Annotated in this window: 40 protein-coding genes, 1 tRNA gene and 4 pseudogenes (1 of these 45 only partly in view); 19 read left to right on the forward strand and 26 right to left on the reverse strand. The window is 36.0% G+C overall.

The genetic code is table 11. The features are described from left to right. The first annotated feature begins 305 nt into the window (after nucleotides 1-305). From ACFILT_RS01655 to ACFILT_RS01665, 3 genes are all read left to right on the forward strand, one after another. Nucleotides 306-380 (forward strand) — tRNA-Glu (locus tag ACFILT_RS01655). Nucleotides 381-1,170: 790 nt separating this feature from the next. Then, on the forward strand, nucleotides 1,171-2,385 hold the full coding sequence (locus ACFILT_RS01660) for an NADP-dependent isocitrate dehydrogenase (protein WP_375679219.1): 1,215 nt from the start codon (nucleotides 1,171-1,173) through the stop codon (nucleotides 2,383-2,385). A gap of 118 nt (nucleotides 2,386-2,503) precedes the next feature. Further along, nucleotides 2,504-3,931 (forward strand): MFS transporter, encoded by a 1,428-nt coding sequence (locus tag ACFILT_RS01665; protein ID WP_375629058.1) that lies wholly within the window; start codon nucleotides 2,504-2,506, stop codon nucleotides 3,929-3,931. A 44-nt stretch (nucleotides 3,932-3,975) separates the two neighbouring features. On the opposite strand, the gene ACFILT_RS01670 is transcribed toward ACFILT_RS01665, so the two are convergent. The 7 genes from ACFILT_RS01670 to ssb all read right to left on the reverse strand — a co-directional run bounded on the left by ACFILT_RS01670 (nucleotide 3,976) and on the right by ssb (nucleotide 14,209). Next, nucleotides 3,976-5,175, reverse strand: a complete 1,200-nt coding sequence (locus ACFILT_RS01670) for an MFS transporter (protein WP_375679218.1) — start codon at nucleotides 5,173-5,175, stop codon at nucleotides 3,976-3,978. 1,284 nt (nucleotides 5,176-6,459) lie between these two features. Continuing rightward, the gene (tgt, locus tag ACFILT_RS01675) at nucleotides 6,460-7,578 is read right to left on the reverse strand and encodes a tRNA guanosine(34) transglycosylase Tgt (protein ID WP_375679217.1); all 1,119 of its coding nucleotides are present in this window, start codon (nucleotides 7,576-7,578) and stop codon (nucleotides 6,460-6,462) included. A 1,453-nt stretch (nucleotides 7,579-9,031) separates the two neighbouring features. Further along, nucleotides 9,032-9,544, reverse strand: coding sequence for a peptidylprolyl isomerase (locus ACFILT_RS01680; RefSeq protein WP_375679216.1), 513 nt, complete (start codon nucleotides 9,542-9,544; stop codon nucleotides 9,032-9,034). A gap of 18 nt (nucleotides 9,545-9,562) precedes the next feature. Beyond that, nucleotides 9,563-10,156 carry a peptidylprolyl isomerase gene (locus tag ACFILT_RS01685; protein ID WP_375679473.1) on the reverse strand — a complete coding sequence of 198 codons (594 nt, stop codon included), beginning with the start codon at nucleotides 10,154-10,156 and terminating at the stop codon, nucleotides 9,563-9,565. Beyond that, a complete protein-coding gene (gene coaD / locus ACFILT_RS01690) occupies nucleotides 10,146-10,664 on the reverse strand; it encodes a pantetheine-phosphate adenylyltransferase (protein WP_375679214.1) in 519 nt (172 codons plus the stop codon). The genes ACFILT_RS01685 and coaD overlap by 11 nt, the downstream gene beginning before the upstream one ends. A gap of 24 nt (nucleotides 10,665-10,688) precedes the next feature. Beyond that, a complete protein-coding gene (gene gyrA, locus ACFILT_RS01695; RefSeq protein ID WP_375645835.1) occupies nucleotides 10,689-13,472 on the reverse strand; it encodes a DNA gyrase subunit A in 2,784 nt (927 codons plus the stop codon). A 230-nt stretch (nucleotides 13,473-13,702) separates the two neighbouring features. Continuing rightward, a complete protein-coding gene (ssb, locus tag ACFILT_RS01700; protein WP_375611516.1) occupies nucleotides 13,703-14,209 on the reverse strand; it encodes a single-stranded DNA-binding protein in 507 nt (168 codons plus the stop codon). 330 nt (nucleotides 14,210-14,539) lie between these two features. Here ssb and uvrA point away from each other — a divergent pair, with 330 nt between their 5' ends. From uvrA to ACFILT_RS01720, 4 genes are all read left to right on the forward strand, one after another. Continuing rightward, nucleotides 14,540-17,455: an excinuclease ABC subunit UvrA gene (gene uvrA, locus ACFILT_RS01705; protein WP_375679212.1), complete on the forward strand. Its 2,916-nt coding sequence runs from the start codon at nucleotides 14,540-14,542 to the stop codon at nucleotides 17,453-17,455. A 1,063-nt stretch (nucleotides 17,456-18,518) separates the two neighbouring features. Further along, the gene (locus ACFILT_RS01710; protein ID WP_015856528.1) at nucleotides 18,519-18,857 is read left to right on the forward strand and encodes a P-II family nitrogen regulator; all 339 of its coding nucleotides are present in this window, start codon (nucleotides 18,519-18,521) and stop codon (nucleotides 18,855-18,857) included. Between the two features lie 59 nt (nucleotides 18,858-18,916). Further along, nucleotides 18,917-20,326 carry a type I glutamate--ammonia ligase gene (gene glnA, locus ACFILT_RS01715; protein WP_375679211.1) on the forward strand — a complete coding sequence of 470 codons (1,410 nt, stop codon included), beginning with the start codon at nucleotides 18,917-18,919 and terminating at the stop codon, nucleotides 20,324-20,326. Between the two features lie 156 nt (nucleotides 20,327-20,482). Further along, nucleotides 20,483-21,028, forward strand: a complete 546-nt coding sequence (locus tag ACFILT_RS01720; protein ID WP_375679210.1) for a hypothetical protein — start codon at nucleotides 20,483-20,485, stop codon at nucleotides 21,026-21,028. A 34-nt stretch (nucleotides 21,029-21,062) separates the two neighbouring features. Here ACFILT_RS01720 and ACFILT_RS01725 read toward each other — a convergent pair whose 3' ends face one another. Continuing rightward, the gene (locus ACFILT_RS01725; protein WP_375679474.1) at nucleotides 21,063-21,845 is read right to left on the reverse strand and encodes an ATP12 family chaperone protein; all 783 of its coding nucleotides are present in this window, start codon (nucleotides 21,843-21,845) and stop codon (nucleotides 21,063-21,065) included. A gap of 749 nt (nucleotides 21,846-22,594) precedes the next feature. On the opposite strand from ACFILT_RS01725, the gene ACFILT_RS01730 reads away from it, so the two are divergent. The 5 genes from ACFILT_RS01730 to ACFILT_RS01750 all read left to right on the forward strand — a co-directional run bounded on the left by ACFILT_RS01730 (nucleotide 22,595) and on the right by ACFILT_RS01750 (nucleotide 26,365). Beyond that, the gene (locus ACFILT_RS01730; RefSeq protein ID WP_375679475.1) at nucleotides 22,595-22,969 is read left to right on the forward strand and encodes a hypothetical protein; all 375 of its coding nucleotides are present in this window, start codon (nucleotides 22,595-22,597) and stop codon (nucleotides 22,967-22,969) included. A gap of 175 nt (nucleotides 22,970-23,144) precedes the next feature. Beyond that, nucleotides 23,145-23,594, forward strand: coding sequence for a hypothetical protein (locus ACFILT_RS01735; RefSeq protein ID WP_375679476.1), 450 nt, complete (start codon nucleotides 23,145-23,147; stop codon nucleotides 23,592-23,594). A gap of 178 nt (nucleotides 23,595-23,772) precedes the next feature. Beyond that, nucleotides 23,773-24,162: a hypothetical protein gene (locus ACFILT_RS01740; protein WP_375679477.1), complete on the forward strand. Its 390-nt coding sequence runs from the start codon at nucleotides 23,773-23,775 to the stop codon at nucleotides 24,160-24,162. Nucleotides 24,163-24,242: 80 nt separating this feature from the next. Next, nucleotides 24,243-25,106: a DMT family transporter gene (locus tag ACFILT_RS01745; RefSeq protein ID WP_375679491.1), complete on the forward strand. Its 864-nt coding sequence runs from the start codon at nucleotides 24,243-24,245 to the stop codon at nucleotides 25,104-25,106. Beyond that, nucleotides 25,103-26,365 carry an acetyl-CoA carboxylase biotin carboxylase subunit family protein gene (locus ACFILT_RS01750; protein ID WP_375679478.1) on the forward strand — a complete coding sequence of 421 codons (1,263 nt, stop codon included), beginning with the start codon at nucleotides 25,103-25,105 and terminating at the stop codon, nucleotides 26,363-26,365. Before ACFILT_RS01745 ends, ACFILT_RS01750 begins: the two co-directional genes overlap by 4 nt. A gap of 259 nt (nucleotides 26,366-26,624) precedes the next feature. Here the strand turns inward: ACFILT_RS01750 and ACFILT_RS01755 are convergent, their stop codons facing one another. The 11 genes and pseudogenes from ACFILT_RS01755 to ACFILT_RS01805 form a co-directional block, all read right to left on the reverse strand. Next, nucleotides 26,625-29,378: an autotransporter outer membrane beta-barrel domain-containing protein gene (locus tag ACFILT_RS01755; protein WP_375679479.1), complete on the reverse strand. Its 2,754-nt coding sequence runs from the start codon at nucleotides 29,376-29,378 to the stop codon at nucleotides 26,625-26,627. 939 nt (nucleotides 29,379-30,317) lie between these two features. After that, on the reverse strand, nucleotides 30,318-30,767 hold the full coding sequence (locus ACFILT_RS01760) for a hypothetical protein (RefSeq protein WP_375679203.1): 450 nt from the start codon (nucleotides 30,765-30,767) through the stop codon (nucleotides 30,318-30,320). Between the two features lie 160 nt (nucleotides 30,768-30,927). After that, on the reverse strand, nucleotides 30,928-31,329 hold the full coding sequence (locus tag ACFILT_RS01765) for a hypothetical protein (RefSeq protein ID WP_375679202.1): 402 nt from the start codon (nucleotides 31,327-31,329) through the stop codon (nucleotides 30,928-30,930). Between the two features lie 363 nt (nucleotides 31,330-31,692). Then, complete coding sequence (locus ACFILT_RS01770; protein WP_375679201.1) at nucleotides 31,693-32,097, reverse strand: hypothetical protein; 405 nt, start codon at nucleotides 32,095-32,097, stop codon at nucleotides 31,693-31,695. Continuing rightward, nucleotides 32,094-32,822: a filamentous hemagglutinin gene (locus ACFILT_RS01775; protein WP_375679493.1), complete on the reverse strand. Its 729-nt coding sequence runs from the start codon at nucleotides 32,820-32,822 to the stop codon at nucleotides 32,094-32,096. The genes ACFILT_RS01770 and ACFILT_RS01775 overlap by 4 nt, the downstream gene beginning before the upstream one ends. Before the next feature lie 51 nt (nucleotides 32,823-32,873). Then, nucleotides 32,874-33,276 (reverse strand): annotated as a pseudogene (locus tag ACFILT_RS01780) (hypothetical protein). Between the two features lie 185 nt (nucleotides 33,277-33,461). After that, nucleotides 33,462-33,776: pseudogene (locus ACFILT_RS10035) on the reverse strand (hypothetical protein); the annotation flags it as partial. A gap of 731 nt (nucleotides 33,777-34,507) precedes the next feature. Further along, complete coding sequence (locus tag ACFILT_RS01790) at nucleotides 34,508-35,884, reverse strand: amino acid permease (protein WP_375679480.1); 1,377 nt, start codon at nucleotides 35,882-35,884, stop codon at nucleotides 34,508-34,510. A 448-nt stretch (nucleotides 35,885-36,332) separates the two neighbouring features. After that, on the reverse strand, nucleotides 36,333-36,581 hold the full coding sequence (locus ACFILT_RS01795; protein ID WP_375629033.1) for a hypothetical protein: 249 nt from the start codon (nucleotides 36,579-36,581) through the stop codon (nucleotides 36,333-36,335). 510 nt (nucleotides 36,582-37,091) lie between these two features. After that, a complete protein-coding gene (hutH, locus tag ACFILT_RS01800; RefSeq protein ID WP_375679199.1) occupies nucleotides 37,092-38,630 on the reverse strand; it encodes a histidine ammonia-lyase in 1,539 nt (512 codons plus the stop codon). A gap of 1,334 nt (nucleotides 38,631-39,964) precedes the next feature. After that, nucleotides 39,965-40,742 (reverse strand): annotated as a pseudogene (locus ACFILT_RS01805) (class I SAM-dependent methyltransferase). Nucleotides 40,743-41,164: 422 nt separating this feature from the next. On the opposite strand from ACFILT_RS01805, the gene ACFILT_RS01810 reads away from it, so the two are divergent. The 4 genes from ACFILT_RS01810 to parE all read left to right on the forward strand — a co-directional run bounded on the left by ACFILT_RS01810 (nucleotide 41,165) and on the right by parE (nucleotide 45,674). Beyond that, on the forward strand, nucleotides 41,165-41,791 hold the full coding sequence (locus tag ACFILT_RS01810) for a LemA family protein (protein ID WP_375617744.1): 627 nt from the start codon (nucleotides 41,165-41,167) through the stop codon (nucleotides 41,789-41,791). Further along, on the forward strand, nucleotides 41,791-42,642 hold the full coding sequence (locus ACFILT_RS01815) for a TPM domain-containing protein (RefSeq protein WP_375621421.1): 852 nt from the start codon (nucleotides 41,791-41,793) through the stop codon (nucleotides 42,640-42,642). The genes ACFILT_RS01810 and ACFILT_RS01815 overlap by 1 nt, the downstream gene beginning before the upstream one ends. 146 nt (nucleotides 42,643-42,788) lie before the next feature. Next, nucleotides 42,789-43,526: a lipoyl(octanoyl) transferase LipB gene (gene lipB / locus ACFILT_RS01820; protein ID WP_375679481.1), complete on the forward strand. Its 738-nt coding sequence runs from the start codon at nucleotides 42,789-42,791 to the stop codon at nucleotides 43,524-43,526. Between the two features lie 81 nt (nucleotides 43,527-43,607). Next, nucleotides 43,608-45,674, forward strand: a complete 2,067-nt coding sequence (gene parE / locus ACFILT_RS01825; protein ID WP_375621422.1) for a DNA topoisomerase IV subunit B — start codon at nucleotides 43,608-43,610, stop codon at nucleotides 45,672-45,674. A 17-nt stretch (nucleotides 45,675-45,691) separates the two neighbouring features. On the opposite strand, the gene recJ is transcribed toward parE, so the two are convergent. Further along, nucleotides 45,692-47,476, reverse strand: coding sequence for a single-stranded-DNA-specific exonuclease RecJ (gene recJ / locus ACFILT_RS01830; RefSeq protein WP_375679196.1), 1,785 nt, complete (start codon nucleotides 47,474-47,476; stop codon nucleotides 45,692-45,694). 296 nt (nucleotides 47,477-47,772) lie between these two features. Here recJ and rplM point away from each other — a divergent pair, with 296 nt between their 5' ends. After that, nucleotides 47,773-48,237 carry a 50S ribosomal protein L13 gene (gene rplM, locus ACFILT_RS01835; protein WP_015856544.1) on the forward strand — a complete coding sequence of 155 codons (465 nt, stop codon included), beginning with the start codon at nucleotides 47,773-47,775 and terminating at the stop codon, nucleotides 48,235-48,237. A 2-nt stretch (nucleotides 48,238-48,239) separates the two neighbouring features. After that, entirely contained in the window at nucleotides 48,240-48,725 is a 486-nt protein-coding gene (rpsI, locus tag ACFILT_RS01840) for a 30S ribosomal protein S9 (protein ID WP_015856545.1), read from the forward strand. A 311-nt stretch (nucleotides 48,726-49,036) separates the two neighbouring features. Here rpsI and ACFILT_RS01845 read toward each other — a convergent pair whose 3' ends face one another. From ACFILT_RS01845 to ACFILT_RS01870, 6 genes and pseudogenes are all read right to left on the reverse strand, one after another. Then, nucleotides 49,037-49,402: a response regulator gene (locus tag ACFILT_RS01845; RefSeq protein WP_375679482.1), complete on the reverse strand. Its 366-nt coding sequence runs from the start codon at nucleotides 49,400-49,402 to the stop codon at nucleotides 49,037-49,039. A 545-nt stretch (nucleotides 49,403-49,947) separates the two neighbouring features. Continuing rightward, nucleotides 49,948-50,307, reverse strand: coding sequence for a hypothetical protein (locus ACFILT_RS01850; protein WP_375613153.1), 360 nt, complete (start codon nucleotides 50,305-50,307; stop codon nucleotides 49,948-49,950). A gap of 2,408 nt (nucleotides 50,308-52,715) precedes the next feature. Continuing rightward, nucleotides 52,716-53,494, reverse strand: a pseudogene (locus ACFILT_RS01855) (ABC-2 family transporter protein). Further along, nucleotides 53,478-54,302 (reverse strand): ABC-2 family transporter protein, encoded by an 825-nt coding sequence (locus tag ACFILT_RS01860; protein WP_375679483.1) that lies wholly within the window; start codon nucleotides 54,300-54,302, stop codon nucleotides 53,478-53,480. The pseudogene ACFILT_RS01855 and the gene ACFILT_RS01860 overlap by 17 nt, the downstream one beginning before the upstream one ends. Beyond that, complete coding sequence (locus ACFILT_RS01865) at nucleotides 54,277-55,296, reverse strand: ATP-binding cassette domain-containing protein (RefSeq protein ID WP_375679484.1); 1,020 nt, start codon at nucleotides 55,294-55,296, stop codon at nucleotides 54,277-54,279. Before ACFILT_RS01865 ends, ACFILT_RS01860 begins: the two co-directional genes overlap by 26 nt. A 795-nt stretch (nucleotides 55,297-56,091) precedes the next feature. Continuing rightward, nucleotides 56,092-57,075: an RluA family pseudouridine synthase gene (locus tag ACFILT_RS01870; protein WP_375679485.1), complete on the reverse strand. Its 984-nt coding sequence runs from the start codon at nucleotides 57,073-57,075 to the stop codon at nucleotides 56,092-56,094. 196 nt (nucleotides 57,076-57,271) lie between these two features. On the opposite strand from ACFILT_RS01870, the gene ACFILT_RS01875 reads away from it, so the two are divergent. Next, nucleotides 57,272-57,671: the start of a glucan ABC transporter ATP-binding protein/ permease gene (locus tag ACFILT_RS01875; RefSeq protein ID WP_375679486.1), read on the forward strand. The gene runs 1,388 nt beyond the window's last position; 400 of the gene's 1,788 nt are visible here — the first part of the coding sequence; it begins with the start codon at nucleotides 57,272-57,274; the stop codon falls past the right edge of the window.

Here is a 57,671-nt window from a genome sequence, read left to right on the forward strand (position 1 = left end):
TCATGTGGTGAGCAAAGATAACAAGCGATAAAATATGCAAAAAATAAATACATAAAAATGCTGTTTTTGATCATTTTTGCCTACTCCTCAAACTGAAAATATCATTCCCTGAGATGATACCCACATCAAAATTTTCTATCAATCATGATAACTTTATATTTTTTCTACAAAAAATCTTAGAAAATAAAATGATCTAAACAGGAATCGCTCAAAAATTATTCAATAAAACACACTTTTTTCAAAAAAAATGACACAGAGGGCTTGCGAAGTAAAAAGATCCTCTCTATAAGCCTCATCATTGGTTTGCGCCCATCGTCTAGCGGTTAGGACATCGCCCTTTCACGGCGGAAACAGGGGTTCGATTCCCCTTGGGCGTACCATGTTTCTTTTTTCTATGTGTAATATATTCATTTTATTTGTGTTTTTAAAAATGAGGGATGCATAAATAAAAATGAGGGAATAAGATTTTAAAAGGAATCTCTTCGTAAAAAGGATACAAGAATCATTAGGTGATTAATTTCTTTGTTGCATTTCGAGGATAGTGCTTTACTGCGCATAGTTAATAACAATAAGAATCGATAAAACATAAGAATTAGAAGATTCTAGCTCGCGATACGGTAATTTATAAGTCATATTTTCGCGTCTGCTGTTAATTTTTAAATTAAAACCAGCCGCATCATTTATACGTTTTTTCCAACCTTCAAAATTGAAGTTTATCCCAAACGCATTTCATATGAATCATTTCTAATTACAGTGCCTTTGTTATCACATTAAACTTTTTATAAACAAACAGACCATAAGCTTAGAATTGAAATAGCAATATAAAAATAGTTTCTTATTCACCTAACACAACAAATCAAGAAACTATAATTCAGAATACGATCAACTTATTAAATGGAATCTCTGATAATAAAAATGCATAATCCCCGTCCCCCGGTGATCTAACTACCTTATCTATTAAACAGATTCTTCATCAATCATAGAATAATTATAGATTTGCAAACACATCACTTCTTTTCAAAAATTAAACCCTCCAACAAAATTTTACACTCTATTGATAATATATTCTAAAAGCTCATATTTGAATGCTTTTTTCCCTTGTTTTTACTTTTCATTATAAACTTGAAAGTGTTATACAAGTAGTATCGCTTAAAAGAAAAAGGATTTCTAATGGTAAAGATCAAAGTAGAAAACCCCGTTGTTGAACTTGATGGGGATGAGATGACCCGCATCATCTGGAAATATATCAAAGATAAATTAATCCATCCCTACCTCGACGTTGATCTAAAATATTATGATCTTTCCGTCGTAAATCGTGATGCAACCAATGATCAGGTAACTATCGATTCTGCCAATGCTATCAAAAAATATGGGGTTGGTATAAAATGCGCAACCATTACACCTGATGAGGCACGCGTTAAAGAATTTAACCTAAAAAAAATGTGGAAATCACCTAATGGCACAATCCGCAATATTTTAGGAGGAGTCATTTTTCGCGAACCCATTATCTGTAAAAATGTCCCTCGCCTTGTTCCTAACTGGACAAAGCCAATTATTATCGGACGTCACGCTTTTGGTGATCAATACAAGGCAACAGATTTTAAATTTCCAGGAAAAGGGAAATTAAGTATTAAATTTGTCGGTGATGATAATCAAGTTATTGAACATGATGTTTTTGATGCTCCAAGCGCAGGGGTTGCCATGGCTATGTATAACCTTGATGAGTCAATTCGTGATTTTGCCCGCGCATCCTTTAATTATGGACTACAACGGAATGTTCCAGTTTATCTTTCAACAAAAAATACCATTCTAAAAACTTACGATGGTCGTTTTAAAGATATCTTTCAAGAAATATTTGATACGGAATTTAAAACTGAATTTGAAAACCGTAAATTATATTACGAACACCGTCTTATTGATGATATGGTTGCTTCTGCATTAAAGTGGTCAGGTGGATACGTATGGGCATGTAAAAACTATGATGGTGATGTCCAATCTGATATTGTTGCCCAAGGCTTTGGTTCTCTGGGTCTCATGACTTCTGTTCTCATGACACCTGACGGCAAAATTGTTGAAGCAGAGGCAGCACACGGCACCGTAACACGCCATTATCGTCAGCATCAAAAGAATGAAGAAACATCAACGAACTCTATTGCATCTATTTTTGCATGGACGCGTGGACTAGCGCACCGTGCTAAACTAGATAACAATGAGAAGTTAAAAAACTTTTCCACGACATTGGAAGAAGTTTGTATTAAAACCGTCGAAGAAGGTTTTATGACCAAAGATCTCGCACTTTTGATTGGGCCTAAACAAAAGTGGCTTTCTACAACAGATTTCCTCGATAAAATTGATGAGAATCTCAAAAAAGCAATGGGCAATTAAATTATTACTTAAATTAAAATTCAAAGCTCTAAACAGAGCTTTGAATTTCTCTTGGCAAATTCAAAGAAGTACCTTATAAGTAAAAAGAGGATAGATTTTTATTAAATAGCAAACAACAGTGAAAAAACAGGGCTGGTCTGCGCTTTTATTGGGTAAAAATGGTCTTTGCTTTTTAACGTTTACAGGTGGAGTTGTGTTACACGCCACCAACGTTTATATTGTTATTACTATTTTACCCTCTCTTATGAATCATATTGGCAGTGAAATATATTATTCTTGGGTGGCTACTGTCTTTATTACAGCTTCACTCGTGGGTACTTCACTTGCAACAAAAATATTAGGGAAATTAGGTCCTCGCAATGCGTATGTTATTTCTGGACTTATCTTCACCCTAGGCACTTTTATGTGCAGCATTTCTTCATCTATGCCATTGTTTTTAATAGGACGCTTTATTCAAGGATTTGGAAGTGGTTCTTTGTTATCCCTATCCTATTCCATGGTACGGATTGTTTTCAGCCCATCTTTATGGTCACATGCATTAAGTATTATCTCTGGAATGTGGGGAATATCAACCTTGTTAGGACCAGCAATCGGGGGGCTTTCTGTATATTATGGCCTATGGCGAGCATCCTTTTTGATCATTGGCGTATTAGCTATATTTTTCTCACTCATCGCCTTTAAATTTTTACCAAAAAAGAATGAAAACGATGTTCCAACACCCCCTCTTCCTCTTCTCCAGCTTTTCACACTCACCTTATTGATTTTTATTATTTCTGTTGGAGGGGCTATGGAGTCTACAATAGCAAAAATTTGCGGATTAGTTATCGGACTTAGTCTTCTCTTTGTTCTAGCAAAAATCGAATCATCTACCCCTCATCCTATGTTGCCCCGCAAATCCTTTTCTTTCTCTTCTGAAATCTTTTCTGTTTACGCATTGATACTCGTTATGACAACAGTCGTATACAGTATAGAACTTTATTTTCCACTTTTTCTTCAAGAGCTTCATGGGCAAGCTCCACTTATTGCTGGTTATATAGCAGCACTTATGAGCCTAGGGTGGACATGTGGAGCCATCTCAAGTGCTGGTCTCTCCACAAAAAAAATTCGCAACATCATTGTATACTCGCCCCTATTAAAACTGTTAGGCATAATGATTCTTTTATGGCTCATCCCAACAGAAGTTTCCGCGCTTGAATATATTTTTATTATTTGCTTAGCACTGTTTTCTATTGGAATCAGTGCGGGCATAGCATGGCCACATTTGCTCACAAGGATCTTACAATGTGCAAATGATGAAGATGCTCTCCGTGCCAGTGAATCCCTTACCTCTGTACAACTATTTTCAGCGGCCTTAAGTGCAACTCTAGCAGGAGTCATCACCAATCTTGCAGGCCTCTTTAATCCTGGAGGAACAATAGGAATGATCTTAGCAGCAAAAACTCTTCTTATAGTGCTCATGGGTCTTTTATTTTGTCTTGCTATTCCATTAGCACTGCGCATTTCTTACTTCATATTGAAAAACCCAACAGGACATTCCAACAACTAAAAATAAATATAAAAATTCCTTCTTCATTTAAAAAATGAAAAACATTAAGCATGCTTCTCCATATACCATGAGATGCAAAAAACCATTAATCCACACAAAGTTAGAACACTTCCTAAAACAGCTGTATATTCATAACTATAGCCCAATTTTAAAACTAATGCTCCAGATTCAGCACCAAGAGCGTTGGCAATATTAAAAGCAGACTGCATTAATGCTCCTGCCAAAATCTGTCCCTGTAGTGCAACATCCATAATTTTTGTTTGTATAGAAGGCATAGCAGCAAAAGAAGTTCCAACAAAAAAGCATCCTATTGCCGCTGTTAACGGAGCATAGGATAAAAAGAAAAAAAGAAAAAAAACAAATACGCTCCAAAGCATAGAGAAAAATATCATCGGTGAAATGCCAATTTTAACAGCTAATTTAGGCCCCAAGAGATTTCCTATCACCATTCCCAATCCAACTAACGGCATAATAAATGGTACCCACTCAAGTGAAACACCAGAAATATGCATTAATGTTGGCTTGATATAAGTGAAAACAGAAAATAATCCTGACGCTCCCACCGACACCATCAACAAAAGAAGCCACACCTGCTTTTGCTTTAATACACCCATTTCTTGCAAAGGATTCGTTTTTGGAAAACTTGAATCACAAGGAAAAAAATTCCAAATAAGCAAACAACATAATAAAGCGATCATCCCCACAAGGACAAAAGCAATCTGCCAACCAATAAGTTGACCAATCCAAGTAGCACTGGGTGCTCCCAAAACGGTTGCAATTGTTAAGCCAAGCATAACATATCCAACAGCTTTAGAACGTTCTTTCATTTCTACCATTGAAGAAGCAACCATAGCCGCAAGTCCAAAATAGATTCCATGGGGAAGTCCACTGAGAAAGCGTAATACTACTAATATGCTAAAATAAGAAAAAAAGGCACTAGCAATATTTGCTAAAGCATAAAAAAGCATCAATCCTATCAAAACAGTTTTGCGTGATACCTGAGCTGTTGCCACAGCTAAAAGAGGTGCTCCAATCACAACTCCTAATGCATAAGCAGAAATATATTGACCAGCGGTAGGAATATCAACATAGGAACTTCGTGCCATCTCTGGTAATAGCCCCATTGCGACAAACTCTGCAGTACCAATAGCAAAACTCCCCACAGCAAGAGCAAAAATTATTAAACGCCGTATTCTCGAATCAATTCCCAATGCAAGAACCTTTTGTTGATAAGAATCCCTCATATCATCACTTCTGGATAGGAGTTTTAACCGTAGATATCTGTAATACACACAAACAAAAATTCAAAACATTGTTATACGTATGCCCAATAGTCCCCAATAAAGTTTTAGAAATATTTTGATATATAAAGCATTTTATGGAGTTTTAAGTAAGATTCTTTAATGAAAAACCTTTGAAAACCTCAAGGTCACAGACGTATTCACCTATTTTTATCAGATCTGCCAGATAATAAACTTTGTCTCCTCTTTTCAGCCATTGTAATTTTACAGTGAAAACTTTATTTTGCAACGATATACTATATCCTATAAATAATTCTAAAATTTGCCGAAGAATGCATTTCAAACAAGTGAATAATATCTCATCATTATCTTGATACAAAGATAAAACTTCTCCCCCAAAATTATTGTTGCTTTATTTTGCTACCTGAATACAGATCCCCCAAATCGATAAGCTATAATTTCAACTTTAGGCCATTCTTATAAATGATTATAGCGTCTTTTAAAAATTCTCATGATAATAGTGCTTGGTTTCTAGATTTATTAAATACCCTCTTTTAGACATCTTTACCCCTCCCTCATCTAACAGAGGAATCGCATCAAATATCTAACTCACTATCTGTAAATTAAAATATTCACGTAAATATATTATGATTATTTTCAGATAAATTCTATAAACAAAGCAAAAAACAAATATAATAAATTTTGTATAAGTATGTTTATTGCTATTTTATAAATATGACAATTACCGTGATTAATATTTAATTTATTATGACATAATATCTATAGTTTTATTATATAAATAATATTACATAAATCTATTTTAAAGAATATTTATATATAAAAACTTAAAAAATAAAATTACAACATTTTAAATGTTGTAATTTTATTTTAGTTTTATTTTAATTTTCTAAAAATTTATCTGTTCGATTGTATATAATCCATTCTTTACCTTTAGTAATAAAAAACACAAAGTAGCTCATAAAAATACAATTTTCATACTTCTTTAAGAGTTCGCTAACGCCTCATTAACATTGTTGCTGTAAACAGTCACCAGAAACAGAAAAACTGTTTTTCTCCGGATCAGGTAGCGCGTACCGGAGTAACAGTTTCTGTTTTTATATAGTACTTAGAAAAGAATATGTACCCTATAAAACCGCACTGTTATATTTTAAGATAGTGAAATTTTATAATTTTGGAAGATGTTTCTAATTTCATATTTTTAACTAAATTTGTAAGTGCGAGAATAAATTCAATAAAAAAATGAGGTGCTATATTACGATTAATATTTTAGCGTCCTTGTGCCCATAGAGCACGCGTTTCAGCGCAAAAATCGGCATAACAGCCTTCCTCAATGGCATCACGAATTCCCTGCATAAGTTGTTGATAATAAAAAAGATTATTCCAAGTCAACAACATCCCCCCAAGAGATTCACCAGATTTAATCAAATGATGCAAATAAGCACAACTATAATCATGTGCTGCTGGACAAAGTGACTGTGGATCAAGAGGAAGTGGATCTTCTGCATAACGCGCATTACGCAAATTAATTCTACCAAAGCGGGTAAAAGCTAAACCATGACGTCCTGCACGCGTCGGCATAACACAATCAAACATATCAACACCACGAGCAACACTTTGTAAAATATCATCAGGTGTCCCTACTCCCATAAGATAGCGTGGTTTATCCTCTGGTAAAATCGGACAAGTAGTATCCAATACTGCTGTCATAACACTCTGCGGCTCACCAACAGCAAGCCCTCCAATAGCGTAACCTTTTAAATCGATTTCTTTTAATGCTTGAGCAGAACGTTCACGCAGTTTCATATTATCACCACCCTGAACAATCCCAAACAATGCTTTATCTGGCTGATCTCCAAAAGCTGTTTTACAACGCAGCGCCCACCGCAATGAAAGTTCCATAGCTTCTTCCATTTCTTTTTCAGTTGCGGGTAATGCAATACATTGATCCAACTGCATCTGGATATCTGCACCAAGAAGTCCTTGAATTTCGATAGAACGCTCTGGACTCATTTCATAGTAGGCTCCATTAATGTAAGAGCGAAAAATCACACCTTGTTCAGTAATTTTACGGATTCCCGCCAATGACATAACCTGAAAGCCACCAGAATCGGTTAAAATAGGTCCGCTCCAGCGTGAAAATTCATGTAATCCTCCTAAACGCGCAACACGTTCAGCTCCTGGACGTAACATTAAATGATAAGTATTCCCCAAAATGATATCTGCACCAAGATCACGAATTTGATCCATATACATAGCCTTAACGGTTCCTGCCGTCCCAACAGGCATAAATGCGGGTGTACGAACACACCCTCGCCCCGTTATAATTTCGCCTCGACGTGCATACCCATCTTGAGCAATTTTTCTATAATGAAATGTCTTTATCATAACTCTCGTCTTTTTGATTCCATCAATGCATATCTCTATAGAAAGAAAAAAGATATCCCCTTACGAGCATTGTCAAAAGCTTTATGAATTAATTTTTGATTCGCTCAATATTGTAACCAGCATCAAAAATTAAACGAGATAAAAGAACATTTCTTGTTAAGAAATCACCATAATAAAAGTGATAATCTAACTCTAGAAAAATAGTAAAATCCTTATAATATCATACCTCAAAATACCTACGCTTATCCTTAACAGAACTGCAACATTATTATCACAATAATTTCATCTTCACATACTTCCATAAGCAGTAACTTTGTACCCATAGAAGAAAATTTTGAACGCATTGTACAGCTTACAATATTCTTTAACTTTTACAGATAAAAATTTTTCATCTACTGGGCACAGCGATCCTCACGCTTAATAAAAGCGCAAATGAGCATAATCATTTATCCACTCACAATATTGAGATAGCTCTTGGCATTAGAGATAATTCACAAAAGAAATTAACGTGTAAATAAAAATACTTTAAAAAACTAAAAATGCTTTTTGTAAAGATTCTCAAATACCAAAAGCTCTATCGTAACATTAGAGGCTGAAAAAGCGTATGATGGTACCCGCTTGCTCCTTCATAAGCTTTAAAGAAGGTGGTGCATAATAGATTTTATACTATTTATAGCTTTAAAACTATACACGCCATGAATGTCATCGTGGAAGTGAATGTTGATATGTACTAAGAAATGCTTCTTAAAAAAACACGTAAATACGCAACACAAGTGTATTCCGTTTGGAGCATTCCTCTATTAAAAAACGAGAAAAATAAAAGCGTAAGTCCCTGCATAATCTTCATTATTTAAAAGATATTGCATTAGATACTTTTAAAAAAGTAAAGTTGAATTAAAAAGGAGATGGCAAAACTAGCCATTTGTTTCACTTCTGCGCCTTTATTATATTCTTCTAAGATTAAACTGTCTTCTTATTTTAAAGATTACGCCAATATATATAAATGCTGGTTTTCCACCTTGCTAGGAAAACTGGATGAGCTAGTAAAGCTCTTATCCATCTTAATATGTGTTTCAAACATGCTTCTGCATTAGGATTGGATGTTGATTTACGAGCAGAAACAAAAGCACACGCTCTCTTAAGAAAGTAACATCATAAAACCATTAAGACCGACAATGGATTGAAGAGAAATGCCGAATTTTTTATAAAACACTTTGCCAAACAACAACCATAATACAACAGACTTTGCGTTTTCTTATTCTGACAGGTGTTTGTACAAATCCGTTGCGTTATATTCTTCAGGAAGATCCGATTGAAGAAAATATATGGACAATGCTTAGCTCAAAATTATAAAAGGTAAGCGTGATACTACAAAAGAGTTTCGTGTGCCTTTATTGATCAGAAAAGTGTACTTTTTCTTAGAAACTTACAATTGAAATCAGTATAGTTTATACTATTCTACATCCGCAGCAATAATGGCTTTGGTAATTGAATCTGGATCTGCAACAGGTTCACCACGTTTAATTTTATCAACATTTTCCATACCTTCAACAACCTGCCCCCATATAGAATATTGACGATCAAGCCACGGAGCATCTGCAAAACAAATAAAAAATTGAGAGTTAGCAGAATTTGGATTCTGACTACGCGCCATAGAAACTGTACCACGCTTATGAGAAAGATTTGAAAACTCTGCTGTTAAATTTGGTTTTTCTGCCCCCCCCATACCAGCACGTGATAAATTGAATTTTTCACTATCCTTCTTTCCAAATTGCACATCTCCAGTCTGCGCCATAAAGCCATCAATAACGCGATGAAAAATAACATTATCATAAGCACCTTCACGGACAAGTTCTTTAATACGTGCAACATGACAAGGTGCTAAATCAGCAAAAAGATCAATAACAACTCTGCCCTTTGTTGTTTCAAGAATTAAAGTATTCTCTGGATTTTTATTCTCAGCCATATGGAAAGCTCCCTTGATTCATTTCTCAACTTGTAAAGTAGCAGCATTAATAACATCAGGATTTTCTACAGATCCATTATTACTTGTGGTACCTTTTTTAATTTTATCAACAACATCCATCCCCTTTATTACTTCCCCAATAACCGTATACTGACCGTTTAAAAAAGCAGCATCATCAAAACAAATGAAGAACTGAGAATTCGCAGAATCTGGATCTTGTGAACGTGCCATCCCAACAGTACCACGCTTAAATGGCTGCTTTGAAAACTCAGCCGGTATATTGGGATAATTTGATCCCCCCATACCAACGCGTTTTAGATCAAAATCTCTACTGCCTTTTTTTCCAAATTCTACATCACCAGTTTGCGCCATAAAGCCAGGAATTACACGATGAAAAACAACATTATTATAGGCCCCTTCCTCTGTTAGTTTTTTGATTTGCGCAACATGTTTTGGTGCCAAATCAGGACGCAGGCGAATAATGACATCACCATCTTTGAGAGATAAAACAAGAAGACTTGCATCATTTGCAGGGCTAGAATTACCAGCGACAGCGGACAATGAAAAAAAACAAAACACACATATCAAAACAGCAAAAATTCTACGAGACACACTTATTCTCCTTTAAAGACTGGAATTTCGAGCGCAAAGCTTGTGCAACATTGGGCGGCACAAATGGTGTCACATCACCTCCCATAGAGGCAATTTGACGTACCAATGTAGACGTTATCGCACGCCCAGAAACACTTGCGGGCAAAAAAACAGTTTGCAATTCAGGAGCCAGAATGCCATTCATCCCTGCCATTTGCATTTCATAATCAAGATCAGTACCATCACGCAATCCGCGAACGAGAAATGAAGCACCAACTTCACGTGCCTTGTCAATGAGAAGGTTATTAAATGAAAGAACCTGCAACCGATTAGAATCTGCACCGAAAAAGTCTTTCCCTACTTGGGTAATAAAACCAACACGCTCTTCAAAGCTAAAGAGTGCTTTTTTGTCACCCTGTATACCTATAGCGACGACCACCTTATTAGCTAACACAAAACACCCTTTTAAAACATCAAGATGACCATTTGTAAGAGGATCAAAAGAACCCGCGTAAAAAGCAATTTTCATGACTTTACTCCTTCCTCTTAAAAATTATTTTTCTTCGCTCATATCAACTGTATCAGAATGCTTCTCACCTTCATCATCTAATGAACTCGTATCATCTTCAGGTTCAGAAATACGTTCAACCGATACGACTCTTTCACCTTTGGCTGTATTAAAAATTGTGACTCCCTTAGTTGAGCGCCCAGCAGTACGAATTCCCTCAACAGGGACACGAATAAGCTGCCCCCCATCTGATACCAACATAATTTGATCTTGCGCCTTCACCGGAAAAGCCGCTACTAATTTACCAATTTCAGCTGTTTTAGATGGATCTGTTGCGCGAATCCCCTTTCCGCCACGTCCCGAAATCCGGAACTCATAGGAAGAAGAACGTTTACCATAACCAAACTCACTCACTGTCAAAAGCATTTGTTCACGTGCATGAAGTTCTGCATAACGTTCATCTGTTAACTCTGTTTCAGCACCCCCATCTTCTTCATCAAAAGTTATAACATCTTCAACATCAGCATCTGCACCAGAAGCACGCCGTTCATTCATTACACGTTTAATATAAGCAGAACGCTCAATGGACGTCGCCTCGACATGCTCTAAAATTGTCATCGAAATGACTTTATCGCCTTTAGCTAAATTGATACCACGAACTCCCACAGAATTACGCCCAGCAAAGACCCGAACATCAACAACTGGAAAACGGATACATTGTCCATTGGCTGTTGTTAGAACAACATCATCATGTTCTGTACAGGTTTCAACAGAAAGAATTTCATCTTCTTCATCAAGTTTCATCGCAATTTTACCATTACGATTAACCTGAACGAAATCTGATAATTTATTACGACGCACAGTTCCACGTGTTGTCGCAAACATAATATCTAATGCACTCCAGCTCGCTTCATCTTCAGGCAAAGGCATAATCGTTGTAATACGCTCACCTTGTTGTAAAGGAAGCATATTGATCAAAGCCCGCCCACGCGATTGGGGTGTCCCCAGCGGCAGCCGCCAAACTTTTTCCTTATAAACAATCCCACGTGATGAAAAGAAAAGAACCGGAGTATGCGTATTGGCAACAAACAACCGCGTTACAAAATCCTCATCCTTCGTGGACATACCAGAACGCCCCTTACCACCACGTCGCTGTGCACGATAGGTATTAAGAGGCACACGCTTAATATAGCCACTATGGCTTACCGTTACCACCATATCCTCTGGTGCGATCAGATCTTCACTCTCCATCTCAGCGCTACCAAAACCAAATACGGTACGTCGCGGCGTTGCAAATTCCTCACGAAGAGCACTCAACTCATCCTTAACAATAGACATAATGCGTACGCGTGATGCCAAGATCTCAAGATAGTCAGCGATATCCACGCCAATTTTATTCAATTCATCAGCGATTTCATCACGCCCAAGGGCTGTCAATCGTTGCAAACGCAATTCTAAAATAGCACGCGCCTGTTCTTCAGAGAGGTTATAAGTACCATCCTCATGAATAATATGACGAGGATCATCAATAAGTTTAATCAAAGGCGCGACATCCATCGCTGGCCAGCGTCGCTCCATTAACTGTGCACGTGCTGTCTGCGGATCAGGAGCTTTGCGAATAAGCGCTATAATTTCATCAATATTGGCAACAGCAAGGGCAAGGCCAACCAAAACATGTGCTCGCTCACGCGCTTTACGCAAAAGATATTTTGTTCGCCGACTGACAACTTCTTCCCGAAAAGAAACAAATGCACGAAGCATATCAAGCAACGTCATCTGTTCGGGTTTTCCTCCATTCAAAGCAACCATATTACAACCAAAGGAAGTTTGTAGCGGCGTATACCGATATAATTGGTTTAAAACAACTTCCGCAACAACATCTTTCTTCAGCTCAATAACAACCCGATATCCATCACGATCAGATTCGTCACGCAAATCAGAGATTCCCTCAATGCGTTTATCGCGCACCAATTCAGCCATTTTCTCAATCATTGTTGCCTTATTAACTTGATAAGGGATCTCACTCACAATAATTGCTTGTCGACCACTGCGAATTTCTTCGATCTCAACTTTAGCACGCATAATGATTGAGCCACGCCCTGTTTCATAAGCTGCACGAACACCAGAGTGGCCAAGGATAATACCCCCTGTAGGAAAATCCGGACCAGGAATAATTTCAATTATTTTATCGAGTGTGATATCGGGATTATCAATCAAAGCGATACAACCATCAACGACTTCACCAAGATTATGGGGAGGAATATTGGTTGCCATTCCCACAGCAATTCCCCCTGACCCATTAACCAAAAGATTGGGAAAACGCGCTGGTAAGACAACCGGTTCACGCTCACGCCCATCGTAATTATCCTGAAAATCAACAGTATCTTTATCAATATCAGCTAAAAGTTCTTCTGAAACTTTTTCTAAACGACACTCAGTATAGCGCATAGCCGCGGGTGGATCACCATCAACGGAACCAAAATTTCCCTGACCATCAATTAATGGATTTCTTAAAGAAAAGTCCTGCGCCATACGCACTAATGCATCGTAAATTGAAGCATCACCATGGGGATGAAATTTCCCCATAACCTCACCAACAACACCAGCAGATTTACGATACGACTTATTGAAAGAAAGCCCCATCTCATTCATAGCATGAAGGATACGTCGATGAACAGGCTTAAGACCATCACGGACATCAGGGAGTGCACGTGAAACAATCACGCTCATCGCATAATCGAGATAGGAGCGTTGCATTTCATCAATAATACTGATTGGTTCAATACCGGTTAGCACATCACGTTCTGGGTGTGGAGTAAGATCGGTCACAATTTCAAAACTTTCAAAAAAGAATCATTTCACTTTATTTATAGCGAAAAATACACAAAAATGCTAATTTCTCTCCCATGACAAAAAAGAAATTTAACAATATTTTTCAAGATGTTATTAATTTATATTTTAAATTACCAATAATAATTAACAATTTTCACTTCGCTAAACTTCAAAAATCTGAAACAAGCAAACCATAAAATGATCATAATACTGCAATTTAAAGACTCTTAAAAAGGGACGTCATCATCTAATTTGTGTGAAAAACTTTCTCCCAATTGATTATTATTTTGACCAAAAGCATTTCTCTGATTTGAGTGACTATCGGCAAAGCCACCACTATAACTCCCCCCTTGACTTGCTCCTTGCTCCCCGCTCGCAGCTCCCCGCCCATCAAGCATTTGTAATTCGCCACGGTACTTTTGCAAAACAATCTCTGTTGTATAACGGTCATTTCCATTTTGATCTTGCCATTTTCGTGTCTGTAACTGCCCCTCAATATAAATTTTGCTGCCTTTTTTTAAATATTGCTCTGCAACTTTGACAAGGTTTTCATTAAAAATAACAATACTATGCCACTCAGTGCGTTCTTTTCGCTCATTTGTATTCCGATCGCGCCAACTTTCTGAAGTAGCAATACGCAGATTTGCCACTTGATCACCAGAATTCAAACGGCGGATTTCAGGATCCGCACCAAGATTACCAATCAAAATAACTTTATTAAGGCTACCAGCCATCGCATAAACTCCAAAATTTTAATTTGTAAAATACTCTGTTCTATAACAGTTATAACCCTCTTGACCTTCAATTTACATGTCGCAATTGACCATCAATATGGGTATTGCTATCCTTTACCAATATTGTATTCAGTGTAATTATAACAAAAGATGATAAAAACGCATAGTTTATTCCACCACGAGAGAATAAAAAGCTGCTCATTTGTATTTTTTTCACAAAACTTATACCTTCCTTTTGCATTAAAGCAGTTAAACACATTATAATTCTAAAAAAACAGTTTTATTCCATTTTAGGTGCTCAATTTTTGCCACATATGCCAAGGATAAAGTATGACTCATCAAAAATATATCTCCATTCGCGGTGCTCGTGAGCATAACCTTAAAAATATTGATCTCGATCTGCCTCGTGATAAACTCATTGTTATAACAGGACTTTCTGGATCAGGGAAATCATCCTTAGCGTTTGATACAATTTACGCTGAAGGACAACGCCGTTATGTCGAAAGCCTTTCAGCCTATGCACGCCAATTTTTGGAAGTCATGCAAAAACCCGATGTCGACCGCATAGACGGTCTCTCTCCAGCTATCTCCATTGAACAAAAAACCACCAGTCGCAATCCTCGTTCAACAGTAGGTACCGTTACTGAAATCCACGATTACATGCGTCTTCTCTTTGCACGTATTGGTATTCCTCATTCTCCTGTGACAGGACTTCCTATTGAAAGCCAGACAGTAAGCCAAATGGTGGATCAAATTATGGCCTTATCAGAAGGAACGCGAATTTTTATTATGGCCCCTTTGGTGCGAGGACGAAAGGGAGAATATAAAAAAGAGTTAACAGAACTTTTAAAAAGAGGATTTCAACGCGCTAAAGTTGATGGAAAATTCTATGAAATCGCCGATATTCCACCTCTGGATAAAAAATATAAACACGACATCGATGTCGTGGTAGACCGCATTGTTGTACAGAAGGATATCACCTCTCGCTTGGCTGATAGTATAGAAACCTGTTTACAGCTAGCAAATGGGCTTGCCATTGCTGAAATGGCAGACCAACCCTTAGCACAAAAAGAAACGACAAAGGAATCTGCTCATAAATCAAAAAATGATACACACAAACGACTCATTTTTTCAGAAAAGTTTTCCTGCCCTGTATCGGGTTTTTCTATTCCTGAAATTGAACCACGCCTTTTTTCGTTCAATAATCCTTTTGGCGCCTGTCCTCTCTGCGATGGACTGGGCATAAAAAAAGCAATGGATCCACTGAAAATTGTGCCCAATAAAAATCTTACCCTCAAGAATGGCGCCATTGCCCCTTGGGCTAAATCAGATTCACTTTACTATAAACAAACCTTAGAAGCATTAGGAAAAGCTTACGGTTTCAAACTCACAGATCAATGGTGTGAACTCTCTAATGAAGCACAACAGGCTATTCTCTACGGTACAAAAAGAGATGAAATTTCTTTTATCTATAAAAATAATTCTGGTTCGCATAAAATGACCCAACCTTTTGAAGGAATCATCCCTAATATGGAGAGACGCTGGAAAGAAACCGATTCTGCTTGGTCTCGAGAAGAAATCGAACGTTATATGTCTTCTTCGCCCTGCCCAGCTTGTCACGGTTATCGTTTAAAACCAGAGGCACTTGCTGTAAAAATCAACGGAATGCATATTGGGCAAATATCAGATCTTTCTATTCTAAAAGCAGATGATTGGTTTGCCAATGTTCATCAACATCTCACAGAAAAACAACGTAATATCGCCGTACGTATTTTAAAAGAAATTCGTGAACGTTTGGCTTTTTTAAATCATGTAGGATTGGAATATCTTACCTTGTCTCGAAATTCAGGAACGCTTTCAGGGGGAGAAAGCCAACGCATTCGGTTGGCATCTCAAATTGGTTCTGGTCTTACAGGCGTTCTTTATATTTTAGATGAACCATCTATCGGTTTACACCAACGCGATAACGAACGCCTGTTGGAAATGCTGCGCCATTTGCGCAATCTTGGCAATACAGTTATTGTTGTTGAACATGATGAAGATGCTATTCTCACAGCAGACTATGTTGTCGATATGGGGCCTGCCGCGGGCGTTCATGGTGGAGAAATCATAGCGCAAGGAACACCGCAGGAAATTATAGAAAATTCAGCCTCTCTCACAGGCCAATACCTTTCAGGAAAAATGGCTGTTAAAATGCCTACAGAGCGACGCAAAATATCAAAAACGAAAACACTTAAAGTCATCGGCGCCAAAGGCAATAACCTAAAAAATATCAATGCGAATATTCCTCTTGGAACCTTCACATGCATAACTGGTGTTTCTGGAGGAGGAAAATCAACATTTCTTATTGAAACGCTTTTCAAAGCAGCATCACATCATATCATGGGCTCTCATCACAGCCCTGCCAGCTATGACAAAATTGAAGGATTAGAATTTCTTGATAAAGTCATCGATATCAACCAGTCTCCTATTGGACGCACCCCACGCTCTAATCCCGCAACCTATACAGGTGCTTTTACACCGATTCGTGAGTGGTTTGCTGATCTTCCAGAATCAAAAGCCCGCGGTTACAAAGCTGGGCGTTTTTCATTTAATGTTAAAGGAGGACGGTGCGAAGCGTGTCAAGGTGATGGAGTCATCAAAATTGAAATGCACTTTTTACCTGATGTCTATGTTACTTGCGATGTCTGTAAAGGAAAACGCTATAACCGAGAAACACTAGAAATAAAATTCAAAGGACAGTCTATAGCCGATATTCTGGATATGACAATTGAAAAGGCAGAGGAATTTTTCCAAGCTATTCCCGCTATTCATAATAAAATGGAAACTCTCATTAAAGTAGGATTGGGTTACATAAAAGTAGGACAGCAAGCAACCACACTTTCTGGTGGGGAAGCACAACGTGTAAAACTTGCGAAAGAACTTTCTCGTAAAACAACGGGACGTACACTCTATATTTTGGATGAACCGACAACAGGTTTACATTTTCATGACATTTCCAAACTTCTTGAAGTGCTTCACGAACTAGTCGAGCAAGGCAACACAGTTATAGTCATTGAACATAACCTTGATGTTATAAAGACAGCCGACTGGATTATTGATTTAGGACCAGAAGGTGGAGATCGCGGTGGTGAAATTGTTGCAATTGGACGCCCTGAAGACATCATTAAGGTTCCGGCTTCCTATACGGGAAAATTTCTAAAACATGTTTTACTGCGCCCATCTCTCTATAATTCCAATTCTTAGAAACGCTTTCTATTGTAAAATACAGCATACTAACAAAGCCTGTACTTTTATTATTACCTGTAAACCAACACCTAATTCCAGTGGTGCAACACGTTTGAAGCAAAGACTAAAAACAATTTAGCGCTTTATAAGCTGTTTCAGTTGTCGTATTGCCAAATAGGAACGCGCACATAATTGCGTATTTATTCTCTGTTTTGTTTATACCTGAAACGACCAGACAACCTAAACTGGGAAGTATATGAAGTTTTAAGGGTATAAATAAATTTCTATATTTCCATTTCCTTTTAATTTATCTTTATGATTTTCCAAGGCATCCACAGCAATATCTTATAATGAAGATTGCCATTGCTTCACACTTTTATTTATCGCGTTCCTTAATGAAGATCACATTCCTCACGAAGGAACAAAACGCCCCAAACGGAATATATTTGCGTTGCCAATTCCCACATCTGTTTTAAAGAAACATTTCTCAATGCTCTCAAGCCCATTTCACAACGGCTCCTATGAATGCTATAATGATAAACTCATTATTGTACACCACCATCTTTACATTTATGAATCGGCATCATCACACTCTTTTCCAATATTTGTCTTCCCTACTCCCTAATATTGTAAAGCCTTTAATTATCGAAAGCTTTCATAAAAAGCATTTTATTTCTTTTTTCAAATGTTGTTATCCACACACTCATAACTATTTATGATATATAAAAGTATCGTTTTGATTGATTGACGATAAAAAGATCTAAAATGAGAAAATCTTACGCTATTAGAGTTTCTCATTCAATGTGGAGAGCGTCTAATTATCCTTATAAGTCAAGATATTATCTAATAAAAAAGAAACAAAACTCTTTTATTATATTATTTGAATTCTGTATAAGAATTGTAAGTTTTTTTCCCAAAAAACAGTATTTGGCTGTATTCTACAAAAAAACTCTCCTAACAGAGCATAGAGTGTCATTATTTTCGACTTTTTGTGCACAAAGTATCTGTTGGACATCTTACAGTTGTCAATATAATGTGATGCAGTCTAAAAAGACAAAATAACGTTGGAGATAATTTCAGCATGAAAAAAATTGAAGCCATTATAAAACCTTTCAAACTTGATGAAGTGAAAGAAGCGCTTCAAAAAATTGGGTTACATGGTATTACAGTAACAGAAGCGAAAGGTTTTGGTCGTCAAAGGGAACATACAGAACTTTATCGTGGTACGAAATATGTTGTTGACTTTCTACCTAAAGTAAAGATTGAAATTGTTGTGTCCGATGAAAAACTGGAACAAACTGTTGATGCAATACGTAAAGCAGCTCAAACCAAACATATAGGGGATGGAAAGATATTTGTCTTTTCCATTGATGATGCAATTCGTATAGGCACGGACGAAACCGGTATCGATGCCCTTTAATAAATAACGAGAAAATTCACTTTTTTATCCACCTCAACGCCATATTAAGGAAATTGAATATGACAACCGCATCAGATATTATCAAACAGATTACAGACAACGAAATCCGTTTTGTTGATTTACGTTTTACTGATCCACGAGGAAAATTGCATCACATTACAATGGATATCGCAGAGATCAGCGAGGATACTTTTAGTGATGGTGTCATGTTTGATGGTTCTTCAATTGCTGGTTGGAAAACAATTAATGAATCTGACATGGTTTTAATGCCAGATCCAGCAACAGCACATATTGATCCTTTTTTTGCTCAATCTACTTTGGTCATATTTTGTGATGTACTTGATCCTGTCTCTGGTGAGTTTTATCGTAGAGATCCTCGTTCTATCGCCAAAAGGGCTGAGGTGTATATGAAATCTTTAAACATTGGAGATACAATCAATGTAGGTCCAGAAGCAGAGTTTTTTATCTTTGATGATGTGCGCTATAAAACGGACCCTTACAACACAGGGTTTAAACTCGATTCAAGTGAACTTCCCTCTAATGATGATACGGAATATGAAACAGGAAATCTAGGGCATCGCCCACGAATAAAGGGAGGCTACCTTCCTGTTCCGCCGATTGATTCCTGCCAAGATATGCGTTCTGAAATGCTCACAGCACTCAAGGATATGGGTGTACAGGTCGAAAAACACCATCACGAAGTAGCAGCAGGCCAACATGAATTGGGTATTCGTTTTGATACACTTGTTCGCGAGGCTGACAAGATGCAAATTTTTAAATATGTTGTACATCAAATAGCAAACAGTTATGGGAAAACAGCAACCTTCATGCCAAAACCAGTTTTTGGTGATAACGGCTCTGGAATGCATATCCACATTTCCATTTGGAAAGATGGCAAACCCATTTTTGCAGGAAATGAATATGCCGGACTATCAGAAACCTGTTTGTTTTTTATCGGCGGTGTTATTAAGCACGCAAAAGCAATAAATGCTTTTACCAACCCATCCACAAACTCCTATAAACGTTTGGTTCCTGGTTATGAAGCTCCTGTTCTTCTTGCCTATTCAGCACGTAATCGTTCTGCATCTTGCCGTATTCCTATGAGCTCCTCACCAAATTCAAAACGCGTAGAAGTTCGTTTTCCAGACCCAACAGCAAATCCCTATTTGGCATTTGCAGCCCTTTTAATGGCTGGTCTTGATGGCATCAAAAACAAAATTCATCCCGGACATGCTATGGATAAAGATCTTTATGATCTTCCCTTAAAGGAACTTAAAGAAATCCCTACTGTTTCAGGAAGCCTGCGTGAAGCGCTTGAAGCACTTGACAAAGATCGTGGCTTTCTTAAAGCTGGCGACGTTTTTGATGATGATCAGATTAATTCCTTCATTCAAGTAAAGATGCAAGAAGTCTTGCGTTACGAAACAACACCCCATCCTGTTGAATTTGATATGTACTATTCTGTTTAAACAATCAATACGCATTCTTTTGATTTTTAAAATGGAGGCAAAAGCCTCCATTTTTGTGGATATTCGTCTCATGCAAAAGCGCAAGAGGCTTTTTGCTCGTCCGCTTTTCCTTTATAATGTGTTGAATCTCTTCAAATGAATTAACAAAGGTTTCTAATGCCGCGAATTTGTTTTCTCGTTCTCGTTCTTTTATGCATTGTCTTTATCACATCAACAACTGAAGCACATACAATAACCAACCAAAAACTTACAACTCTTGAGAAAGCAACATCTGCTTATAGTAAAGCACTTAAAAATGCCGATGCAAATGCCATCTTAAATGCTATTCCTCCCCAAGTCATCAACCACTTAACCGCCAAAAAAAATCTTAATCAATCACAATTTCTACAAATCATGAAAAGCCAAATAGAACGGTTGGCAGAAAGTTACAAGATTGAAACGATCAACATTGATCAAAAACAAAAACGTGAAGGTACCCTTGATAATGGTACCCCTTATTTTGTTATACCCGTGGAGCTTGTAACCACAACAAATGCTGGGAAAAAATGCTCTATTCAAACTGAAATTATTGCCCTACTTCACGATAACCAATGGTATTTTATCCGTGGCAATGACGAAGCGCTCTTAACCATAACCAATGAAATATTTCCTGGACTTGATAAAGTAAAAACCAATCCTCAAAAAGTCACAAAAATACTCTGAGCGAAAAGAATGCACGTAAATAAAAGATTTTCCCCTATAAACAAGTTGTAACAATTGTAGCAGCAGCATTAAATTCAACTTTTTTATGAGCACGGCGTGCTATTGTTTCTTTATCCGTTCCCCATTGCTCCATCATCCAATCTTCATCTAAATGGGCAATAGACCAAGCATGATCAGCATCAATGTTTCCCGCTGCAACAGCAAGAGCAATGAGAGCAGATCCCGTTAATGTTGTCATCATATGAAGTGCAGCAAGCATATAAGCAGACTCAACTCTACGTAAATAATTACTGACTGCTTGAAGTGCTTCTGGTGATTGTTCCACATGCATCAGCCCTTCTGTCAAATAAAACCTTGCACCTAGCTTTTTTTCAGCCCAATCTAATAAAGGATCCCATTGTTCAGATTGTTTTTGCACCAACTCTTTAGGTGTTTGTGCACGATAAAAGATCATATCACATGCAACGAAACGCAATAAATCTTCAAAAACCGCCTGCATATCATCAGCGATACCATCAATAACAGTATTAACCAAACGCGTCATCGGCATTTTTGCAGGATCAACAACGTGCTTTTGGTTCTCAAATTCCTGAGCAACATATTCAGCAAACACTTCTGTTGGCACATGAAAATGACGTCTTGCGGGCGTTTTTACAGGACATTCATCCAACAAAATCGTAAAGCCGCCCTCCTCACAAGCGATCTTCACTTGCTTATAAAACCGTTTTGGGTGTGATTGGAATGAAAGATTTTGAACCTTTTGAACAGAACTCTTCTTATTCAATGGCATATCAACATGATCCAAAATCTCACGCATATTTGTTTACCTCTGATCTTTTCAAAAAAAACGACTGTTTCTTTAGGTTCTGTAGCTTCAATAAGGTTTAATCTGACCTTCTTAACGATTCCAAAGAAGAAAAAAATCTTGCCAATCTCAATCTAACTTAAGAGTTATATTTCATGTTTCTTTTACAAACAAGACAATGATGATTGCCTTTTATATATTTAATACAATCATAATAGTAAAACAATTTCTAAAAGTATTATCTTAATTAAGAAATTAAACATATTGAGTTTTATGGCAAAGATGTTCATGCCTTACCAATTTGCTTATTATTCACCTACAATAGTATTATCAATATGAACAGATTCAAAAACGCTGCTCATCCAAAAAATGATAGAGCAGTACGGTTTACGTGTCATTCACCTTCGCTTAACCATTTCAATAATTCTCTAACATATCCAATAAATACCCTGCATAGAATTTTTCTGCTCAATTACTCCCCTAAAAGACGCTGTTTTACGGCATGATAGAATAATGAACAGACAAAATTATAATTGTAAATTTTCTTTCATATATACATTATTTTATAAAGCACTAAATTACTTAACGCATTGTTCTTGATATACTCTATCATATCACACTAATTTAAATTTAGTCGCATAATTAAAAGAATAGAGATTATGTAATCTGAAAATAATGCTTTTATCTATACACTTGGCCCTGCAGATACTAACTGTGCAGCAGCAACACAGTGGTGGCTTGACAATCACAATAAAAATATTTTGTCCACTGACTCGAGATCCCGTATTATCTTATACGCAACTCTTGAAGAAGCATTTAATGAACTTGCTCAAAAAAAAGATGCTTATCTCTTAAGTTGTGCTGCTTACCCTGATTTGCATACACTCATATTTACCCGTTTAGGTGATATGCAATTATTTGACAGCTTTATCATGCCTACTCACTCTATGGTTTTAGCTAAACGCAATAACGCTGATGAAATTAAAACCATAGCGTCTCATCCTGCCCCGCAATCTCTGGTAGCTCATCAATATGACAAAGTATTTGCCAACAGCAATGCTGATGCAGCCGTTCTTTGTAAGGCTGAAAAAGCAAGATTCTTGTACCACAACATCGGTTGCGGCAAATCGCTATAGGCTGAATATTGTTGAAAATTTTGGACAAGTGCCAATGGCCTTTTTGCTCCACTCACTAAAGTCAACTCATCATGAAAAAATCTGAAGCGCTTCTTTCCATTGTTAACTTAGTTGACAAATTCCGTATGCGCCAAGAACGAAATGGGAGCATTAAGGAACCAACTTCAGCAGATAATTGATCAATGAATTGATCACTCTGCTGAACCACCATGCCAATATTCTTGATGGATTATCTCCAAAACTTTTAGCGACCACTTCTGATGATCTTCATCAGTGGATGATCAGCGGTTTAACGACCCCTCCTCAATTTGATAACACTTTGGCTGCTTTCAAAGCCCCATTACCAGATGCTCCCTTGTTTTTCTTGGCTCCAATGCGTGCAACAAATGGACCTGATCCAGAAGGATTCCGGCTGGAATTAGTTACAGGATATCGTCATGAAACGGCCTATCTTGCTGACGCCTCAAAATATACAAATAATTATCTATCACCTTTTCAATGTATAAAAATGGGAATAGCATCAAGAGGTTTTTTAGAAGGCAATTGCATTGTTCTATTCCCAGAATCTGTAGCGGCTGCTCAAAAAATTGATAAGCAAGCATTTGCTTTGTTTTTTTTTCAGTAAATTCTTTGATATTTACAACAAGCAAACAATTGTGGAAGCTGAATGTTTACTCGGTCGAGATAGTAAATTCCTGTTCGGTCAATTGCATAGTCGTAACTTATCTAAAGAAGACATTTACGATGCTCGCTGTTTGTGAGGCTATTATCATGACTATGCACATCATACCGGACCGCGGCCATTGGATAAAAATCTGTATATAAAATTAAATTGGTTTACAGGTCTTCTAGAAGAAACTAAAGTTGATTTAATTACAGTGCGTATTATGCTACAAAATCATCCAAAATTTTGGAAAGAAATAACTGAATTTGTCCTGTTAGAACGTATATTCCGTTATCCAAAAGATTCTGAACAGCATATGACATTCGATGCTGGTACAGGGATCTTGCTTTTTGAAATATTGATGATAGCAGATATAGAAGCACTTGAAGCATTAGATGATGACGCTTATTTGGCAGGAGCTAAAGATTATATCCAAAATAATCTTGGAAAACCACAGACCTCAAAGTCACGATTTAATTTTTCAACATCATCTTATGCACAGCGAGTGATTAGAGGATTAAATCATTGAGTTTTATAAAAGGACGATTATTATTATTCACTTTTGCCATTCTAGCATTGTTTTCCATAAGTTGGTTATTATCTAAGAATTTGGTTAGCAATATACCCGTCATGCATGCGGTGGGACTTAGGTTGTTTGCCACCGCTGCCACCTTATGGCTGATTGCAATATTTCGTGAGAAAGCTGTTTTCAGATCCCTACCATTGCTTTCCATGATACCTGCTTTTTTTATTCTCTCACTATTAGGATTCTCGCTGTACTTTGTATGCAGTTTTGGTGCATTAAAATCACTCAAAGCCAGTGATTTAACCATGGTGCTCGCTACTATTCCAGGGATTACTTATATATTAGGTGCATTGACAAATGTCCTTAAATTCTCATGGCTGAAGTTTAGCGGAGTGATAATTGTCAGTGTAGCAGCTGTAGCATTCAATATAAACAGTGGAGAAGGTGGATATTATAACCTGATAGGAGTAGGTCTTGCCTTAACAGCAGCGCTTTCTTACTCTGCTTATGGCTTATTGTCTAAACATTATCTTAAAAATTTACCTTTGCTCACCTCTCTGGCTTGGATTACGACAATTTCTGCCGCATCATTTATACCATTATTCATTTTTGATCCTACCCCACTCTTCTATCTTAATTTGGAAGATCTATTTAAGATATTGATTTTAGGAACTGTTTGCTCGGCACCAGTTTACGTTTTGTACCAAAAAGTTTTAGCTGAAGGAGGTGTATTATACGCCAACACTATTGGCGTATTATCCCCTTTTGCAGTGGTTACATGTGAATGGATAACCGGCTCGAGTCCTTCTCTCAACATTATCAAAATAATTGCTATGATGATGGCTGTTATAGGAATGACATTCTTATTTATAGATGCATCAAAGATATCTGAATGGCAACAAAAACGTCGTGCCCAAAATTCCAAATTTAATAAGGAAACAAAATGAAAAAACTCGCATTAGTTTGCCAGCGCAATACAAAGTTCCCGTTTATATTTGAAGCAGCACAAGCAGCTAATATCGAATTAGTAATGATCTATGATACCGCTGAAAGCGCTCCTATTCAAAACCCCGCAGCAGTCACTGCAACTTGGAAACTTCCTGTTTTTGATAAGCCAGAGGCAGCTCTAGACGCTTTTGCAGCAGGCGTAAAAGAACGCAATATTGCTGGGGTTATGACCCTTCGCGAAGAAGCTATCCTATGGACAGCTTTGGCTGCAAAAAAAATCAATACTCCAAGTATTGAACCAGAAGTAGCAGCATTAACCAGAAACAAATATCTCATGCGTCAAGCTTTTGCTAAAGCAGGCTTAAGAACACCAAAATTTCTGTATATAGATAATCCAGAAGACCTATCACAAACACAAACCTTAGACTATCCGCTCGTTATTAAACCCGTCTCTGGATGGGCGAGTACAGGCGTCATGTTAGCTAAAAATCCTGAAGAATTTTCTAAGCTCATCAAAGCTGTATGGAATGTTCAGTATAAAGACATGGCACGTTTTAATGATAAAAATAAACCTGTAGGTTTAATTGTAGAACAATATTTGCCAGGAAAAGAATTTGTCGTAGAATGTTTTGTTGATACAACAGGTGTGCATGTTTTAGCTGTTGGCGACAAAGGACAACCTGAAGGACCATGGTTTGAAGAAACAATTTATCGTCAACGCTGTGATATAGATGATCCTTTAATTATTGCTTTATGTGAGGCTGCATGCTCTGGAGTCAAAGCTCTTGGTATAAATATAGGTGCTGCCCATGTAGAGCTACGCCTAGATGCTCATAATTTACCTTATATCATTGAGATTGGCGCTCGTATAGGTGGATCAGGTGTCTCCCATTTTATTGTTGAGCAAGGTACAGGGATTTCATTTGCAAAACTATGTATGAATGCCGCTTTAGCTGAAAAAAACTTAGACCTTCCCGATATACTCCCAGCTAAAAAAGTGGCGGCAAATTATATTATTCCTCTTCATGGGTATGGACGGTTTTCTGGATTTTTAGGTCTAGATAAGGTTGCACAGCATCCTCAAACCGCCAGAACTATCATTTTTTTTGAAACCAATCACATTTCACCACCTCCACCAGCATTTGGTGGATATCCTGGTTTTATTTTCTCTGTTCATAACTCAAACGAAGAAGCACGCAATTACCATAAATGGCTCGATGATACCTTAAGCATCATATGGCAAAATACTGATTTATAATGATAATTTAGCGTTATTCATATTGAACGAGAACCCCGATATCGTAGGATTTTCTCATTTTAAATCTGTTTATCAGATGAACAAATTTTTTAAAGCATTTGAAAAATGCTATAGTAGATAAAAATAAATCAACATGATATTTTCATATTTATTAAAGCACATGGTACCATTATTAAAAAATTCTGCACAAACAATGGTTTTAATTCCGATAGTAGAACAAGACTTCGAAAATCACATTTATTATTTTTAAAAAGATTGCTTAAAAATGATAGCGCAATCCACCAGAAAAATGAACTCCAGAAAAACCAGCCTTGGTTAACCTATGCTGATAGCTAAGATCACTGTGAAGTGTAACTTTAGAAGAAAACTGTGAATTGACACCCAAGCCAACTTCTAAGGAAGAACCAAAAGAACTCAACTGAAAAACATCTTTAAAATGAACAAATTGTTCTTTACCAAAACAATGAGCAAGATGAATATTGCCATAAAAAGAAATGATACGATCCTTTTCAGAGGCTGTAAATGTTTTACTTAAACGCCCACCAACACGCATAAACCATTGATCTATTTTTTTCATCTCAACATCAAATCCATCAATATCACGAAACTTATCAAATTGAAGATGTTGATAAATAAGCTGAAGTTGCGGATCAAAAATAAGATCTTTATATCCTGTCATAAACGTTTTACCAGCAGAAAACGACACGTTCAAAGGATTTGCTTTTAATGTCGCCGTCTTACCCCAAACATGGCTACGCACATCCCCTTTAAACAAACCATAAGATAAAAGACTATCTATATAAAAACCAGTTTTGTGTTCCACACTACCGTATGCCGTAAATGACCATTTATTAAATGTACTCTTTTGACTTTGTTCCACGTTATGAGGTTGTAAGGAAAGCTTTCCATAGGTTCCCATAATCCCAAAAGATGTCGTACTATATGCGCTCTCTATTGTTTTGAGCAAAATATCTGTTTTTATAGCGTTATAATCAACATGACCATCGCACCCATATTTAAGTGTAGAAAGATCTGAGACATAACGATAACGTCCACCATAATCGTGGACAGATAAAGCAAAGTTCCCTTCAACTTTTAATAATTTACGAGGAATAGACCGCCTAACTTGCAACTGCTTTTGTTGATGACTAATATCCATGAGCCCAACATGAAACAAAGCATTTGGTAACAAAAGATAGGTCGGAACTTGTGGAACAACCTCTCTGACCTTTAACTCAGAAGGGGGAATAGCAGACACCTCTAAAGCAGGCTGAATATATTTACTTTCAAGGCGAAAATCCCAAAAATCTCCATCTCCTTCAACCAATCTTTGAGAAGTTTGTGCATTTCCAAGAGCAGAAGCTGGACCATAAGCATGAAGATAATATTGGTAAGGCAAACCCTCTAATGCGATATAAGCACGATTTAACTGAAAAGAATCCTCTGCCGCTTTTCCAGAAACCTGAATAAGTGAAATACTATGAGCATTTTCACCGGTTGCTATCTCACCCTGATTTCCTGAAACAAATTGCACATAAACTGTCGTTTTTCCAGAAACATCACCATGTATTAAAAGCCGATCAGTTTTTTTATTATCGAGCAAACCATCACTACTGAGATGTGTATTGAGATAAATATCTGCCCTATCTTGCGCACTATAAACTTCTTTTTCTCCCTTCCCAATATGAAGTGTCTGATACTCCTGAAACATTGGAGTCTCAAAAGCAATAAAACTATCAGAAACTTTCACAAATGAAATAGACGAACTTGTACGGTTTGCAACTTGCAAATCGATCTCTCTTCTTTTTGTCAAAAACCATTTTGATCCCCCTGTTAAATAAAGCTCAGCAATAGAATCATCGGCAACACGAGTCCCTCCTATCAATGAAGAAGAATTAGCCAAAATCGCTACACTTCCCCCTTTTTCAGCTGTTAATAATAAGTCACCAAAAATTTTTGTACCTTCTGTTACTCCAATATAAATACGACTGTTATGACTATGAACAGCTGTCCCATCTGGAACCTCAAAAATCGTCCTTTTCAAAAAGACAAGCCCCTGTTCATATGCATCATTTTCCTCATCCCTCTCAAAATACATACCATGTTTGTTACCTATTGCTTTAATTGTTGAATCTTCAATATTAACCCGCGAAATTAAAATATTTCCTTCCCTGCCGTTATTGGATGGCGTGTTAGAATCTTGTCCAACTGTTAAAACATGAACATCCGTAGAAATAATATTCGTATTTTTTACATAAACAGAACCCTGATGTTTTACATTGAAAACTGTATGTGTAATTTTTTCATTTGTATTTTCTTTGTCTTCTGTTTTTTGATATTTTGAAGCAATGGTAACACCATCTAAAGTCGCACTCCCCCCTCTCCCCACATAAAGCGCAGCAGCATCATTCACATCAATAAATCCACTTTTCATCTGAATACCCGCATCAGCCCTAACGAAAAGAGCACTCTCTTGACCGATACCCAAACCTTCCACTTTAATTTTTGTATTCGTTAACGTAACAGATGCTCCTCGCTTCTCTGCATAAGCAGCAATCTGAGAAGCCTCAATTGTTCCACGATTAACCTCAATCATTCCACTATCAGCTTTAAGACCTATTGATACATTTTTTAAAGCTGAATCGCTCAAAACAATTTTTCCCCCTCGTGATACAAAAACACCATAAATATCTTCTATACTTGCAGTCCCTTCAACCTCTACACGCATTGCCTGAATAACTGTATTTGGCTCCTGTACTACTATAGCAGCAGGTAACATGAGAGAACGATCCTCCCCATTCTTTTCTTTAACAGGCGCCGTGAATTTATATACTTTATCACTAATTGTATGCTTTGAACCATCACTGCATTCATAAGGTAATTTGTTTTTGTCACATGACAGTGATGTATATGAATGAGAATGTGCCTCAATATTTATATTTAACAAAAAAGAAAAAATAGCTGCTGTAAAAACGCACGAATACAAGTGATTGTTAGATACCTTGATTATCATTGTTTTTCAAAACTTTCTTTTTTCAACAAAAACAAAAAATGCTGGCAAAAAAATAAACCACAAATTAAACACAACAAGAATAAAACAAACAAAATTATTTTATTTTTTATGATAAAATCATAGCATTCAAATAATATGTTTTGTGTTTTATGTAAAGAAAGAACAAAAAGTTTAAAAATACCATTTAGGATGAAAATCCCTTTAAAGAATGCATCTCAAAAACTGCTGGAAACTGTAATTACAAAAGGCCAAAAAAACAATCTTAAAAAAACGTGAAAAAATGCGAATTTTGAAGAGATATAATATTCAATTTATCTCACCACCAAAAAATAAAAATACAACAAAATGAGAATAACTTTTAAGATTAAACGATTAAAACGTTTTAATAAAACACAGCACAAAAAGATACAGTATACGAAATCTATAACCGCATCATCTCTTCAACTACAACAAAAAAACAAGAAATTGCACACTAATGTATAAGCTAATGTACACAATTTCTATATTAAAAATGCTAGATATCTAACAAAGAAATTTGAATAAATAAAAAACTTCTCCTAATACCCTATCATCAATGATTTGAATTAATAAATGTAATATTTTAGATCTTTTGATAAAATCTAAAATACAGTAAAATACTCAGCATTCTGAACTTAAAAAACACCAAAATAAAATTTCATCAAAATTAGCTCTATGAAAGCTTATCGTTAAAGCAGATATTTTAGCAAAGCTATTATTTGCCATTCTTTATATTGAATAAATTTCTCTAAACAACAACTCACTATCCTCCGCTAGCATCATCTGACAACAACACTATTGGCAATCTCGTAGCTGATGAATATAACTACATTGGAGACAAAAGAGCTATATTTCTCTCTTCTCCCGTTTAATATTTTTATTTAATTATTGCTTTAAAAATCAACGTTCTACTGTTGATGATCACTTATGCAAAGCTTTTTTTATTTTCTGGCGCTTTTTATCATTTTCAAAACGTAACATCAAATTTCGCTCTTGTTGTGTCGAATTGGTTACACCAAAAGTATCATTGTCCATAACCTGCTGATACCCTGCTACCATTAAATTGACTAAAAATGAATCACTTCGCGGCGTTGATGAAAAATAGATTCCCTTTGAATCTTGTAATTTGTACCGATAACCTGCTTTAGTCATGCACTCATAAACTGCTGCAAAATCACTTGCACGCGAATCCATATTTTCAGAAGAAGCGTAGATTGGTTTCCAACCACATTTTGACAGTGCTTGTTGGACCATAGACTTACTGACACCGGACTTTTCCCATAATTCTAACGTCGATGGGGGAGGTTTGCTAATACACCCAGCAGAGCTTAATAAAATTATAGCACTCAATAATTTCAATGTTTTTTTCATTTCCCCCTCCGTCAATATTTACGATAGAAAGACTGATAAGTCTTCTAATATTTACTCACACGCAAGATGACTTTTGTTAGCATATAGATATTGAAGAAACAATCCCACCCCCATACAAAAACAAGAATATAAGGATTTTTGATTACAGCAGCCTCAATACTTAAGGTTGACATTCAGGTTGTTCTTTATGCTCTTCACAATGAGGACTATTCAAACGCCTCTCGACACTTCGCTGAGGAATAACTGCATCAGGCTGACAAATTGGAAGATTTTTATATTTCTCACACCACTTCATTCTTCCCAATTTATCTTGGAAACCTGCTTGGATCATACATGCATTCACAGACTCCTCAGCATTGAATTTCTCATCAGTACTTGTTTCTGTATCAAGACGACCATCAAGATGATGTATTCCACATTCTAACAGAGCTTTTTTGATCTCAAGCTGATCAGCACCGGATTTTTCCCATGCATCTACAGCTGTTCGAGAAGGCTGCTCAGGGTAGCATCCAGCCATAACAAATAAGGTTATCCCGCTTAATAATTTTAAAATCTGCTTCATTTTCCTATCCTTGAGTAATTTTGATATTACGAAACAATCTATAAATTATTTTACATGCTGTTTTTTATTTCCAAAACAATGATGAACATTATCAACCTATATTATTTTTATCTTTCCGAAGATTATGCCATAATTATTATATCAAAAATACGGTAAAATTATTACTAAAATCATCTATCTATCAACGATATGCTTATAATTATTATCAATATTTTGATTATAACCAAAATAGATATTTTATATTATTGCGCCAACAGTTGTGGTACCCATAAATAAATAGCATTGACATGCTGAATTAAGCCCCCCGCGTGCGGGTATGAGAAACATGAAGGTAGGGATTGTGATCGTCACAAACAGCAAGACTTAAGGTTTGCATTCAGGTGCATTTTTATATTTTTTACAAAAAGGGCTGTTCACGCGCTTCTTGACACTGCGCCTCGGGATGACAGCGCCTGGACGACAAATGGGCAAGTTTTCGGCTCTATGATTCTCGCACCAAGTCCCTCCCCCCACTTTATCACGAAAACCTGATTGAACCATACAAGCATCAATAGTTGCCCATGCATTGTAGCTGAGTTTTCTGTTTTCTGGATCGGCATCAATAAGGCTCGGCATTCCACATTCTAACAAGGCTTTTCCTACCTCAGTAAAATCAGTAACACCATTTTTCTCCCACGTAGCCACCTCTCCTGGAGGAGGTTTATCGATATTACATCCAGTTATAATTAACAAAGTTACAGTGCTTAATAATTTTAGAGTTTGTTTCATTTTTTACTCCTTGATTTACTTAAAGGAAATTGTTCACGATGAGATGTACCATAAAACTTTTGGCATTTTGGACCCACGTCTCCAAGACAGGTATGGGAACTTATGGGATTCTTGATCACTCTCCTCCATTCTTTCCAAACGTTACTACCAGCAGGTATCGTCTCGTAGGTATAGCCATTACCGCCAATAATTCTGCTTACAAAGTCAAATCTATTCCCATCAAAGCCAATAGTGGTTTGTTTGCCATCACTCACATAACCTAACAGACCGTATGCAACTAAAACATTAAAGGCTGGTCCATAGAAATTGATATTCGTGTTGTCGGCTATCCCGCGAACACCTTCTTGTTTGAAATAATACAGCATATTCCCCAATGTTATGGTACCGCGGCTATGTCCATAAAGTTCCAACCCTGTAATACCATGGCTATACACCAAATCTTTTGCTTCTTGTGTTGAATTGGTCAAACCCCAAAAGTTATTTTCCATAAACTTCTGATAGCCCGCGACCAGAAGTTCTGAGATAGCAGAATCGGCTTCTGGGAACACAACAAAATAAAGCGGATTATTTTTATCCTTCGCATGTTGCTCTGTATAAACAGCGGCTTCCTCTGGTGGAGTAAAGATGCCATTAAAGGACACATGCACCTTGCCATCAGAACCTTCTTGCAAATGCTGCTTTTCTTCATCCGTTAAATAATGAAAGAGAGAGAACAATCCCGCCATTCCAAGCGAAGGCAAGGATAGCGGATTGTTGCTTATCACTAGCTGCAAGATTTAAAGATAGCACTCATATTGTTCTGGATGCTTTTTACAAAAAGGGCTGTTTAAGCGCTTCTTGACACTGCGCCTCGGGATGACAGCGCCTGGACGACAAATCGGCAAGTTTTCGGCTTTATGATTTCCACACCAGCCCCCCTATCATATTTATCATGGAAACCAGCTTGAATCATACAAGCTTCTATGGTTGCCCATGCATTGTTGCTTAAATTTCTATTTTCCGGAAACACATCATAAGGAGTTGGCATTCCACATTCTAAAAGTGCTTTTTTTTTACCTCAAACCGATCTGCTCCTGATTTCTCCCACACCGTGAAGTATCCTTCAGGAGGTTTATTAAACTGGCATCCCATTATAACTAATAAAGCTATGCAACTCAATAATTTTAAACTTTGTTTCATTTTTTCCTCCTTAAAGGGACTTGTACTCGATTGAATGAGCCATGAACATACCGACATGCTTAGCTCGCATCTCCAAAGCAAGTATGGGGATTTATGGGATTTGTAGCCACTCTCTACCATTCTATCCAAACGTTACTGCCGGCAGGTATCGTCTCGTAGGTATAGCCATTACCGCTAATAATTCTGCTTACAAAGTCAAATCTATTCCCATCAAAACCTGTTTCACGCGTCTGTGAATGGCTGCTATGATGGTCTGTCATGCCAACAATCGTCATACTTTCTCCCATTACATTGATATCTTGACCGGAAATCAGATGAGAAGCAGTAATCGTAGCATCTCATTGTACATCCATATCAACATTGCCTGTTGCCTCAAGGATAGAGAGAATTGTTGTTGTGTGTGTTTCAGAGCTATTGGAAGATTTCTCGTGTAAAAAGCCATTTTCCGATGATTGTTTTTGCTAGTCGTAGTGTTCTTGAGCGCCTTTTATGGTAATATTGAATAATTTTGCACCGAAATACAGTTGCGGAGTGCATTTTGTCCGCCTCCACTTGTAATAAAAATTACTCTCGTATCAATATTAAAAAATAAGTTTGATCCTTCCTCTTGTGAGAGCAATAATAACAAGAGTCGTAAAACTGTCACACGTTCATTGTTCTCTTTAATTTACTCTTCTATGAGATTTTATTGTAATACCTTGCTGGCTGTTTATTAAAGTTTTTGTAAAAACAATGATACAATGCCTCATGTAACTTTGTTATCCACTATTTTCTACCAACGCCAATCCTCTTTGAGAAAAAATACATAAAGAACTTTATCTTCGCTTCTAAAAGCAATAGTAATTTTCTAAACAACAAAATTTAAACAACCAATTTTTTAAAGAGCTTAAAAACAATTCTTACAATAACTTCTTTCGTGAAACAGAACTTCATTAATACGTTTAGAAAAAGATATCTGCCTATAATCATGTATCTGGTAAAATCTATTTGCACTGTTAGGCATTTTAACCTGAAAGACTTATATTGATGGCACAGCTCACCATCAAAAAAACGCCTAATATTTATATGATTTGTCGTTACCGTAAGCAATGGCTCACAAAAACTTCCAAAGCAAAATAATAACGAGCAGATTTTTTCAATCTAGATTGTTCTAACCTTTAGAGAAAACAATCAAACACCTGTTTTCCTGATGACATCAGCTATTGTTTTGAGCTTTATCTCTATTCACATTTTATTGCTGTTTCTTTTGCTTAAAATTATAAAGTTTAAGTGCATAGAAACAAATAATAAGCCAAGCAATCCAAATAACACCTATAATTAAAACTGGTCGTGTCTCATCAAAGTACCATAGGAGAATAAAAATAAAAACCATAAATAAAATAGAAAAAATCGATCCTATTGGCCAAAATGGAATGGGAAATTTTAAACCATTCTGAGCTTCTTTAGGCATCTTAATTCGCATAAAAAATTGTGAAAGTAGAATCATCATCCAAACAAAAACTGTCGCAAATGTTGCCATTGCAGCAATAAGAAAAAAAAGCTTTTCATGATAAAAATAATTAAGGACAGCACCAAGAAGAAAAATACCGAAGATCATCAAAATAACAAAAACTGGTATACCGTTTTTTGATAAATATTGAAACTTTTTTAAAGCATAACCTTCCTGCGATAAACCATGGATCATACGACAAGCACCATACATTCCACTATTCATTGCTGAAATAGCCGCTGTAACAACAACAATATTTAAAATATTTGCTGCATATGAAATCCCAAGATTTTCAAAAATGGATACAAAAGGGCTATCCATGAGACCAATCTCATTCCAAGGATAAAGAGACATTAAAATAGCTAACGTCATGACGTAAAAAAGCAAAATACGAACTGGAGTAGAATTAATTGCCTTTGAAATCGTTTGATGAGGGTTTTGAACTTCCATGACTGCCATGCCAATGATTTCTATGCCACCAAAAGCAAAAACAACAACACTAAAGCAAGCTAAAAAACCAAACCAACCATTGGGAAAAAGTCCACCATTTTTCCATAAATTATGAACAGTAACGGTAGAAAAATCTGCACCTTCACCCCACCCCCAAAAAATAATTGCTATTCCTAAAATAATCATCGCAATGATAGCGATAACTTTAATAGAAGATAGCCAAAACTCTAGTTCACCATAGACTTCTACAGCCGCTAAATTAATACCTGTGATGATTAATGTAATACTCAGTGCCCATACCCAAGGAGCAACATCAGGATACCAAAACCCCATATAAGTCGCAAAAGCTGTAATATCAGCCAAACCAACAAGAATCATCTCAAATACATATGTCCATCCCGTTAAAAAACCTGCTAATGGTGATATGTAATTTGCCGCATAACGAGCAAAAGAACCAGGCAATGGATTATGAAGTATCATCTCTCCTAGAGCCCGCATAACCATAAAAATAGCTAAACCAGCAATACAATAGGCAATCAAAACACTGGGACCCGCAAGCTTAATTGCCTGTGCAGACCCATAAAAAAGACCTGTTCCAATAGCAGAACCAAGAGCTAAAAAAATAACTTGGCGCTTACTCATCCCTCTTTTCAGTTCATTTATTGCCATTTCTTTCCTTACTTTTTGAAATGCTAACAATCCACACCACGATAACAGCTCTATGAGAAATAAAGCCTCATGTTTCTTTCACAAATATATTTCAAAAAACATCGAAGACCAGCCAGTCCAACACTTTGCTCTAAACAATGAAAAAATACTTTTATTGCGAATTATTCAGCTTTTATAGCCTGCAATTTCGTATTATTTTATTCAAATAAAGTGATAATGAATTTTTTCATAATTGTCATTTAATTCATTCCGTATTCTCTAGTTTTTTACAGAGAAAATTAACCTTAATGTAATCTAAACTTTTAGGCTTCTATTTCAGTGTACTGAAATAGAAGCCTAAAAATTCATAACAAACACATTAACTATGCATACAATTAATTTTTTGTTACTTTAAGCCAACTTTCTTTGAGCTTATAAAAAAACTTTTTACGCCAATTGAATAGCTCAATTAATGATAATACGAATCTCGCAAGTTTTCAAAAGTATGAGAAAGTGTATCTACAACCCATCTTTTAAGGACTCCAGCTGCCTTAACGACAAGCTTTCCAATGAAAAAAAAATATACGGTAAAAAGAGCATCTTTGATTGTTGGTCCGATGATAGCGTTCTCCTTACCTCTGGGAATTTGCCCTGATATAGCAATAAAATCTTTGTTTTTCGCTGAAATAAGAGGCTCTTTCTCTTGGGCCACTATCATAATGAAAACTTCCTCTAGAAAGCTACCTCTCCTAAAATTTGCATGAATCTCAAGAATTTGAGAGAAAAAAAGAACTGTTATTGAAACACATAATTTAGAACTTTTAAACATTCCTTTCTCCTTTTTTATTTTAAATATCAAAAATGAACTATAAAATTCATAAAGTATTAACAAATAAGAATAATATAAAATAAAACTTTTATTTTTACTCGATACAATACATATATTATAATTTATATTTATAGAAATATAATATCACGAATATATAATTCGTGGATATTATTTAACTTATATTAAAATTTCTGATATAAATCAGAAAATATAGGTGCTTTAAGTTTATAGTTTCTATAAAATAACATAATATCTAGTTAACTACAAAAATCAGATATATACAGTAATAAATATATGATTTATTAAATAATTCAAATATTGTATCGCTCCTCTATATTTTCATATGAGGAAGTTTTAAAATTCAATATCCGCCCTTCAGCATTGACCTTAAAACAAATACTATTGAAAACTTAATGAAGGAAAAATTGTTTCTGGTAAAACAGATAATAAGTGCCCTTCACGCACAAGTATATGTGCTTGATGAAGATCTGGAGCCAGATAGCGATCTTCCTTAAGAGAAGCAACATTTTTTCGTAGACATTCCATAACAGATTGCAAAAAAGTACTTGTTCTTAAAGGTGCACGATATTCAATTCCTTGTGCTGCAACAAGCGTTTCAATGCCAATAAGTGTAAAAAGATTTTCGCTCATTACCAATAACCGACGCGCTCCATGGCAAGCCATTGAAACATGATCTTCTTGATTGGCAGAAGTTGGGGTTGAATCAACGGAAGCAGGATGGGCCATTTGCTTATTTTCAGACATCAAAGCTGCCGCTGTTACTTCAGCAATCATAAAACCTGAATTAAGACCCGCATTATGCGCTAAAAAAGCTGGAAGTCCATAAGAAACTGCTGGATCAACCATAAGAGCAATACGCCGTTGAGAAATAGATCCTATTTCACATAAAGCAAGAGCAATCTGATCAGCGGCAAACGCTACAGGTTCAGCATGAAAATTCCCACCTGATACAACTTCACCATTCCTTAAAATCAATGGATTATCTGTAACAGCATTTGCTTCAATAATCAGTGTTTTTGCTGCTGCCAGCAAAATATCAAAACATGCCCCCATGACCTGTGGCTGGCAACGTATACAATAAGGATCTTGTACACGCTCATCACCCCGTAAATGTGCTGCACGAATTTCTGAATCCTCTACAAGCTTTTCTAATGTTTTCGATACAGCAATCTGCCCATAATGTCCTCGTAAAATATGGATATCAGGATGAAATGGCGCCGTTGATCCCATGATAGCATCTGTCGTCAAAGCCCCTGCCAACAATCCACCACACAATGCCCGATAACCTCGAAAAAGACCAGAAAGTGCAAGGGCTGTTGATGTTTGAGTCCCATTAATAAGAGCTAGACCTTCCTTTGCCTCTAAAATAATAGGGGACAATCCCGCTTTCTCTAATGCAACCGCCCCACTCATACGAATATTTTGAAAAAATGCTTCTCCTTCTCCCATCATAACAGCCGCCATGTGAGCAAGTGGAGCTAGATCACCTGAAGCACCAACAGACCCTTTTTCAGGGATGACAGGAATGACGCCCTTTGCAAGCATATTTTCCAGCAAATTTACCAATTCTAGACGAACTCCTGAAGCCCCTCTTCCTAAAGAGATAAGCTTTAAGCTCATTATCAAACGCACAATATTTTCAGCTAAAGGCTCTCCTACCCCACAACAATGGGACAAAATAAGGTTTCTCTGTAAAACAGCGACATCGTCCGCATCAATTTTAATGGAAGCCAACTTCCCAAAACCAGTATTAATACCGTACACAGGCTCACTTCCAGCAGCAATTTCAGCAATGCGTTGAGCCCCTTTCTCGATAGCTAAATGCGTGTCATTATGAAGTTTACTCACTTCACCATTAAAATAAATAGCTGCAAGCTCACTAAGCGTCACCTCGCTCGGTTTCAGTATAATAGTCATAATTTACTTTCTTTTTTTATCAAAGTATAACGTTTAGCATTATTGATCCTTCTATAAAACAAAAAAAACTATAACGACTCTTTAAAGCGAGAATGCTTTCTTAAAGGTATTCCTTACAATGGAGTTATTATCCAAAAGTAGAATAGTTTACGATAAATGAAAATGAAATATTGACAAGCTCAACCAAGGTCATGGATTTTAAAAATAGATAACGCATTAATTTATAATTATAATCTAGCATGATTCATATTAAATGAGAGAGCGGAATATCTTTAGACTCTCTCATTCCAAATCTGTGTATGTTGAATCAATCAAAACCATTCGCTTGCACGTCATAAGCGAGACTGTCGTATGGATAAAACTGTACAAAAAAGGACTAAAAACTCCTCTTATAAACCATGTCAAGGGCTGTCGCAACATTGGGAAATGACAAAGTGTGTGATGGTGCAAGCTTATTCTTTTATGAAGCGTAAAGATGGAGAACTCAATGGATTTATCATCAAGCTATTCCTACTAAACTTATAAAAACCTTAAATAGATAGCTGTCACAATCTATCATGATTGCAAAAATTAAACTCTATAGAAAATTAAAAAACTTATTCAACACATCACAACAGAGACAAAATTGAGCTTATTTGCTTGAGCTTATTTGCCACTTCTAAAATTGTATTTAAAGCGCCAGATTAAACCTTGAAAAACACATCTTCAATAAAACCACATAAGACTCGGACTAACCCGTTATTTAAAATAGAAAATAAAAGAAGTTTTCTTATATCAAAAAAAAATTAATTAATATATTGTTTTTATATTATATCTTCTAAAAAGAGAAATGCTTCATATAGTATATTTATATTTTACTTTTTGTTATATTCAATCTGAATTTAGAGATAATTTCAAAATGAGTTGTTTTTTAAAGGTTCTTCCAAGCCATTACCTTTTTTACTACAAATTTCTGATTATGATAATTTTTTGTACTTTTTCAGTTATTTTTGTCAAAATTTATTAAAAACACTCTCATTTAATAATAAAAAGCAATCATAAAAACAAAGAATTATCAAACATTTCTATTCAATCTACCTCTTTCCATTTTATAAAATAATCTGTTGTTAAACTGCAGTAAAGAAAGCGCTTCGATGCTATAATGCAGTGCATAAATTTTCTATTTAAACTCTCTCATATTAAATGAACAATGAAAATCAGCGGTAATAAGATGTCAATGTGAATGCTGAAGAAAAAAACTTTCCCCCTCAAAGTCTGCCTTAATAATGCGTTAATTTCCTGAATAACGCCCACTCTGATGTGCTAAAAGAGCAAAAGCAATCATCGATATCGGATTATCCTGCATACATATAGAGCTCACTTCGATACAAAAGCTCCAAATTGCCTTGCACTTCATATTTCTTTATCAATGCGACCAATTGCCGCAAATATTCTTCCCCATAGCAAGCAATAGCGCGTTGCGCTTGCGCTGAAGAGCGGCTCATTCCAATAAAAGCTTCAGATGGGATCATCATCGTCCAATTGTGCGTATGAAAAAAAATCTTTTCTGGATCTACCCCAAAGCCATCACTCATTTCCTGTAAAAAATCAAAATTACGATAATACCGAGAATAGTTCGGACTCATTTTCTCTAACAATGTCTCATAAGCGTCTAGAAATTCGCTATGCTGGAAATCGCGATTATTTTGAATAACCGCCATGACACCATTGACCCGAAGTTGATCTGAAACAGAACAAAGCAACTTAGAACGATCCATCTACTGGAAACGCTTGCGCTGCAATGACAAGATCAACCTCGCCAATTTGAGGCAATAGGTCTTCGGCACGGCCCTGATACCACTGCACCGTAGGAAATTTTTTTCGCCCCTGCTTAATCATATCTGCCGATACATCGATAGCATGATATTGGTGCTCATTTCCTAAAAATTTAACAATTCCCTCTAATGCGATTCCTATCCCAGCACCCACATCCACAATGGACAAATGCTTTTTGTTCTTAAAAGGATGGAGCATGGTTTTAAATAAAGTAAGGGGATAGCGAGGACGATAACGATCATAATCATTAGCCAATCCATCAAACTTTTCACTTTGCCGCTGAACACTTTCTATCATAGGACTTTCACCCTCCTTCTCAATTACTACCATACATAATAAAAAAGCCTTTTTTATCCAATGTATTAAACATAACTTCTAAAGGAGGAAAATAAGAACTGCCCTGACCTTCTATCTTTCCATAAGATTGATACTTACATTTTTCTCTTTTTCAATTGTTATCTGCACGTTGCGAAATCCAAAACTCCTACGAAAATAATATATTTTTCTGTAATAATAATTGATATAAATATTATTGATCTTTTATAAGATGACATCTATATTACTATTATTATTTTAATATCAACAAGTCACTTAAGCGTACCTAAAACGCATAGAGATATCAATTTATTGATAAATACGCCTGTTTATAAAGTTCAAAATACTTTCCACCAAGAAAATAAACCCTATATAATACATAAAATATCTGTGGAGACATCTTTATGTTAAATGTACAAACTTCTTCAATGTTTAAAATATTAAAAAAATTTCCAATCGTGATTTTTTTGGCATGGTTAGTGCCATTTTTAAGTGGGTGCGGATTTAATACGATACCAACAAATGAAGAAAAAGCACATGCAGCATGGAGTGAAGTGCTCAATCAATATCAACGTCGTACAGATCTCATCCCCAATCTTGTAGAAACAGTTAAAGCTTACGCAGCTCATGAACAAAGCGTTTTCACAAATGTAATTGAAGCACGCGCCAAAGCAACGCAAGTCAACATTAATGCAGATATGTTGAATAATCCAGAAGTTATGCAGCAATATCTCAAAAATCAAGCAAATTTATCAAGTGCACTTTCGCGACTTATGGCTGTTGTTGAAAACTATCCGGACCTTAAAGCAAACCAAAACTTTCTTGCTCTTCAATCACAATTAGAAGGAACAGAAAACCGTATTTCCGTTGCACGCCGCGATTATATTGAAACAGTACGTGCCTACAATACTGCACTCAAAACAATGCCGACGATGATTTGGGCAAAATTCTGGTTTCGTGATGCTAAACCTATGCCAACTTTTACCATCGATACTGATAGCCAACAAACACCAAAGGTTAATTTTAATTAATGAAATCATTTCGATACTCTTTGCAACGTATTGTATTTCCAAAATTATGGGCTTTTATCTGCTCTTTGTATTTAGTTGCTGCATTGGGAAGTATCGCTTGTTCGCAAATAAAATTTCCTCATTTAACAGGTTATGTTAATGATGTGGCTCATTTGCTCGATAATGCAACCAAGGAAGACTTGACAAAAAAACTGGCAGCACTCGAAGAGAAAACGGGAGATCAAATTGTTCTTGTGACACTCCCTACTCTTTCGGGCAACGATATAGAAACATACAGCAATTCTCTTTTTCGTACATGGGGATTAGGCCAAAAGAAGATCAATAATGGTGTATTACTGGTCATTGCACCGAATGAACGCACAGCACGTATCGAAGTTGGATATGGTTTGGAAGGAGAGCTAACAGATGCTCTTTCCTCTGTCATTATTAATAGCTTCATGATTCCTAATTTTCGCGAAGGAAATTATCAAAAAGGAATTGCTGAAGCAGTTGATGCAATTATCAAAGTTATTACAGAAAGTGATTCTGATTTTACTTTTCGCATCAAAGAAAAAGCTAAAATCGTTGAAGAACAACGTAAACAAGCTGAAAAAGAAGAAATGGTAATCAATGCAATTATGTTTCTCATTCTCTTTATAGTCGTTGGTTTGCCCATTCTTGCAATGATTTTTGGTAAAAAAGTGGGGCCACAAAAGTATCTCTGGCTGGGGATCATCTTCACACCTTGGTTTCTTAACTTAAGTGCCGGTGGCAGATATCCTGGTGGAAGATTCGGAGGTCCTCGAGGTGGAGGGGGATTTAGGGGTGGTGGTGGATCATCAGGTGGTGGCGGTGCAACAGGAAGATGGTAAAAGGAACGTGGATTTTTAAGCGTAGCAAATCTTCTTAAGATAAAATTTATGAACGTATTCTCTTTTATTCAACAATTCTATACCTTACTCTGTAATCACTTTTATTGATTACAAAATAAACTCAAACATCAAGATAAATATTACCAATGACATTTGAATTGAAACATACAGATCGTAATCACTTATCACATCATTTTAATGCAATTCTAGGAAATCCACCCGTTGAATGGAAGATAAGTGATCATCTAGTTGAGTATCCTGAAGCTCTGCGTTATATGCAAGAACGTGTAGAAAAAATTCTTGCAAAAACTGCGCATGAACAAGTTTGGCTTCTCGAACACCCTTCCCTTTATACAGCGGGGACGAGTGCCAATAAAAAAGATCTTTTAGCACCCCATTTATTCCCTGTTTATGAGGCAGGTCGTGGCGGTGAATTTACATATCATGGTCCAGGACAGCGTATTGCTTATATTATGCTTGATCTTAAACGCCGAAAACAAGACATTCGTGCTTTCATTAGTGCATTAGAAGAATGGATCATACAGATGCTTGCAAATTTTAATATTAAAGGCGAACGTAGAGAAGATCGCGTTGGTGTCTGGGTTAAACAGTCTCATTGCCCATCAAAACAAAATGATCTTTCTTCCGAAGATAAAATTGCAGCTATTGGCATTCGAGTGCGCAAATGGATAAGTTTTCATGGAGTTTCTATCAATGTTAATCCTAATTTAGCCCATTATTCAGGAATTGTTCCTTGTGGAATTACAAACCACGGTGTAACAAGCTTTCTTGATCTAGGTTGCCCTGTAGCAATGCATGATATTGATATTGCTCTCAAACACGCTTTTGAAAAAATTTTTGGTCCAACAATCGATATTTCCTAAGTGCATTGATTTTTAAATAAAAAACAGGCATAAAATTATTTTAATAAATATTTGATTTTATGAGGTGGATAGTTAAACGCTATGAGCGATAACAAAAAGGATCTTTTTAGTGTTTTAAATAAAGCCCAATCTCGGGTAAATACAAAAGAAAACACTCTGCAGTCTCCAATGAAATCAAACGCAATGATTTCAAGAAAAAGTGCAAAAGATACGCAAGAAGATGACTATAATGCCCTCTCTATTCGAGTTCTTGAGGGTTTAGAGCCGGTACGTTTACGCCCTGGAATGTATATTGGTGGAACAGACAGTAAAGCGCTTCATCACTTATTTGCCGAAATTATTGATAACGCGATGGATGAAGCTGTTGCGGGTTATGCAGATTCTATTGAGGTCTCATTAGATAGGAACGGTTATATAACCGTTACAGATAATGGACGCGGTATTCCTGTTGAAAATCATCCTCAAATGCCTGAGAAATCGACTCTTGAAGTTATTATGACACAACTCCACTCAGGGGGAAAATTTGATGGAAAGGCTTATCAAACTGCAGGTGGACTTCATGGAGTAGGAATTTCTGTCGTCAATGCTCTTTCTGATGATATGGAAGTTGAAGTTGCACGAGAACGAAAACTTTACCGCCAACGTTTCTCACGCGGTATTCCTCAATCTGGATTGGAAGATCTGGGAGATGTTTATAATCGTCGTGGTACGCGCGTTCGTTTTCATCCTGATCATGAAATTTTTGGTGAAAAAGCAGCTTTTGATCCAGAAAAAATCTATAAGATGACATGCTCCAAAGCCTATCTTTTTGGTGGCGTAAAAATTCGCTGGTCTTGTGATCCCGTCATACTTGAAGGCGCAAAAAATATTCCTGAAAAAGCTGTTTTTCATTTTCCCGATGGGCTTAAAGACTATTTACTTTCGTCACTAAAAGATGAATATCGAGTAACGTCAGAAATTTTTTCTGGCAAAACACAACACAATAATGGCCATGGCTCCGTTGAGTGGGCTATCGCTTGGCATGGTGGTGATTCTTGTGTGCAATCTTACTGCAATACGATTCCTACAGGAGAAGGCGGAACACATGAAATAGGATTACGTCAAGCTCTTTTGCGTGGATTGAAATCCTACGCTGAGTTAATAGGAAACAAGCGCGCAACGATTATTACGTCTGACGATATTATGATTTCAACAGCCGCAATACTTTCAGTCTTTATCAGTAACCCTGAATTTGTTGGACAAACAAAAGATCGATTAGCAACCATTGAAGCACAGCGTATCGTTGAGAATGCAATCCGCGATCCCTTTGATCATTGGTTAGCAAATTCCCCACAAGAAGCAACAAAACTTCTCGATTGGGTTATTGAACGTGCTGAAGAACGTGTTAGACGACGCCAAGATAGAGAAATAAGTCGAAAAACTGCTGTCCGTAAATTACGTCTGCCCGGTAAACTTGCAGATTGTAGCCAGAACCATGCTGTGGGTGCTGAACTATTCATTGTTGAAGGGGATTCTGCAGGAGGATCTGCTAAACAAGCAAGAAATAGAGCAAACCAAGCAATTTTACCTCTTCGTGGTAAAATCTTAAATGTCGCCAGTGCTGCACATGAAAAAATGAACTCAAGCCAAACAATTAGCGATCTTATCCTTGCTCTTGGATGTGGAACACGCTCCAAGTATCGTGAAAAAGATCTCAGATATGAACGTATTATCATCATGACAGATGCTGATGTTGATGGTGCTCATATTGCGTCACTGCTCATTACCTTCTTCTTTCAAGAAATGCCTGACCTTATTCATCAGGGACATTTATATCTTGCCGTCCCTCCCCTTTATAGAATATCGCAAGGAGGAAAAGTTGCTTATGCTCGTGACGACATTCATAAGGATGAATTGCTCAAAACTGAATTTACTGGAAAAGCTAAAATCGAAATCGGGCGTTTTAAAGGGCTGGGTGAAATGCGCGCAGAACAACTTAAAGAAACGACTATGCATCCTCAAAAACGTACATTGCTTCGTGTTTCTATTGATGCCGTGGAAATGCAAGAAACGAAAAAGACTGTAGAAAGTCTCATGGGAACAAAACCAGAAGCACGATTTCGTTTCATACAAGAAAACTCTACTTTTGCTTCTAATCTAGACATCTAATATAAAAAATATCCCTTTCAAACCACTGCGGCTGCGTCAATCACGCGCAGTTGCGGATTGATCGTTCCATTCCAATAATTCAAACTAAGATGACCAGCTAAATGAATCATTTCACCAATATTTTCAAAAAGAAAATCACCTAGCGATGTCCCTACAGCACGAAAAGCTATTCCTTGTAGTTTTTTTCCTTCAACATTAGATACAATGAGGCGAAGATGTCCTTTACCAACTTCAGATAGATTCACCAGTCGATGAGAGGGAAGAACAAAAACAGGTGTTGCATTCCCTGCCCCAAATGGCCCTGCTTTTTCAAGCAATTCAAACAGCGCTTCATTAACACCAGAAGCAGAAAGAGAACCATCTATACTAAGAGATTTTTTTGCACGCAACTGTGAAACCATTAAAGAAACTTTTTCTTCTAGCCATTTTCGAAAAATTTCAATTTTTGTTGATTGAATTGTAATTCCTGCTGCCATACTATGCCCCCCTCCTTTTTCTAATAAATTGAGTGTAACAGCTTCACGAACGATTGCTCCTAAATCTATACCATTAATTGAGCGTCCCGACCCTACGCCATTTCCATCTTCTTTCAAAGCAATAGCAAAAACAGGACAAAAAAAACGCTCTTTGAGGCGGGAAGCAAGAATACCAATAATCCCCGGATGCCATTCTTTATGAGAAATGACAAGTGACAATGGTGTTTCTTGACCTTGATAAAGAGAAGCAATATAGGATTCCGCTTGTGCTAATTGAATGTTCTCCATTTCTTGGCGTTCTTGATTAAGCCGATCTAATTGTTCTGCTATTCTGTCCGCTTCATCTTTATTCTCACAGCTAAGCAAACGTGCTCCCAAAGCTTGATCACCAATGCGCCCTCCTGCATTAATTCTAGGACCTAATAAAAAACCTAAATGAAAACTATTAAGCGGCTCCCCTATTCGTGCAACCTTTGTTAAAGCTGTTATTCCTAGATTATGCATAGAACGAGCAACTTGAAGCCCTTTTATCACAAAAGCACGGTTAACCCCCTGTAATGGCACGACATCACATATGGTTGCCAATGCAACAAGATCAAGCATACTTAAAAGATCAGGCAGCGGCCCTTGGAATTGTTTTTTCCGCAGCAAATGATGAACCCAAGCTAACGTAACAAAAACAACGCCAGCTGCACATAAATGCCCCTGTTTAGAAAAATCATCAGGACGATTAGGATTGACAAGAGCAACAGCTTCTTGATGAATCTCTGACATTTGATGATGATCTAAAATCACAACATCAGCACCAGCAAGCCTCGCTGCTTTTACGGCATCAGGACTGTTTGCGCCACAATCAACAGTGATAATTAACCGAGCGCCTTCTTGCACAAGCATCCTCATTGCTTGTTCATTCGGACCATAGCCTTCAACAATACGATCAGGAATATAAATTTTGACTTCAATACCAAAATAACGAAAAAAACGTGCTATGAGTGCCGATGAACAAGCACCATCAACATCATAATCACCAAAAACAGCAACCTGTTCTTGATTGAGAAGAGCCTTAACAATACGCTCTGCAGCGCATTGCATATCCCTAAAACTTTCTGGATCAGGCATAAGCGTACGTAATGTTGGATTAATAAAAGCAACAGCCTCAGCTTCATCCACATCTCTTGCTGAAAGTACTCGAGCTAACTGATCTGGAAAGCCAAATTTTTGAGAAATAGCGCGCGCGTTATTTATCCCTTGAACATCAAGGGCATCTAACCAAGCTTGACCACAAGCAGAAGATTCAACATTGAGAAAATAACGAGACCACTGCATTATTTCTTATTTTATAATGAAGAACGATAAAATACAATCATGCGTTAAAGATAAAATAGTCTTTTGCAACATTCATTTTAAGTTTAAATGGTCTACAAACTTCTTTTAATGTGGTATTATAATACCTTTCTTGTAACATGTTGTTTTATAAAGTTTTTATTTTCTCTTGACGTCAATCAAAAGACATTATATCAGAGCAAGTAGTATGCGTTAAATATTTCGCTATGGTAACAATTTTCAACGCAAAACAGTAAAAATTCCCTTCTATTAAAAGGGTTCTAATAAAGGATACTTCTATGGCAACTTTTTCACAAAAGCCAACTGAAGTGGTGAAAAAATGGGTTATTATTGACGCAGAAAACCTTGTTTTGGGTCGTCTTGCCACATTTGTTGCTAACCGCTTACGTGGCAAACATAAGGCTACATTTACTCCACATGTTGATGATGGTGACAACGTTATTGTCATTAATGCAGATAAAATAGCTCTCACTGGCAAAAAATATACGGATAAAAAATATTATTGGCATACCGGCTATATTGGTGGAATCAAACAACGTACAGCACGTCAACTTCTTGAGGGGCGTTTTCCCGAACGCGTTATTGAAAAAGCAGTAGAGCGCATGATTCCTCGAGGGCCTCTTGGTCGCCGTCAATTGAAGAATCTACGTGTTTACGCTGGAAGCCAACATCCACATGAAGCACAACAGCCTGAATCTCTTGACGTTGGTGCTTTAAACCGCAAAAACAAAAGGATTGCTTGATTATGGCTGAAATTAATTCTCTTTCTGAGCTTAGCATAGTAACAAGTATTACAGAAACACATGAAAATGTTGTTCCTGTTCACGTGCAGAAGCTTGATTCACAAGGACGTGCTTACGCAACAGGAAAGCGTAAAGACGCTGTTGCGCGTGTATGGATTAAACCAGGTTCTGGAAAAATCACAATCAACAATAAGGAATTTGACAAATATTTTGCTCGTCCTGTTCTTAGAATGATTCTTCGTCAACCAATTGTTGCAACAAATAGGGATACCCAGTTTGATATTATTGCAACCGTTGCAGGCGGTGGTCTTTCTGGACAAGCCGGCGCAGTGCGCCATGGCATTTCCAAAGCTTTAACCTATTACGAACCAGAACTTCGCTCAATCTTGAAAAAAGGTGGGTTTCTTACCCGTGATAGTCGTGTTGTTGAACGTAAAAAATACGGTAAAGCAAAAGCACGTCGTTCTTTCCAATTCTCAAAGCGTTAATTTCAATTTTTGCAATGCATAAAGCCTCGGACAAAAACGGGGCTTTTTTAAACTGCTAAAACAGACTTTTAGATGAATGTAGGAACAAATCTATACCGATTAGAAAAAACAAGAATGCAAAACAACCTCTTCTCTTAAGATAAAAGGCAAGAAAAATAGACCGGAAAAATTCAAAACTTCAGTTTCAATTTTTTAAATCTGTTTTACTAACTTGTAATATATCGACGTGCTAAAGCACAAAAATATTTACGCGACAACTTTAGCAATCTTATAAGCTTTTCAATATTTTTTCTATCATCACTTAACAAACTTTAGTCCAAGAAATGCTTTACCATTGTAATAAAATGAGGGACAGAAATAGGCTTTGACATATATTCTTCACATCCACTGGCACGAATTCGCTCCTCATCGCCTTTCATAGCAAAAGCTGTTACAGCAACAACGGGGATTGATCGAAGTTCTTCATCTTCTTTTAATTGTTTAATAACATCTATTCCAGAGACCTCTGGCAACTGGATATCCACAAGGATAAGAGATGGCATTGATGAACGCGCCAAATCTAATGCCATAAGACCATTACGCGTTTCAACGGTTTCATAACCACTCGCTTCTATAAGATCGCGAAATAACTTCATATTAAGCTCATTATCTTCCACGATCATGACTTTTTTTGACATTCGTATAACTCCACCCTTCTCAGATAAAATAGAGAAATAGAAATGAATCCACATTCTCTTTGCTTAAGATAAAATGATAAAATGAATTGTAAACCACAAAGAGATTAAAAGATTCCAATAAAAGCATTTTTGCAAATATTTGTAAGACGCATCGCTATACTTATTCAGTTCATCAACATAAAACCCACAAATAGTCGTAAGATTGTGTGACCTTGTATTTTTTGAGTTGATATACAAAGTTTATGGATATCTCAATTAATGCATTCGCGTTTTCATCATAAAAAAAATATCAACCACAAACTTAGCTCAAATGCGCATTTTGAAGAGAAAAAAATTTAAGTAAATTTAAAAAGCAACTGATTAGCTGAATTTAATGCACCATATACTGGCATCCACAAAACAATATCTTAATGATATAAAAGGATAAACTTATCAAGGTCATTAAGATTAAAAAAAATAAATAAACCGTGATTAAATATCACGGTTTATTTAATATAAAACATTCAATAACAGCATAATTCAAAGTTTATCAAGGATAATATCTTTTAATTCAAAGCCCATGAACTATGAGCAAAAGCATCGAATGTTCTTCCACCTGTCTCTCTGTTAGGACTCGGTGGCTTTCTAGTAAAGAAATATACAAGATATGCGATGAGACCAAAAATCGCTGTCTCCAACCCCATTAAACCCGCAACTTTTTGGACATTTTTCTCAGCCCCTTGTCCTCCAAACTGGCTAATAATCATATCAACAGCTTTAATAACTCTATTTTCCTGTGTCATTACAGAAATAAAACCAGCATTTTGAAATCTGCCATTTAAAGAATCAGCATTGGCTCTTAAAATCTGTGAAAAGAAAATCGCTACTGCAACAAAACATACTATACAATGCTTGAATATTTTCATCATAACCACCTAATTACAATATTTAGTAAAATAAATTTTCTTTACCGCCCCCCTCTAAATAGAAAACATTCCGTTATCTATCGATAAAGTATATTTATCTTCTGATAATAAAAATATAATACAAAATTTAATTAATAATTTTATTTTAATTGTTATTTTTATATTATATTACACTTACAATATATCCGTTACATGTTTATTTAATAATTGTCAATTATTTTATTTGTACTTTACATTATGTAGTTTAATGATAAAAATATATTAAAATAAAATTATTTTATTGTTTTTATTATAAATTTAGCTTTATTATCATAAATATTATTATGATTTTATAATATATAAAAATATCAATATGTTGTTTTTTAGTTACACATAATATTTTTATTTTTTTGTATAATATAGTAAAATAAATATTTTTATAAAATAATTTTTCCTTAGGATAGATTGAGAAAAAATATTTGCCCCAGCTACAATTAGCGTAAGCACCAGCTTAACTCTTTGATTGAAAAAGCTAAATTAGGTAAGATAAGGGATAACTTTGGTGAATGCGCCAAATCTAATGCCATAAGCTATTACACATTTCAACGATTTCACAGCCATGCGTTTCTACAAGAACGTGGAATAATTTTAATAAAGTTCATTGTCTTCCACAATTATAAATTTCTAACATTAATATAATTCCACGACTTTAAGATAAAATAGAGAAATAAAAATGAATACACCTTCTTTCTAACCAAGATAAAATGATTAAAAATATAAATCATAAAAAATTTAATAATGTCCAATAAAAGCATTTTTTGCAAATATTTGTAAGACGCATCGCTATACTTATTCAGTTTATCAAAATGATAATCTAGAATAGCCGTAAAATGATGTGATCGTATATTTTTTGAGTTAATACGAAAAATTTATGGATATTCAAATCAGCTCATGCCCCTTTTCATCTTAGAAAAGATATCAATCACGAAAATTAACATAGATATATATTTTGGAAAAAAATTTAAATAACGTTGATATGGATAGATTATTTGCTAGCAAACAATCTTCTCTATTAAATCAGAGTGTTCACTACTGTGATATTGTAATCTCAATCACGACAACACTTCAATAACAGACTAAAATATAGATTCACTATAAGCTTAAAATAAAAATTTTGGAATTGATCATACATACAATGAATTAACCGTAAAATACAAAAGTAATCATAACACTAAAAAATGAAAAAGCTTATCACTATTGTTCACTATTCCTTCCTCTCTCATTTTTTCTGTGTTATTTTTAAAGTCTTGTAAAAGATATGAATTACATGCAAAAAAATTTAGCCCTTTGTAATCTCTACGCCATCAATCACATTAGTTTTATTAATGATAAGCAATAACATTTGTATAGCTCTAAGCTTAGAGAGCAAAACCAGATTAAAGTATCATTTTTATTTATTGTAAAGAGGATGTAAAACTCCATTTTTCTCTTATCATTGTTAATGAAAAATTGAAAAATGAGCTTATTAATATTAAAAAAATAGAAAATATTTTTTTACAAAATAATATCTTATTTAATTACTTTTTAAAATAATATAAATATATTATATTTATATTGTATATGTTTAATTAAATAATAATATTTATAATAACAATAAAATATTACATAATAATTATCTTTATATTAAATAAAATCATAACATAAAATAAGAAATTTACAATAAAATTAAGTATAATTCCCTTAGTTAACCATTACAACAAAGAAATATATTTAATTATGTTATTGAACTCAGTTGCGTTGCCATCGTTTTTTCCCGCTTTGCTTAGTGGATCCTTTTATTTCTAAGCAATTATTAACTGAATTTTGACTGCTCAGCATGCTGAAAAATCTCTATGTGATTGTTGTCTTGATAATTGCTATCATATTGTTTGGCGAAGCTCTTAGCTTTCTATCGGGCAACTTAAAAGCTTTATTCTGTCAATTTTCTTATTGTTTAAGCAAAAACTCATCCACGTAATAATATATTGAATGTACCAACAAAATCCGCACGAATAACCACATTTTGCACATATAAAAATTACCCATCTTTGACAATTTTTTAGCACTATAAACGCAACAAAAATAAATTTTGCTCGGATGAGAAAGCACTACTAATATTGTACACCATTTTACCATTGGCTTGTGTCATCAAGCAGCCATCTAAACTCAAACTAATCTAAAAACAAGAAATTTAATTCTCTGATTTTTATTGTAAATTCTTTGCTTATAGCTATAGAAATACAACCGATTTTATGCATGAATTTGTCTAATAAAAAATCCTCATGTGTAAATTTTACATGACTTATACCGCCAGCATAAATAACGATATTTTACAGTACGATAGAATTTTTACTCAATTTTTTATTTTTATAATCATGATGACTTTTATATTATCCCCCTAATCCATTAAATTTACGCATTGTTTTCTTATAACTTATGAAAGTCATGACCATGGAAAGAAAAGCGCTCAACAGAAGATATCCAATATTCCATTCGCCTTTACCAAATAACAATGACACAGGCAAGGAAGCAAAAAAAGCCATGGGAAGCATAAACAAAAGCCATTTTACGATGCTTAAAGGATAAATTCCTATTGGCACAAATGAAAGCTCACAAATCATTTCATGAAAATATTCGACAGGCATCTTACGGCTAATAATAAATGTTATAAAATTGAACATCATGAAAAAACAAATATTGACGATAAAAACACAAAATATTGCAACAATAAAAGAGATCCATCTTAGCTTAAGATCAGAAATATTCGGTAATGATACAAATAAATAGGCACTAACATAAAGGACAAAGAGCTTGATCAAATTAAGAGGTTTACACCAACCAAACAACATCAACAACCAGATTGAAACGGGCTTTATCAAGTATGGTTCAATTTTACCATCCGCTACTTTTTCAAAAAACGTTTCAATAGAATTAGTAAAAATATTCCAAGTAAAACAAAGACAACAAAGATGAAATGGATTTCATCTCTGCTATAGTTACCGATCTTTCCTGAAAAAGAAGATATTCTATCAATAAATATGAATTGAATAAAATAATAACATAGAGAAAGAATAAACTCCCCAGCCAAATTCTTACCATAAACAATCTGTCGGCGGATATTCAAACTGATAAAATGAAGGATTATTTTCATCTCAACCACCCGCTCCATTATATGCTTTCATCCCTTTATTCCAAGCAATATAAATTAAGAATAAAAAACACAAAATATAAGTAAAACTTCCGAAAATAAACTGCTGAAACAACGCTAAATTTTGCGTCGCGAAAAACTCGGCAGGAGCTGATATCATGAAACGATAAGGATTAAATTGCATAAGTGGAATAAGCCACACCGGCCAAAAAGATGGTGGTAAAAGAACACCCCCAAGAAGCGTTGAACTGAGAATACTGAAAGAGAGTAATATATTGTACTCAATCACCCAAAAGCTTAATAAGGCAATTCCAAAAGAGAGTAAAAAACAAAGTAATTGTGATAGAAAAACAACCAGAAAAAAGAACAGAAAAGCGATGACCAATCCCAGAATATTTTCATAGGATAAAACAAGCTTAACAATAAAAAGAGCCAATAATGGGATGCTATATAATACACTCTCCCCTAAAAAAGTAAAAAGCATTTGTGTCATATAACTAAAGGGCTTTGTAAGATATACTTCTAATTGGCCTTCTTTAAAATGATGAGAGAAAAACTTAATCACATTATAACCATTATTTAAGCGACCTAGGACTAAAGCAAAAGCATAATAATACATCATATCATAAAAGCTAAAGCCATTTATGGTGTTGCCCGTATCAGAGAAAAGTGCATTCCATAATAGAAGTTGAATAACAAATGGCGAAAGTGTCCCAATGATAATATCGGTAAAAAACATTGCTCTATCACTTAGAACAGTGAGTAATCCATTCTTGGCAAAAAGAAACATACCAAAGCAGTGGTTAGATAAATTCTTTAAATTTAACACGGAGCATCTCTTCAAGCGAGGGAGTGGATACAGAGAACGTACAGTTCAATTTGGTTGTAATTTCGCGTACAAAACGCGCAAAATCATCACGGGGCAGCGAAACCTCCAGCGAGCATTCTTCAGCGTTAAAGTGCTTATCTTTTAAAGAAGTAGATAATTTCAACGCAATCTCATCAATTTTTTCTACAACAGCTGAAGGTACAGCCATGTGTTCACAAAAAAACGTTATTCTCACCAAAGAAGGAATGACATTTTTAAGCGCGTGAAGATTACCATGAAACTGTTTCTTTCCTTTATGCAAGAGAATAATATCATCAACGTATCCATCAATATCTCCCATATCATGACTTGTGATGATATATCCAGTGCCACGCTCCTTTTTCAGTTTTTTAAGAAGCTCCCTGATTTCATGCTTAGATGTAATATCAAGACCAATACTTGGCTCATCGAGAAACAACAGTTTAGGTCTAAAGGAGAGATTAAATGCCAATTCACTTTTCACTCTCTCACCCAGACTAAGCATCCGCACTGGCTTATCCATACTATGCTCAAAACCCAGTAACTCAGCGATCTCTTTAAGATCACGGGTAAAAGAGGCGCGTTCAAGACCATATAATGGTTGAACCATATCCAGACTGTAGCGTAAGGGCAAATCCCACCATAAACAATTCTTATGACCAAAGACCACACCCAAAGACTTGAACAGATTTTTCTTCGCTTTATAAGGATCAACACCAAGGACTTTAACACATCCCTCATCAGCGTATTGTATACCAGAAAGTATTTTAATCAGTGTCGATTTACCCGCTCCGTTAGGGCCAAGAATTGCTAACGATTGCCCTGAAAAGAGGGTGAAACTCATGTCTTTTAACACATGATGATTTGTATAAACCGGCTTGAAGAGAGAAAAGACCTTGTTTTTAAAACCAATTCCTCTGTCAATGTTGCGATATATTTTTGAGACGTTATTAACGTCAATCAATAATGATCCCATCAGTCACTCCTAATTTCAACTTATCCCCCCTTTGAATGTTTCCATAATAAATATCTGTTTTTGTTCACTAGAAAAAACAAAAGTGTTCAAGCCCTCCTTAGAGCAATAAAACGCGCCTGACGTTTTATCTCCAATTTTTTGTCTAGATATTTTTTCAATGTGATGAGTTCACTTCAATGAAGTATTAAGATACTAAAAACTTATTTCTTCTTTTATGAAAGATAATCTTTTGGATAAACTAAGTAAGTAGAAAAATAATTGGTCATTGAAAGGAGAGCTTTGCTAAGAAGGCTTCATTGTGTAAGCAAAGATACAAAGCATAAATCTATACTATAAGCATATCAAACCACATTCATAACAAAACAAAAATCCTTGACAACAGGAATTTTTTGAGAGGCTACTTTCCCTCAGCATTACTATAAAATGCCTCCATTATTCCCCATGAAAAAACTAAAATTGCTTTCACTATTTTAGTAAATATCTTTCAGATTTTATCTAACTCATCTCCCTCAACAGACACGCCTCCCCAATATATGACCTCTGTAGATAATTCAAAGGAGCAGCTTCATAAACTCAGATTATTAAACGATACATCATATCCAAAATAACAATACAATCAATATGGATAAAGAGCTGTAGAAAGAAAGCCATGATATTCGAAAATTTCATCACTCAAAAACACAATTTTCTCATAGCTATTGACTTATCAAAAACTTTCTTCAAATGATGCCCTATTCATCTTATCAAATTTATAGATAAAATTTGTATCAATCAAAAAGAACAAATGAAGTTTGTTTAGTCGGTTTCAGCATCACTCTCATTAAAAGATAAAAGATTAAAACTTTGGACCATATGAGGTGGTAAAGGTGCAACAATGTCCAATATTCCTCCTGAAGGATGCGGAATACGAATACGACGTGCATGAAGATGAAGACGATTTTGAATTCCTCCTGGTAATGTCCAATTACTATCAGAAAAAAAATACTTTGTATCGCCAATGATAGGATGATCCATATGGGCTGCATGCACACGAAGCTGATGTGTTCTCCCTGTATAGGGTTCCATTTCAAGCCACGAAAGAGCCCGCCCTCGCGTATCTAAAACGCGATAGTAAGAAACCGCATGATGTGAATCTGGCTCCCCATGTTCACAAACACGCATTTTGTCACCTTGTGCAGTCATTTCCTTAACCATCCACGTTGAAATTTTGTCCTGCTTTTTTTTAGGCACGCCCCGAACCAACGCCCAATAAGTCTTTTTTGTTTCTCGCGCTCTAAAAGCAGCAGTTAAGGACTGAGCAGCTCCCCTTGATCGCGCAACAATAAGCACACCCGACGTCTCACGATCAAGACGATGAACCAAACGCGGCTTTTCACCTTTTTTATTGCGCCATACCTCAAGCATACTATCCATATGACGTGTTAAACCAGAGCCTCCTTGTACAGCCAACCCAGCTGGTTTATTAAAAACAAATACCTTTGGATCTTCATAAAGCAGCATTTTTTTCAAAACGGTCCCATCATCCTGCCCACGAAGTGTTTTATCCGTTATTGGAAGACTTTCTTTGTCATTAATAGGGAGAGGTGGAATACGAACAGACTGCCCTATACAAAGACGCGTATCGGCTTTAACACGTCCACCATCAACCCGTATCTGACCAGAACGCAACAATTTTTGCAAAATTCCAAACCCAAGTCCTGGATAATGCACTTTAAACCAGCGATCTAAGCGCATTCCATTTTCATCTGCCTCAACTTTTTTTATTTCTACGCCTGCCATAAAAATTCCCTTGCCTGATGTCTATTTTTGCGCCTTTATAAACACAAAAATTCATATTTTAGTTGGTTTTATCACACCATATTACAGTTAGTATCCAAAATTTCCTTTTCTTAACGTCCAAATTTTATTAGCTAAAAACTAAGCGTTGTAAAAATCAACAGCCTTTACGCTTAATAGCGAATGGAGATAATTAACCGTGTCCTTATTCAAAACCTATGCACGTGTTCTCACTTACCTAAATAGAGAGAAAAATGCATCCCTTTTAATCTGTACCGCTAATGTTATATTAGCTATTATCACTATTGCAGAACCTATTTTATTTGGACGCGTTATTGATTCTATTACAGAAAAATCAGGTATCATCCCTACTCTTGCCATTTGGGTTTGTTTTGGACTTTCACATATTATCGCTTATGTCCTTGTTGCTCGCGGTGCAGACCGCTTAGCCCATAGACGTCGCTTAACGGTTTTAACGGAATCTTTCGAACGTATCATTGCCATGCCTTTAATTTGGCATCAACAACGTGGAACTTCCAACGCACTCCATACACTTTTGCGCGCTATAGATTCCATGTCAACCATATGGCTTGATTTTA

The sequence above is a fragment of the Bartonella sp. AP7XZML genome, from assembly GCF_042195745.1.
Taxonomy (GTDB): Bacteria; Pseudomonadota; Alphaproteobacteria; order Rhizobiales; family Rhizobiaceae; genus Bartonella.

What these genes read in the sequence shown, in the direction of transcription:
- glnA (WP_375679211.1), top strand. Translation starts at nt 18,917, where the DNA reads ATGACAACCGCATCAGATATTATCAAACAGATTACAGACAACGAAATC.
- ACFILT_RS01850 (WP_375613153.1), bottom strand. Translation starts at nt 50,307, where the DNA reads ATGAAAATATTCAAGCATTGTATAGTATGTTTTGTTGCAGTAGCGATT.
- ACFILT_RS01720 (WP_375679210.1), top strand. Translation starts at nt 20,483, where the DNA reads ATGCCGCGAATTTGTTTTCTCGTTCTCGTTCTTTTATGCATTGTCTTT.
- ACFILT_RS01810 (WP_375617744.1), top strand. Translation starts at nt 41,165, where the DNA reads ATGTTAAATGTACAAACTTCTTCAATGTTTAAAATATTAAAAAAATTT.
- ACFILT_RS01670 (WP_375679218.1), bottom strand. Translation starts at nt 5,175, where the DNA reads ATGAGGGATTCTTATCAACAAAAGGTTCTTGCATTGGGAATTGATTCG.
- ACFILT_RS01790 (WP_375679480.1), bottom strand. Translation starts at nt 35,884, where the DNA reads ATGGCAATAAATGAACTGAAAAGAGGGATGAGTAAGCGCCAAGTTATT.
- lipB (WP_375679481.1), top strand. Translation starts at nt 42,789, where the DNA reads ATGACATTTGAATTGAAACATACAGATCGTAATCACTTATCACATCAT.
- ACFILT_RS01845 (WP_375679482.1), bottom strand. Translation starts at nt 49,402, where the DNA reads ATGTCAAAAAAAGTCATGATCGTGGAAGATAATGAGCTTAATATGAAG.
- ACFILT_RS01680 (WP_375679216.1), bottom strand. Translation starts at nt 9,544, where the DNA reads ATGGCTGAGAATAAAAATCCAGAGAATACTTTAATTCTTGAAACAACA.
- ssb (WP_375611516.1), bottom strand. Translation starts at nt 14,209, where the DNA reads ATGGCTGGTAGCCTTAATAAAGTTATTTTGATTGGTAATCTTGGTGCG.
- tgt (WP_375679217.1), bottom strand. Translation starts at nt 7,578, where the DNA reads ATGATAAAGACATTTCATTATAGAAAAATTGCTCAAGATGGGTATGCA.
- ACFILT_RS01775 (WP_375679493.1), bottom strand. Translation starts at nt 32,822, where the DNA reads ATGGCGGGATTGTTCTCTCTCTTTCATTATTTAACGGATGAAGAAAAG.
- ACFILT_RS01815 (WP_375621421.1), top strand. Translation starts at nt 41,791, where the DNA reads ATGAAATCATTTCGATACTCTTTGCAACGTATTGTATTTCCAAAATTA.
- parE (WP_375621422.1), top strand. Translation starts at nt 43,608, where the DNA reads ATGAGCGATAACAAAAAGGATCTTTTTAGTGTTTTAAATAAAGCCCAA.
- coaD (WP_375679214.1), bottom strand. Translation starts at nt 10,664, where the DNA reads ATGAAAATTGCTTTTTACGCGGGTTCTTTTGATCCTCTTACAAATGGT.
- ACFILT_RS01770 (WP_375679201.1), bottom strand. Translation starts at nt 32,097, where the DNA reads ATGAAACAAACTCTAAAATTATTAAGCACTGTAACTTTGTTAATTATA.
- ACFILT_RS01865 (WP_375679484.1), bottom strand. Translation starts at nt 55,296, where the DNA reads ATGGGATCATTATTGATTGACGTTAATAACGTCTCAAAAATATATCGC.
- ACFILT_RS01725 (WP_375679474.1), bottom strand. Translation starts at nt 21,845, where the DNA reads ATGCGTGAGATTTTGGATCATGTTGATATGCCATTGAATAAGAAGAGT.
- ACFILT_RS01795 (WP_375629033.1), bottom strand. Translation starts at nt 36,581, where the DNA reads ATGATAGTGGCCCAAGAGAAAGAGCCTCTTATTTCAGCGAAAAACAAA.
- rplM (WP_015856544.1), top strand. Translation starts at nt 47,773, where the DNA reads ATGGCAACTTTTTCACAAAAGCCAACTGAAGTGGTGAAAAAATGGGTT.
- ACFILT_RS01870 (WP_375679485.1), bottom strand. Translation starts at nt 57,075, where the DNA reads ATGGCAGGCGTAGAAATAAAAAAAGTTGAGGCAGATGAAAATGGAATG.
- ACFILT_RS01755 (WP_375679479.1), bottom strand. Translation starts at nt 29,378, where the DNA reads ATGATAATCAAGGTATCTAACAATCACTTGTATTCGTGCGTTTTTACA.
- ACFILT_RS01710 (WP_015856528.1), top strand. Translation starts at nt 18,519, where the DNA reads ATGAAAAAAATTGAAGCCATTATAAAACCTTTCAAACTTGATGAAGTG.
- ACFILT_RS01760 (WP_375679203.1), bottom strand. Translation starts at nt 30,767, where the DNA reads ATGAAAAAAACATTGAAATTATTGAGTGCTATAATTTTATTAAGCTCT.
- rpsI (WP_015856545.1), top strand. Translation starts at nt 48,240, where the DNA reads ATGGCTGAAATTAATTCTCTTTCTGAGCTTAGCATAGTAACAAGTATT.
- hutH (WP_375679199.1), bottom strand. Translation starts at nt 38,630, where the DNA reads ATGACTATTATACTGAAACCGAGCGAGGTGACGCTTAGTGAGCTTGCA.
- recJ (WP_375679196.1), bottom strand. Translation starts at nt 47,476, where the DNA reads ATGCAGTGGTCTCGTTATTTTCTCAATGTTGAATCTTCTGCTTGTGGT.
- ACFILT_RS01750 (WP_375679478.1), top strand. Translation starts at nt 25,103, where the DNA reads ATGAAAAAACTCGCATTAGTTTGCCAGCGCAATACAAAGTTCCCGTTT.
- ACFILT_RS01765 (WP_375679202.1), bottom strand. Translation starts at nt 31,329, where the DNA reads ATGAAGCAGATTTTAAAATTATTAAGCGGGATAACCTTATTTGTTATG.
- uvrA (WP_375679212.1), top strand. Translation starts at nt 14,540, where the DNA reads ATGACTCATCAAAAATATATCTCCATTCGCGGTGCTCGTGAGCATAAC.
- ACFILT_RS01660 (WP_375679219.1), top strand. Translation starts at nt 1,171, where the DNA reads ATGGTAAAGATCAAAGTAGAAAACCCCGTTGTTGAACTTGATGGGGAT.